Origin of the sequence: Selenomonas sp. FC4001 (genome assembly GCF_000701565.1) — a bacterium.
Classification (GTDB): domain Bacteria; phylum Bacillota; class Negativicutes; order Selenomonadales; family Selenomonadaceae; genus Selenomonas_A; species Selenomonas_A ruminantium_B.
The window spans coordinates 115344-160305 of sequence record NZ_JNJF01000010.1; the positions used below are offsets into that span (position 1 = coordinate 115344).

At 52.1% G+C, this 44962-nt stretch carries 42 protein-coding genes and 1 riboswitch (1 of these 43 running past the window's edge); of the genes, 35 read left to right on the plus strand and 7 right to left on the minus strand.

The window, feature by feature from the left end; genetic code table 11:
* Nucleotides 1-771: the 5' portion of an ammonium transporter gene (locus T320_RS04905; protein WP_037353545.1), read on the minus strand. 540 nt of this gene lie to the left of the window's left edge; the window shows 771 of its 1311 coding nt (coding positions 1-771); its start codon is at nucleotides 769-771; its stop codon lies off the left edge, out of view.
* A gap of 287 nt (nucleotides 772-1058) precedes the next feature.
* A riboswitch (molybdenum cofactor riboswitch) is annotated at nucleotides 1059-1174 on the plus strand.
* 68 nt (nucleotides 1175-1242) lie between these two features.
* On the opposite strand from T320_RS04905, the gene T320_RS04910 reads away from it, so the two are divergent.
* From T320_RS04910 to aroF, 8 genes are all read left to right on the plus strand, one after another.
* A complete protein-coding gene (locus T320_RS04910) occupies nucleotides 1243-2274 on the plus strand; it encodes a molybdopterin-binding protein (RefSeq protein ID WP_037353547.1) in 1032 nt (343 codons plus the stop codon).
* Nucleotides 2275-2286: 12 nt separating this feature from the next.
* On the plus strand, nucleotides 2287-3498 hold the full coding sequence (locus T320_RS04915) for a molybdopterin molybdotransferase MoeA (protein WP_037353548.1): 1212 nt from the start codon (nucleotides 2287-2289) through the stop codon (nucleotides 3496-3498).
* Nucleotides 3499-3511: 13 nt separating this feature from the next.
* On the plus strand, nucleotides 3512-4501 hold the full coding sequence (moaA, locus tag T320_RS04920) for a GTP 3',8-cyclase MoaA (protein ID WP_037353551.1): 990 nt from the start codon (nucleotides 3512-3514) through the stop codon (nucleotides 4499-4501).
* 3 nt (nucleotides 4502-4504) lie between these two features.
* Nucleotides 4505-5452: an MOSC domain-containing protein gene (locus T320_RS04925; RefSeq protein WP_037353553.1), complete on the plus strand. Its 948-nt coding sequence runs from the start codon at nucleotides 4505-4507 to the stop codon at nucleotides 5450-5452.
* Entirely contained in the window at nucleotides 5424-6554 is a 1131-nt protein-coding gene (gene mobB, locus T320_RS04930) for a molybdopterin-guanine dinucleotide biosynthesis protein B (protein WP_231465848.1), read from the plus strand. The genes T320_RS04925 and mobB overlap by 29 nt, the downstream gene beginning before the upstream one ends.
* A gap of 77 nt (nucleotides 6555-6631) precedes the next feature.
* A complete protein-coding gene (locus T320_RS04935) occupies nucleotides 6632-7297 on the plus strand; it encodes a 3'-5' exonuclease (RefSeq protein ID WP_037353560.1) in 666 nt (221 codons plus the stop codon).
* A 268-nt stretch (nucleotides 7298-7565) separates the two neighbouring features.
* The gene (pheA, locus tag T320_RS04940) at nucleotides 7566-8402 is read left to right on the plus strand and encodes a prephenate dehydratase (RefSeq protein WP_037353561.1); all 837 of its coding nucleotides are present in this window, start codon (nucleotides 7566-7568) and stop codon (nucleotides 8400-8402) included.
* A 27-nt stretch (nucleotides 8403-8429) separates the two neighbouring features.
* Entirely contained in the window at nucleotides 8430-9461 is a 1032-nt protein-coding gene (gene aroF, locus T320_RS04945; protein WP_037353563.1) for a 3-deoxy-7-phosphoheptulonate synthase, read from the plus strand.
* Between the two features lie 47 nt (nucleotides 9462-9508).
* Here the strand turns inward: aroF and clpX are convergent, their stop codons facing one another.
* Complete coding sequence (clpX, locus tag T320_RS04950) at nucleotides 9509-10786, minus strand: ATP-dependent Clp protease ATP-binding subunit ClpX (protein WP_026759890.1); 1278 nt, start codon at nucleotides 10784-10786, stop codon at nucleotides 9509-9511.
* A 284-nt stretch (nucleotides 10787-11070) separates the two neighbouring features.
* Between clpX and rpmE the strand changes: the two genes are divergently transcribed.
* The 7 genes from rpmE (at nucleotide 11071) to rbr (ending at nucleotide 18296) form a co-directional block, all read left to right on the plus strand.
* Nucleotides 11071-11271: a 50S ribosomal protein L31 gene (gene rpmE / locus T320_RS04955; protein WP_026759891.1), complete on the plus strand. Its 201-nt coding sequence runs from the start codon at nucleotides 11071-11073 to the stop codon at nucleotides 11269-11271.
* Between the two features lie 119 nt (nucleotides 11272-11390).
* Complete coding sequence (locus tag T320_RS04960) at nucleotides 11391-12329, plus strand: DUF1385 domain-containing protein (protein WP_037353629.1); 939 nt, start codon at nucleotides 11391-11393, stop codon at nucleotides 12327-12329.
* A 16-nt stretch (nucleotides 12330-12345) separates the two neighbouring features.
* On the plus strand, nucleotides 12346-13413 hold the full coding sequence (prfA, locus tag T320_RS04965) for a peptide chain release factor 1 (protein ID WP_037353565.1): 1068 nt from the start codon (nucleotides 12346-12348) through the stop codon (nucleotides 13411-13413).
* Complete coding sequence (gene prmC, locus T320_RS04970; RefSeq protein WP_037353566.1) at nucleotides 13413-14288, plus strand: peptide chain release factor N(5)-glutamine methyltransferase; 876 nt, start codon at nucleotides 13413-13415, stop codon at nucleotides 14286-14288. The genes prfA and prmC overlap by 1 nt, the downstream gene beginning before the upstream one ends.
* Before the next feature lie 11 nt (nucleotides 14289-14299).
* Nucleotides 14300-15361, plus strand: coding sequence for an L-threonylcarbamoyladenylate synthase (locus T320_RS04975; protein ID WP_037353568.1), 1062 nt, complete (start codon nucleotides 14300-14302; stop codon nucleotides 15359-15361).
* Nucleotides 15362-15864: 503 nt separating this feature from the next.
* Complete coding sequence (locus tag T320_RS04980; protein ID WP_051608599.1) at nucleotides 15865-17661, plus strand: methyl-accepting chemotaxis protein; 1797 nt, start codon at nucleotides 15865-15867, stop codon at nucleotides 17659-17661.
* A gap of 95 nt (nucleotides 17662-17756) precedes the next feature.
* Nucleotides 17757-18296: a rubrerythrin gene (rbr, locus tag T320_RS04985; protein WP_026759895.1), complete on the plus strand. Its 540-nt coding sequence runs from the start codon at nucleotides 17757-17759 to the stop codon at nucleotides 18294-18296.
* A 281-nt stretch (nucleotides 18297-18577) separates the two neighbouring features.
* Here rbr and T320_RS04990 read toward each other — a convergent pair whose 3' ends face one another.
* A complete protein-coding gene (locus T320_RS04990) occupies nucleotides 18578-19642 on the minus strand; it encodes a tartrate dehydrogenase (protein ID WP_037353570.1) in 1065 nt (354 codons plus the stop codon).
* Nucleotides 19643-19798: 156 nt separating this feature from the next.
* Here T320_RS04990 and T320_RS04995 point away from each other — a divergent pair, with 156 nt between their 5' ends.
* The 15 genes from T320_RS04995 (at nucleotide 19799) to T320_RS05065 (ending at nucleotide 33781) form a co-directional block, all read left to right on the plus strand.
* Nucleotides 19799-20245 carry a PaaI family thioesterase gene (locus T320_RS04995; protein ID WP_026759897.1) on the plus strand — a complete coding sequence of 149 codons (447 nt, stop codon included), beginning with the start codon at nucleotides 19799-19801 and terminating at the stop codon, nucleotides 20243-20245.
* On the plus strand, nucleotides 20242-21522 hold the full coding sequence (locus tag T320_RS05000) for a M18 family aminopeptidase (RefSeq protein WP_037353571.1): 1281 nt from the start codon (nucleotides 20242-20244) through the stop codon (nucleotides 21520-21522). Before T320_RS04995 ends, T320_RS05000 begins: the two co-directional genes overlap by 4 nt.
* Before the next feature lie 142 nt (nucleotides 21523-21664).
* The gene (locus tag T320_RS05005; RefSeq protein WP_051598486.1) at nucleotides 21665-22324 is read left to right on the plus strand and encodes a hypothetical protein; all 660 of its coding nucleotides are present in this window, start codon (nucleotides 21665-21667) and stop codon (nucleotides 22322-22324) included.
* A 273-nt stretch (nucleotides 22325-22597) separates the two neighbouring features.
* A complete protein-coding gene (locus tag T320_RS05010) occupies nucleotides 22598-23590 on the plus strand; it encodes an asparaginase (protein WP_037353574.1) in 993 nt (330 codons plus the stop codon).
* A gap of 122 nt (nucleotides 23591-23712) precedes the next feature.
* On the plus strand, nucleotides 23713-26016 hold the full coding sequence (locus T320_RS05015) for an ATP-binding protein (RefSeq protein ID WP_037353576.1): 2304 nt from the start codon (nucleotides 23713-23715) through the stop codon (nucleotides 26014-26016).
* 181 nt (nucleotides 26017-26197) lie between these two features.
* Nucleotides 26198-26659, plus strand: a complete 462-nt coding sequence (locus T320_RS05020) for an Hsp20/alpha crystallin family protein (protein WP_026759901.1) — start codon at nucleotides 26198-26200, stop codon at nucleotides 26657-26659.
* Between the two features lie 391 nt (nucleotides 26660-27050).
* The gene (locus T320_RS05025) at nucleotides 27051-27398 is read left to right on the plus strand and encodes a hypothetical protein (protein ID WP_231465849.1); all 348 of its coding nucleotides are present in this window, start codon (nucleotides 27051-27053) and stop codon (nucleotides 27396-27398) included.
* 34 nt (nucleotides 27399-27432) lie between these two features.
* Entirely contained in the window at nucleotides 27433-28107 is a 675-nt protein-coding gene (gene atpB, locus T320_RS05030; protein ID WP_014423512.1) for a F0F1 ATP synthase subunit A, read from the plus strand.
* A 47-nt stretch (nucleotides 28108-28154) separates the two neighbouring features.
* Complete coding sequence (gene atpE / locus T320_RS05035; protein WP_014423513.1) at nucleotides 28155-28406, plus strand: F0F1 ATP synthase subunit C; 252 nt, start codon at nucleotides 28155-28157, stop codon at nucleotides 28404-28406.
* Nucleotides 28407-28445: 39 nt separating this feature from the next.
* Nucleotides 28446-28949, plus strand: coding sequence for a F0F1 ATP synthase subunit B (gene atpF, locus T320_RS05040; RefSeq protein WP_026759903.1), 504 nt, complete (start codon nucleotides 28446-28448; stop codon nucleotides 28947-28949).
* Nucleotides 28943-29485 carry an ATP synthase F1 subunit delta gene (gene atpH, locus T320_RS05045; RefSeq protein ID WP_037353578.1) on the plus strand — a complete coding sequence of 181 codons (543 nt, stop codon included), beginning with the start codon at nucleotides 28943-28945 and terminating at the stop codon, nucleotides 29483-29485. The genes atpF and atpH overlap by 7 nt, the downstream gene beginning before the upstream one ends.
* 23 nt (nucleotides 29486-29508) lie before the next feature.
* Entirely contained in the window at nucleotides 29509-31026 is a 1518-nt protein-coding gene (atpA, locus tag T320_RS05050) for a F0F1 ATP synthase subunit alpha (protein WP_026759905.1), read from the plus strand.
* 20 nt (nucleotides 31027-31046) lie between these two features.
* The gene (atpG, locus tag T320_RS05055; protein WP_026759906.1) at nucleotides 31047-31898 is read left to right on the plus strand and encodes an ATP synthase F1 subunit gamma; all 852 of its coding nucleotides are present in this window, start codon (nucleotides 31047-31049) and stop codon (nucleotides 31896-31898) included.
* A 23-nt stretch (nucleotides 31899-31921) separates the two neighbouring features.
* Nucleotides 31922-33334 (plus strand): F0F1 ATP synthase subunit beta, encoded by a 1413-nt coding sequence (atpD, locus tag T320_RS05060; protein ID WP_037353579.1) that lies wholly within the window; start codon nucleotides 31922-31924, stop codon nucleotides 33332-33334.
* Nucleotides 33335-33337: 3 nt separating this feature from the next.
* The gene (locus tag T320_RS05065; RefSeq protein ID WP_037353580.1) at nucleotides 33338-33781 is read left to right on the plus strand and encodes a F0F1 ATP synthase subunit epsilon; all 444 of its coding nucleotides are present in this window, start codon (nucleotides 33338-33340) and stop codon (nucleotides 33779-33781) included.
* 56 nt (nucleotides 33782-33837) lie between these two features.
* Here T320_RS05065 and T320_RS05070 read toward each other — a convergent pair whose 3' ends face one another.
* Entirely contained in the window at nucleotides 33838-35394 is a 1557-nt protein-coding gene (locus tag T320_RS05070) for an alanine/glycine:cation symporter family protein (RefSeq protein WP_037353581.1), read from the minus strand.
* Between the two features lie 219 nt (nucleotides 35395-35613).
* Here T320_RS05070 and T320_RS05075 point away from each other — a divergent pair, with 219 nt between their 5' ends.
* Nucleotides 35614-37428: a putative bifunctional diguanylate cyclase/phosphodiesterase gene (locus tag T320_RS05075; RefSeq protein WP_051608600.1), complete on the plus strand. Its 1815-nt coding sequence runs from the start codon at nucleotides 35614-35616 to the stop codon at nucleotides 37426-37428.
* Between the two features lie 24 nt (nucleotides 37429-37452).
* On the opposite strand, the gene T320_RS05080 is transcribed toward T320_RS05075, so the two are convergent.
* The 3 genes from T320_RS05080 to T320_RS05090 are packed head-to-tail and all read right to left on the minus strand — an operon-like array spanning nucleotide 37453 to nucleotide 40977.
* The gene (locus tag T320_RS05080; protein ID WP_037353638.1) at nucleotides 37453-39201 is read right to left on the minus strand and encodes an NADH-dependent [FeFe] hydrogenase, group A6; all 1749 of its coding nucleotides are present in this window, start codon (nucleotides 39199-39201) and stop codon (nucleotides 37453-37455) included.
* Nucleotides 39202-39206: 5 nt separating this feature from the next.
* Complete coding sequence (locus T320_RS05085; RefSeq protein ID WP_037353583.1) at nucleotides 39207-40457, minus strand: complex I 51 kDa subunit family protein; 1251 nt, start codon at nucleotides 40455-40457, stop codon at nucleotides 39207-39209.
* Between the two features lie 13 nt (nucleotides 40458-40470).
* Nucleotides 40471-40977: an NADH-quinone oxidoreductase subunit NuoE family protein gene (locus T320_RS05090; protein ID WP_051598488.1), complete on the minus strand. Its 507-nt coding sequence runs from the start codon at nucleotides 40975-40977 to the stop codon at nucleotides 40471-40473.
* A gap of 188 nt (nucleotides 40978-41165) precedes the next feature.
* On the opposite strand from T320_RS05090, the gene T320_RS05095 reads away from it, so the two are divergent.
* The 4 genes from T320_RS05095 to T320_RS05110 all read left to right on the plus strand — a co-directional run bounded on the left by T320_RS05095 (nucleotide 41166) and on the right by T320_RS05110 (nucleotide 44730).
* On the plus strand, nucleotides 41166-41405 hold the full coding sequence (locus T320_RS05095) for a hypothetical protein (protein ID WP_026759913.1): 240 nt from the start codon (nucleotides 41166-41168) through the stop codon (nucleotides 41403-41405).
* Nucleotides 41406-41611: 206 nt separating this feature from the next.
* The gene (locus T320_RS05100) at nucleotides 41612-42451 is read left to right on the plus strand and encodes a metallophosphoesterase (RefSeq protein ID WP_156032746.1); all 840 of its coding nucleotides are present in this window, start codon (nucleotides 41612-41614) and stop codon (nucleotides 42449-42451) included.
* 18 nt (nucleotides 42452-42469) lie between these two features.
* Nucleotides 42470-43918, plus strand: a complete 1449-nt coding sequence (locus T320_RS05105) for an O-linked N-acetylglucosamine transferase, SPINDLY family protein (RefSeq protein WP_051608602.1) — start codon at nucleotides 42470-42472, stop codon at nucleotides 43916-43918.
* Nucleotides 43915-44730 (plus strand): class I SAM-dependent methyltransferase, encoded by an 816-nt coding sequence (locus T320_RS05110; RefSeq protein ID WP_037353585.1) that lies wholly within the window; start codon nucleotides 43915-43917, stop codon nucleotides 44728-44730. The genes T320_RS05105 and T320_RS05110 overlap by 4 nt, the downstream gene beginning before the upstream one ends.
* Nucleotides 44731-44962: the final 232 nt, after the last annotated feature.

Here is a 44962-nt window from a genome sequence, read left to right on the forward strand (position 1 = left end):
CAGAATGGTGGGCTTGCCATTGTGTTTCCATTCAACCAGCACCCAGGAAACAGCGGCAGCAGCTGCTGCTGCCTGGCTGGTGATGAAGGCGTTGGCGGCCAGAGCGTTGGCGCCAAGGGCGCTGCCAGCGTTAAAACCGAACCAGCCGAACCAGAGGAGAGTTGCACCAAGAACCGTCATGGGAAGATTATGAGGGAGCATAGCCGTGTGCTGATAGCCGTGACGTTTGCCCAACAGCAGGCAGATGGTCAGGCCGGACACACCGGAGAGAATATGGATAACGAGGCCGCCGGCAAAGTCCAGGGCACCCAGCTCAGCCAGGAAGCCACCGCCCCATACCCAATGAGCCATGGGGTTATAGATGAAGATAGCCCAGAGGAGGATAAAGACGGTAAAAGCAGCAAATTTCATGCGTTCGGCAAAAGCTCCGGTGATAAGAGCCGGAGTCAGTGCGGCAAACATGCACTGGAAGGCTACGAAGGCCAGTTCTGGGATGGTGCTGCCTTCCAAAACCTGCAGGCCAACACCAGCCAGCCCTAGTTTATCCAGGCTGCCGATAAAGCCGTTGACATCCGGGCCAAAGGCCATGGTGTAACCTACGACGATAAACTCAACGGAAATAAGGGCCAGAACAAAGAAACTCTGCATAATGGTGGTCAAAACGTTTTTGCTCCGCACCATGCCGCCGTAGAAGAAAGCAAGGCCGGGAGTCATTATGAAGACCAGGGCGGCACTGATGAGCACCCAGGCCGTATCGCCAGTATCAATCATCACAATCATCCTTTCCATGGTAATACATCAATAAGTCCCGCAAACAGGAAAAGCGCCCATAGCGCAGAAATCTTGCACTACGGACGCCTTTGTCCCCAAACGCAATGAACGCAAAAATCCCCAAGCGTCCGGTACCTGACACTTGGGGACATCGTTGTCCTGTTTGCTTATGAGGTCATTATAAAATGGAAAATTTGACATGTCAAGGTGTAAAGTTATGTATACAAGAATGTAACAAAAATCACAAGCACAATTTCATAAAATAGTGTATAATATCCAATAAGAGCAAACAAATAAAACTCCGAGCAAAAATATCTAAGGCCTGCGGCTATGATATTGCGCCGGGGCCCTGCGGGAAACGGCAGGACCTTCCATTTTGAAAAGGGGTATCCATTTTAGTATCTGGCATCAGGCGAGGACTATCCTTTTCGTATGGAGAGGATAGTCTTTTTTGATGGGAGAGCGTATACGATGAAGGAAATGCGTACCGAGGATGCGGTGGGGCAGATTCTCTGCCATGATTTGACTCAGATTATCAAGGGCGTAACCAAGGACGCCCGGTTCCGCAAGGGCCATGTGATAAAAGAAGAGGATGTGCCGGTGCTGCTGTCCATGGGCAAGGACCATATCTTTGTCTGGGAAAATGACGAAACCATGCTGCATGAAAATGATGCGGCGGAAATTCTGCGGCAGCTTTGTCAGAACGAATATATGACAGCTTCTGACCCCAAAGAGGGCAAGATTGAACTTACGGCTCTGGTGGATGGCGTCTTTCAGGTGGATGAATCAAGATTTGATGAGGTCAATGAGCTGGATGATGTGACTATCGCCACGCTGCCCCAGAATATGCCGGTGAAAGCTGGGCAGAAGCTGGCGGGCATGCGGGTGATTCCGCTGGTCATCAAGAAGGATAAAATGGAGCAGGTTAAGAAAGTAGCAGGCAGTGAGCCGCTTTTGCGCCTGCGCCCTTACCGGCAAAATCTCAAAGTCGGTGTGGTCACCACCGGCACGGAAGTTTTCTTGGGACGCATTGAAGATACCTTTACGCCGGTGATTGCGAGCAAATTAAAAGCCTTTGGTCTGACCATCAATGAGCATCGTCTGTCAGATGATGTGGCAGAGCACACGCAGAAACATATCGAAGACCTCATTGACTTGGGCATGGACATGGTTATCTGCACCGGCGGCATGAGCGTTGACCCGGACGACCGCACGCCTGCTGCCATTCGGGATGCGGGCGCGGAGATTGTGACCTATGGAGCACCGACTTTGCCCGGCGCCATGTTCCTGTTGGGCTATGTACAAAAGAATGGCCGCGAGATTCCCGTTATGGGATTGCCGGGCTGTGTCATGTACGCAGGCCGCACGATTTTTGATTTGATTCTGCCCCGCGTGATTACCGGGGAAAAAATAACGCGCAGGGAAATCCGCCATTTCGGCATTGGGGGACTTTGCATGAACTGCAAGGTCTGCCATTATCCCGTCTGCGGATTCCAGCATTAAGGGGGAATAAAGATGCAGGATTTATCGTTGGAAAAAGCCGTGGCATTACTGAAAGAGCATTGCCATAGGGTATCGGCGGTGGCAGAAGTGCCTTTGCTGCAGGCGTTGGGACGGATTCTGGCAGAGGATTATGAGGCTGGCTTTGACAATCCGCCGTTTGACCGTTCCCCGTTGGATGGCTATACCTTTGCGGCGGAGAGCACGGCAGGGCATAGCGCGGATAATCCCGAGGTCTTTAAGATTATCGGCGAGGAATGTGCCGGAGATTTCTTTGACAAGGCGGTGCCAGAAGGTTCCGCCCTGCGCATTATGACCGGCGGGGCTATTCCAAAGGGCTGTAACTGCGTGGTGCGGCAGGAGGATGTGACCGCTGCGGGGGATAAACTCACCGTACCGTTCAGCATTGCGCCATATACCAACTACTGCTATGCCGGGGAAGACATCCGCAAGGGCACGAAGCTGGCGAAAAAGGGCACAAAACTGACGGCGGCCCATATTGGCGTATTGGCAAGTATGGGCTTTGCCACGGTGAAGGTGCTGGGGAATGTGCGCATTGCCATTGCCAGTACCGGTGACGAACTCTTGCAGCCCGGTCAGCCCCTCGCACCCGGCAAGATTTATAACAGCAATTTGTATCTATTGGCCAGTCGTCTGCAGGAACTGGGCTTTTCCCCGGAGATTGTGGGTATTCTGCCGGATGATGTGGAGGAGGCGGCCAAGGTTATCGCCGGGTACAAGGACAGAGTGGATGTGTTCCTGACCACTGGCGGCGTTTCCGTGGGCAAAAAGGATATTATGCACGGCGTGGTGGAAAAGGTAGGCCAGCGTTTGTTCTGGCGTGTGTCCATGAAGCCCGGCGGGCCGGCGCTTGCTTATACCATGGGCGATACGTTGGGCATTGCCCTGTCGGGAAATCCCTTTGCGGCTTATGCCACCTTTGAACTCATTGCGGTGCCGGTGCTTTCCAAAATCAGCGGCAATGAAAAGATTTTGCCGGAACGCGCCCAAGCGGTGCTCACGGATGAATTCCCCAAGGCAAGCAAGGGGCGGCGCTTTATCCGTGCTTATTACGAAAACGGCAAGGTGCGTCTGCCGGAACAACACGCGTCTGGGAGCCTCTTTTCCGTGGTGGGTTGCAATGCCTTTGTGGACATTCCCGCCGGTACGGGGAAACTGGCCAAGGAGACGGAAGTGGACATCGTCCGCTTGTATCGCGTGAAATAAAGGATTGGATTTTATGCAAGACCAATACGAGAGAAAAATTGAATACGTGCGCATTTCGCTGACCGACCGCTGCAATCTGCGTTGCCGCTACTGTATGCCGGAAGAGGGCGTGAGCAAGATGCGGCACGAGGATATTCTGACCTTTGCGGAAATCCTGCGCATTGTGCGGGGGCTTTCCGCATTGGGCGTAAAAAAGGTGCGCCTGACCGGCGGGGAGCCTTTGGTGCGGCGCAATATCACGGAGCTGATTCATGATATCCGGCAGGTGCCCGGCATTGAACAGGTGGTGCTGACCACCAACGGCGTGCTGCTGCCGGAACTGGGACAAGACTTGATAAAGGCAGGACTTACCGGGCTGAATATCAGTTTGGATACTTTGAATCCGGACACCTTTGTAGAGATTACCCGCCGTCCCCTTTTTGCGCGGGTGCAGGCTGGCTTGGAAAAGGTAATGTCTTTGGGACTCACGAATATCAAGTTTAACTGCGTGCCCATCTATGAAGTCAATGATGCGGAAATTCCCGCATTGGCGGCACTGGCGCGGGATTATCCTGTGAAGGTGCGCTTTATTGAGCTCATGCCCATTGGCTGTGCTTACGAAGTCGGTTATCGCGGCGTGCCTATGGATGAGGTGCAGGAGCGGCTGGAAAAAGCCTATGGGCCTTTGCACCCTGTGGGGAAGAAGGTTGACCGTCTGCAGGGGCCTGCGGAATACTATAAGGTCGCAGGCTTTGCCGGGCAGGTGGGCTTTATCGATGCCATGGAGCATAAGTTCTGCAGCAGCTGCAATCGGGTGCGGCTCACCGCCGAGGGCTTTTTGAAGCTCTGCCTGAACCAGAAAAATGGGTTGGACTTGCGGCAACTCCTTCGAAGCGGCATCAGTGATGAGAACTTGAAGCTGGCTTTGCGGCAGGCCATCTACCGCAAACCAGCAGAACATTTATTTACGGATCATTTCAATACCGCGCGGGACAGCCGCGCCATGTATCAAGTGGGAGGCTAATTGATGGGTAAGATTCATGCACTGTGTACCAGCGAGAAAAAAGGTACACTTAAGACGCAGGTGGATAAAGTTGTCTTTGAAACGGAATGGGGTATTAAAGGCGATGCCCATGCGGGAAAATGGCACCGTCAGGTCAGCTTCCTCGGTTTGCAGGAGATAGAGGATTTCCGCAAGTTAGGCGTCAAGGTGGAGTTCGGCGCCTTCGGGGAAAATATCGTGGCTGAAGGTTTCCGCTTCAAGGAACTGCCAGTTGGCACCCGCCTCAGAGCCGGGGAAGTCTGGTTTGAAATCACCCAGATTGGCAAGGAATGTCACAAGGGCTGTGCCATTCGCCAGCAGGTAGGAGATTGCATTATGCCCCGGGAGGGAATCTTCGGCCGGGTGCTCCATGGTGGTGAAGTCAAAGTGGGGGATGAGCTGGAATTGGTGCAGTCCGGCGAGAAAATGCCCTTGGAAGCGGCTGTCATCACGGCTAGCGACAAGGGCAGCCGTGGTGAACGTGTGGATGAAAGCGGCGCGAAGGTGGCAGAAATTCTAACGGCTAACGGCTATACGGTGGTCGAAAAAGCAATCCTTCCCGACGAGCAGGCGCAGCTGGAACATAAAATGCGGGAACTGGCGGCCAAAGGTATAGCGCTTATCGCCACCACCGGTGGTACGGGCTTTTCCCTTAGGGATATTACCCCCGAGGCTACGCTCGCTGTGTGCGAGCGTCTGGCTCCCGGTATTCCCGAGGCCATGCGTGCCCTGTCGCTGAAGATAACGGACCGGGCTATGCTGAGCCGTGCGCAGGCCGGCATCTGCCGCCGTAGTTTAATCGTCAACCTCCCCGGCAGCAAAAAAGCCGTGGAAGAATGCCTGGACTTTATCCTGCCCCCGCTTAAACACGGTATCGACATTCTGCGGGGGGAAGATAGCGAGTGTGCAAGACACGAGCATAAACATCAATAAGGCGGCAGGTAACAATATGGATTTTGCAGATATTGGCGTAATGATTATTGCCGGGGGCAAAAGTTCCCGCATGGGGAAGGATAAGCGATTTCTCACGGTGGATAACTGCTCTTTGTTGGAATTGACTTTGCAAAAAACGGCGCAGCTGTCTTTTGCGGAAGCGTATCTGTGCGGAGAATGTCATCAGGCAGAAGGACTATTCGAGCTGGCAAAGTGGTATGGACTTACGCTGGTGGCTGATAAACGGCAGGGGGCAGGGCCGTTGGAAGGCCTGCGTGCGGGGCTGGCGCATTTGCAAGCAGAGTATGCACTGGCTTTGTCCTGCGATATGCCGTTGTTCCGCTATGAGGTTATCAGGCCGCTGCTCGCAGAAGCCCGAGGAGAAATGGCCATTATCCCGGTGGTGAACGGCAGACGGCAGCCTTTGGCGGGACTTTATCATCGGGATTTGCTCCCCACAGTGGAGGCGGCATTGCAGCGTGGCGATTATAAAATCGGTCAGGTGATTGATAGTGTTCCGCATAAGCTGGTGGAATTAGGGGATAATGATGCGTTTTTCAATGTGAACAGGCCGTCAGATTTTCGGCTGGTGCAGGGACGGTTGGTTAATGAAAAAAGACAGGTTCCCTTGGTGACGGTTTCAGCGCCTAAGTCCAATACCGGCAAGACCACTTTTATCGAGCGTCTTATCCCTAAGCTCAAGGAGCGCGGCCTGCGGGTCGGCGTGGTGAAGGGGGACTGCCACGGCTATGATGTGGACGAGGAAGGCAAGGACAGTTACCGTTTCAAGCAGGCAGGTGCTGATGGTGTGGCGGTGGTTTCGCCGGAAGGGTATTTTATCCAGCAAAAAACGGAGCAGCGGGCCAGTCTTATGGAGATTGCTGGGCGGCTGACGGATGTGGATTTGGTCATTATCGAGAGCCGCAGTCATGGAACCATCCCCAAGATTTCCCTGTGGCGAGGGCTTGGCGAGGTCATTGTGGATGAAGATACCGTGGCCATTTTCAGCAGCGGCGAGCATGGGGAGACTTCTCTGCGCCAGTATGATATTGATGATGACGAGGGCGCAGCGCAGTTGGTATGTTTTTTGTGCGGCCTGTAAGCAAAATGTATTGAAGGAAATAGCGCTTTTCGGTAGAATAATATAGTTAACGAAAAAGGAAAGCGCAGGGAGTTTTAATGAAGTACGTTGTCATAGATTTGGAAATGAATCCCGTAGACCGGGAGTTCCGTGAAGTCAAGCGGCAGATGAAAGAGGAGGTTATCGAGTTCGGCGCGGTACGGCTGGATGAGAATTTCCAACAGGAAGCCGAGTTCCAGTGTTATGTGGAGCCGGAGTATGGCAAGATAAAGAAGCATATCACGAATCTCACGGGTATCAAGCAGGAAATGGTGGATGGCAAAGCTCATTATGCCGAGGCGTTTCAGCGGTTTGTGGATTGGATTGGCGAGGAGGAAACGCAGATTTACTCCTGGAGCATGTCCGATATCAAACAGCTCAAAAAGGAATGCCGCTTCAAACTGCCGGATTTTGATGTGAAGTGGCTGGACAGCCGCTGGGTGGACTTGCAGCAGGTATTTGATGACCGGTTGGGGCTTCATAATAATCTGGCGCTGAAACATGCTTTGGGGGCCATGGACCATCAGTTTGAGGGCACTCAACACACGGCGCTCGCAGATGCCATCAATACCAGTGCGATATTGGTGCTTATGCAGGATGATGAAAAATTCCGCAAGACCATGCAGCCGGTGCTCGATATTTTGCAGCCGAAGGATGATTTGGCTAGTTCCATTGGGGATTTGTGTCCGGACTTATTAAAATTGAAACAGGATTTGAGTGATTGATATTCGCGGTACTTGGCGGGGCGGGATAGCTATTGCGCCATTGCTTCGCTCTGCGGCTGAAATCATTTTTTCCTTTTAGGCAGCTAAAAAAAGTCAAAACTCGCTGTGCTCAAACAGTTGACTTTTTTAGCTGCTTTTTTGTATTGTATTATTTTAGTATAAATGTTTATTTACAATATACTGATTGTAACTTTTTATGGAAATGCTTGTTAATTTATTCCTGTTATGCTATGATATTGTCAATTGTTGAGATTCTGGAGGCGTGTTTATGGCGATGAGTTTGGGCGTGCTGGGGCCGGCGGGAACCCATAGTGAGGCGGCGGCGGTGTATTTGAAGCGTCAGACGGGTGAGGATTATAAATTGGTGCTGTTTGCCGATATTTTTGACTGCCTGCAGGCTGTGGAAAATGGCGAGGTGGATTCGGCGCTGGTGCCGGTCGAAAATTCTTTGGAGGGCGCCATCAATATCACGCTGGATACGTTGGCGCGCAGTGAGGGGCTGACGGTTTGGCGGGAACTTATCTGGCCTGTCCATAATCAGTTGTTAGCGCGGCGCCGGGGTGAGATTAAGAGGATTTATTCTCACGCCCAGCCCATTTCTCAGTGCCGGGACTTTTTGCTGCAGCATTACCCGCAGGCCGAGCTTATCAAAGTGGCCAGCACTGCGCGGGCGGCGGAGATTGTGGCCGAAGCTCCCGCCGACTCTGGCAGTGCCGCCATTGCCACGGCCAGAGCCGGAGAACTTTTGGGACTTGTGCCCATTGCCACAGAGATTCAGGATAGTGCCGCCAACTGCACCCGCTTTTTCCAGGTGGGGCGACAGGCTTTGAGCTTTTTGCCCAAGGAAAAAGTATTGGTCATCTGCCAGATTGACGGTCAGAAGGCCGGCGCGCTCTTTGAGGTCTTGAAGGAGTTTGCCCAGCGGGGCATCAATATGACCCGTATCGAGTCGCGCCCTGCCAGAACGGAACTTGGCGCATATATATTCTTTTTCGATTTGGAGTACAGCGATTCTCCGCAGCTTGAAGAGGCGCTCTCTGCGGTGGAGAAGAAAAGTATTTGGCTGCGAAATTTGGGGACTTTCCCTGTGCTTACGGTTAATTAATCACTTATTATAGAAGGGGATGGAATTATGGTTATTATTATGAATGTGGATGCTACGGAGGAAAACATCAAGGAAGTCATTGCAGTTATTGAGGGGGCAGGTCTGCAGGCCAAGGTGATGGAAGGCAGTCAGCAGAAGATTGTCGGCGTTATCGGCGATAAGACGCGGCTGGCTTCGGTGCCCATTGACGCTTTGGACGGTGTAGAAAAGAGCGTGGAGATTTCCAAGAGCTACAAACTGGCCAGCCGTGAATTTCATCCCCAGAACAGTGTCATCGATGTTGCTGGCGTAAAAATCGGTGACGGTACGCCGGTAGTTATGGCAGGACCCTGCGCAGTGGAATCAAAGGAACAGCTCTTTGAAGCAGCAGAAATCGTGAAAAAGGCTGGCGCTCAATTCCTGCGCGGCGGTGCCTATAAGCCGCGTACTTCCCCTTATGCGTTCCAAGGTCTGGAAGTGGAAGGTCTGAAGTATCTGGCCGAAGCTCGCGAGCGTACGGGCCTGCGTGTGGTGACGGAAGTTACCACGGTCGAAGCCATTGAGCGGGTCGTGGAGTATGCGGATATGCTGCAGATTGGCGCGCGCAATATGCAGAACTTTGGCCTGCTCAAGGAAGTGGGCAAGTGCGGCAAGCCGGTACTCTTAAAGCGCGGTCTGGCGGCAACGATTGACGAATGGCTCAATGCTGCCGAATACATTATGAACGCAGGCAACCCCAATGTGGTGCTCTGTGAACGCGGTATCCGCACTTACGAAACCTACACGCGCAATACACTCGATTTGAGTGCGGTGGCGGCGGTGAAGCACCTGTCCCATCTGCCGATTATCGTTGACCCGAGCCATGGCACAGGCAAATGGAGAATGGTGAAGCCCATGGCCTTTGCCGCTATCGCCGCCGGTGCTGACGGCCTGATGATGGAAGTCCACCCGAACCCGGCCAAGGCCCTGTCTGATGGCCCACAATCCTTGACCCCGGAGAACTATAACGAGGTCATGCGCGGCGTACAAAAAATCTCCGCTTTTATGAAAGCGGAGAAGATTACTTCGATGGATATTTAAGCCTATATAAAAAGCCCGTTCGTCAAATGGCGAGCGGGCTTTCCTGTTTATTTCTTCACCACTTCCGGTGCGGCACCTTCTTCGATGCAGGCTTTGGTGATGATGACTTTGCGTGGTTCGTTGGATTTGGGGATATCGAACATGACATCGAGCATGATGTCTTCGATAATTCCCTTGAGCGAACGGGCGCCGGTCTTGCGTTCGATGGCTTTGCGGGCTACGGCACGCAGGGCATCTTCCTGGAATTCCAGGTCCACGTTATCCATGGCCAGGAGTTTTTCGTACTGCTTGACCGGGGCGTTCTTGGGTTCGGTGAGGATGCGCAAGAGGGCATCTTCATCGAGGGTTTCGAGGGTGCAGATTACGGGCAGGCGGCCGATGATTTCGGGGATGATGCCGTACTGCATGAGGTCCTCAGGGCGAACCTTGTGGATGAGCTCATCGAATTTGGGCTTGTCATCCTTGCCCTGAATCTCTGCGCCAAAGCCGATGGAGCTGGTCTTGGAGAGGCGCTTGGCAATCACATCGTCAATGCCGACGAAGGCACCGCCCACGATAAAGAGGATGTTTTTCGTATCCACTTTGATGGTGGGAGCTTCGGGATGCTTGCGCTGGCCGCGGGAGGTGAATTCCACCACGCTGCCTTCGAGCATCTTTAAGAGGGCCTGCTGTACGCCTTCATGGCCCGGGTCGGCGGTGATGGAGTTGTTGGCGCCGGACTTGCGGGCAATTTTATCGAATTCGTCGAGGTAGATGATGCCATGTTCGGCTTTTTCTACGTCTTTGTCGGCGGCGTAGTAGAGATTGCGCACGGCGACTTCTACGTCAGCGCCAACGAAGCCGGCTTCCGTGAGGCTGGAAGCGTCCGTTACGGCAAAGGGAATGTCCAGCAGCTTGGACAGGTGAGAAAGAAGCGCCGTCTTGCCGCAGCCGGAGGGGCCGAGCATGATGACGTTGGATTTTTCGATTTCCGTGCCGTCATCATTTTGATAACCGTACTTCATACGTTTGTAATGGTTGTAAACGGCCACGGAGAGAATCTTCTTGGCGCGGTCCTGATTGATGATGTATTCATCGAGGTACTGTTTGATGATATGGGGCTTGTTCTTATTGAGGATATCGTCCAGTTCGCCGGCGAATACCTGCTTTTCATCCTGTACCTGAGCGGCATCATGTTCTTCCAGAAAATGGTTGACTTCCTTGATGCAGTTGCGGCAGATGGCAAAGCCGGTGTTGGGGTCATAGATCGGCAGATCGTACTGGTCGCGGACGTTGATAATCCGTTTGCAGAAACTGCACTGATGCTGCATAGTTTGATTAGCCATGATAAAATGCTTTCCTTTCTCTATATGAACTCGTAATAAACAAATTGTGTCATTACTTCATTATCTTATAAGAAGGAAATTTTTTCAAGAAAAATATTGCTTCATTCCTTGCATCGTAAGATTTCCTGTGCTATACTGTTTTGGTACTGGACGTACTGACGTCTGGTTCCAAGTCATTTTGACTGGCTTTGCCCCAAAAGGTAAGCTAGGTCTAAACCAAGCTCGCGCATAGCTTGCTTGTATCAATTCCCAGTTTTAGTTGGGGTGAAAGCGAGGTGTAATTTATGAAACAGGGTATTCATCCGGAATACTTCGAAGCAAAGGTAACTTGCGGTTGCGGTAACACGTTCACCACTGGTTCCACGCAGCAGGAACTGCGCGTCGATGTTTGCTCCAAGTGCCATCCGTTCTTCACGGGTCGTCAGCGTGACGTACAGGCAGGCGGTCGTATCGAAAAGTTCAACAAGCGTTACGCCAAGAAGTAAGACACGTTATGGTAAAGCAGAGCATATTGCTCTGCTTTATTTAGTATCAGCACAAATATTGAATATTCGGTGTTTCCAAGTGTACGTTAGGAGGAAAGACCTTGAGTGATAAGAAATTAATGGTAGGCGGTCAGGCTGTTATTGAAGGCGTGATGATGCGGGGACCGAAACTCACGGCAACGGCTGTGCGCGATCCGCAAGGAAAAATCCAGGTCGAGACCAAGCCCGTAAATTCCATTAGCGATAGATTTCCCATTTTGAAAAAGCCCTTTCTGCGGGGCACGGTGTCTTTGATTGAGTCATTGGTCATTGGCATGAAATCCCTGTCCTATTCGGCTAAGATGGCCGGAGAAGAGGACGAGCAGCTTTCCGACAAGGAAATGGCAGGCACCATTGTCTTTGCGTTGGTGCTGGCAAGTGTGCTCTTTATTGCCATCCCCACGGGAGCGGCCAAGCTCATTCATGGTGCCACGGAGGACCCGGTGGTGCTGAACCTGCTGGAAGGTGTCTTGCGGCTAGTGATTTTCCTCATTTATATTTGGGGCATTTCGCGGCTGAAGGATATTCGCCGGGTGTTCCAGTATCATGGGGCGGAGCACAAGACGATTTTTTGTTATGAAGCGGGGCTACCGCTGACGGTGGAAAACGTACAGAAATTCCCCCGACTCCATCCTCGCTGCGGCACCAACTTTTTGCTGATTGTGATGCTGGTGTCCATCTTTGTATTTGCTTTCTTAGGCTGGCCCTCTCTTTGGGAGCGCATTTTAAGCCGCATCCTGCTGCTGCCGGTGGTGGCGGGGATTTCCTATGAGATTATCCGTTTGGCCGGGCGCAGTAAGAACAGCTTCATCCAGACGGCCATCCGTCCGGGGCTTTGGCTTCAGTATCTCACGACCCGTCCCCCTGAGGACGATATGGTGGAAGTGGCCATTGAGTCCTTGAAAGCGGTTTTGCCGGAGGAGGAAATCCTGGAAGGGACGCCGGATTATATTCACAAGGAAAGCAGCGAAGCTGTGGTTGAGGAGAGTGTTCCCACAGCTGCCGCCGTTACAGAATGATTTTGAGGTGAAATAAGTGCTGGAAAAACTCCAAGCCGTTGAAGATAAATTTTTGGAACTGGAATCGCTGATCAGCGACCCGGATGTGATTGCAGATATGAGCCGCTGGCAGAAGTACAGCAAGGAACATGCCAGCCTGACGCCCATCGTGGAAAAATTCCGGGAGTACAAGGATGTGGTCAAGGGCATTGAAGATGCCAAGGCCATGTTCGCTGAATCTCTGGATGATGAGATGCGCAAGTTTGTGGAAGAGGAACTTGCAGAATTGAAGGTGCAGAAGGAAGCGCTCGACGCAGAACTGCCCATCCTGTTGTTGCCCAAAGACCCCAATGACGACAAGAACGTCATCGTGGAAATCCGCGGCGGTGTCGGCGGTGAGGAAGCGGCGCTCTTTGCCGGTGACCTGTTCCGCATGTATGGCCGTTATGTGGAGAAGCAGGGCTGGAAGATGGAAATCATCGATGCCAGCCCCACGGAGCTTGGCGGCTATAAGGAAATTTCCTTCATGGTCACGGGCTTCGGTGCTTATAGCAAGCTCAAATACGAAAGCGGCACCCATCGCGTACAGCGTGTGCCGGCAACCGAATCCGGCGGGCGCATTCATACCTCGGCAGTCACTGTAGCGGTACTGCCGGAAGCAGAAGATGTGGATGTGGCTATCGACCCCAAGGATTTGCATATCGACCTTTACTGCGCGTCTGGTGCGGGCGGTCAGCATGTCAACCGTACGGAAAGTGCCATCCGCATTACCCATATTCCCACGGGGATTGTGGTGCAGTGTCAGGACGAGCGCTCCCAGCTCAAGAACAAGGACAAGGCCATGAAGGTGCTGCGGGCAAGACTCCTCGACAAGGCCCAGCAGGAGCAGATGGATAACATCTCAGCTGACCGCAAGAATCAGGTGGGCAGCGGCGATAGAAGTGAGCGCATCCGCACCTATAACTTCCCGCAGGGGCGGGTGACCGACCATCGCATCGGCCTGACTTTGCACCGTATCGACGCAATTCTCGCCGGTGACCTTGACGAAATCTTAAATGCCCTGATTACCGCTGACCAGGCGGAACGGCTGAAACAGGTGAAGTAATGGCAGGAAATGAAATTTGGACAATCGGCCGCATTCTCAAATGGACGGAAGATTACTTTGCCCAAAAGGGCATTGAAAATCCCCGCTTGGACGCAGAGGTGCTGCTCGGTCATGTGCTTCATAAACAGCGCATTTACCTCTATGTGCACTTTGATGAACCCCTGCAGGCGCACGAACTCACCGCCTTTCGGGAGATGATAAAGCAGCGTGTAAACCATGTGCCTGTGGCCTATATCTTAGGAGAAAAGGAATTCATGGGGCTGACCTTTAAGGTCACCAAGGATACGCTCGTGCCCCGCCCCGATACGGAAATTCTCGTGCAGGGGGCCGTGGAACGCTTGCGTCAGCTGGGCGGCGAAAATCCTCATATTGCCGATATCGGCACCGGTACCGGAGCAGTGGGGCTTAGCGTCCTGCACTTTGTAAAAGATGCGGAACTTGACACGGTGGATATTTCCCCGCAAGCCAGAGCAGTGGCGGAGGAGAATGCGGCCAGCCTCGAGCTTATGGACAGGGCGCATTTCTTCACCGGGGATTTGCTCGCACCGTTGCAGGGAAAAACTTATACGGCAATTCTCTCCAATCCGCCCTATATTCCCAAAGCCGATATTGCCGGCCTGTCGGAGGATGTGCAGCTCAGTGAGCCGCATACGGCCCTGGACGGCGGTGAAGACGGCTTGGATTTTTATCGGCGGCTCTGCAGTGAGGCTCCGGCCATGCTGACGGCTGGCGGTTTTATGGCGTTTGAAGTGGGGATTAATCAGGCGAAGGATGTGGCGGAACTTGCGCAGGCCAATCCCCTGATTACCCGCACGGAGATACTGAAGGACTACGCCGGTATTGAGCGGGTTGTGATAGCTTGGAAAGAGGCGTAAGAAGTAAGAACATGCAGACGAAATGTATTCAGATAGATAATGTCAAAGCCCGGAAGGAAGCTCTCCATGAAGCAGGAGAGCTTATCCGCCGTGGCGAAGTGGTGGCCTTCCCCACGGAAACGGTGTACGGTCTGGGGGCCAATGGCCTTGATGCAGATGCCTGCGCCAAAATTTATCAGGCCAAGGGGCGTCCGTCGGATAATCCGCTGATTCTCCATGTGGCCAATCGCTCCATGATTGACCAGATTGCCGCACGGATTCCCGAAAAGGCGGAAAAACTTATCGCCGCATTCTGTCCCGGCCCCATCACCTTGATTCTGCCCCGCAAGGCCATCGTGCCTGACAGGATTACCGGAGGTTTGGCGACTGTGGGTGTAAGGATGCCGGAACATGATGTGGCAAGAGCGTTGATTGCCGCCGCAGGTGTGCCCATTGCAGCGCCGTCGGCCAATATCTCCGGCCGTCCAAGTCCGACCACAGCGGAGTCGGTATTGGTGGACATGGAGGGAAAGATTCCCATGGTTCTCGATGGCGGTGCCTGTGATTTCGGTGTAGAGTCCACCATTGTAGATGCCACGGGGGACAAGGCCATCATCCTGCGCCCCGGTGCCATTACGAAAGAAATGCTCGAAGAAGTAATGGGCGAGGGCAGTGTCATCATTGACCCGGCACTCGTGGGTGCGGATTCTGTGCCCAAGGCACCGGGGATGAAGTACACCCATTATGCGCCGAAAGCTCCGTTGACGCTGATTGAGGGTATGCCCACCCGTATGGCGCGAGCGTTTCAGCGGGAAGTCAAACACCTGCAGAGTGAAGGTCATATTGTAGGCGTCATGGCCAGCCATGAAGTGCTTAAAGAACTGAAGGAGATTTTGCCCCAGGAGCTGATGGCAGATTACGGCCATCAGGGAAACCTGCCCGCCATCGCGGCCAATATCTATGAGGCTCTGCGCAGTTTTGATGAAAAAGAAGCCGATATTCTGCTGGGGGAGGGGACGACCTCGGAAGGATTGGGGCTGGCGATTATGAACCGGCTGCATAAGGCTAGTGGGTTTCGGACGATAAACGCATAATTGGGGAGGAGTACTGGCGCAGGTGCTTACTTTTTGGCCGGCGCCCTAAATACAGGCAGGCACACGTGCTTACTTTTGGGCTTCCGCGCAAATGGCTCCTTCGGTAATGCCGTTTATTTAGTTACCTGCTCCGGTTACCACGTCGCGGCTTTCAGCGTTGTGTTTAGATTTTTTCTTTTAGGAGCCAGCCTGCGGCAGCGGGCTATGGCCAAAAAGCAAGCACCTGCGCCAAGTTACTTGGCTGCTGCTATTTAGCATTCACAGCTACGATTTAATATGAAATGTGAAGTTCCTTGCAAGAGGGTAATCTCGTGCAGGGAACTTTTTGTATGCTTAAGTAAGTACATCCGAAGAAAAGCAATGCGCCGCGCCTTGCATCTCGAACTAAGAACATTGTATCGCAAAAGAAAACTTTACTTGCAGGCAGGAAACCGCCTTTGCAAGTAGAATTATTCCTATAAAACGCAATATTCGCATAAAAAGATTCTAAGGAGGGAGAACTTATGTTTTTTATGAAGTCAGTAAAAGGCAAACTGACAGCGCTGTTCGTGGCGGTCAGTGTTTTTGCAACGATGGCAGTGGGATGTTATTTTTTATACGTCACCATCACAGACAACGACAAGTTAGTGGCCGAATACCACAAGGAATTGGCTGACCACTACGATAGGGAGTTGCGCTTGCAGACAGAAGGGGTAGTTTCCTCGTTAAACGGCATTTATGCCCGCCAGCAGTCCGGAGAATTCACCGAGGCGCAGGCTAAGGAACTTTGCCTCGATGTTCTGCGCTCCGTGCGCTATGACGAAGGCAAGGGCTATTTCTTTGCCGATGAAAAGACTACCGGTATCTGCGTGGCTCATGCCGGCAACCGCAGTGCTGAAGGCAAAATGCGCCGCGGCGAAAAAGACCCCAACGGCGTGCCCTACATGGAAAACATGCTGAAAGAAGGCCAGAAGGATGGCGGCGGTTTTGTCAACTTCTCTTACCCGAAACCGGGCGAAAGCCAGCCCCTGCCGAAACGTAACTACGTTATGGAATTCAAGCCCTATGGCTGGATTGTTGGTACTGGCTCCTGGATTGACTACATTGACGCAGAATCCGCAAAATACATGAAAGAAAATCAGGAAGCTCTCTATAAGAAAATCGTGATTTCGGCCATTATCATTGTGATAGTGTCGGCAATCATGGCTGCATTGGGCGTAAAGATTGCCCAGAGTTTTGGCGACCCCATCAGCTTCGTGACGGGCAGACTGCAGAAATTTGCCCATGGGGATTACCGGGCAGAACCCGTTAAGCCGGAGTATACGGAACGTGAGGACGAAATCGGTCAGATGGTGGAAATCCTCAAGGTTCTGGGCGGCAATATGCGTCACCTTATGGGCTCCATCAAAGAGTCGGCTGACCAGGTGGCCAGCGATGCAGCGCAGCTCAATGAAATGACCACCCAGTCTGCAGCTGCCAGCCAGCAGGTGGCAGAATCCATCACGGACGTGGCTGGGGCAACCAACAAACAGCTGGCCGCTATCGATGATGCTTCGCAGTCCATGGATACCTTGATGGAACGCATTGGCGGCATGGCCCACAATGCCCGCCGTGCCGCTGTGGAAACCCAGCAGGCCACGGAAAAAGCCCAGAACGGTAATCAAGTGGTTACCCGCACCGTTAAGGATATGGCCCGCCTCTCGGAAGTGGTAGGCGAATCGGCCCGCGTAGTCAACAGTCTGGGTGAGCGTTCCGATACCATCGGACGCATTACCGATACTATTTCCGGCATTGCTGAGCAGACGAATTTGCTAGCCCTCAATGCGGCTATTGAAGCAGCCCGTGCCGGTGATGCAGGCCGTGGCTTTGCTGTAGTCGCTGATGAAATCCGCAAGCTGGCTGCCCAGTCCGAAGAAGCTGCCAGTCAGATTGCCAGCCTCATTGGCCAGATTCAGAATGAAACGCAGCAGGCCGTCAACAGCATGAACGAAGGTACAGAAAATCTGGCCACAGCCAAAGACAGTGTCGAGGAAACCGGCCGGGAATTCTCTGCTATTGTGGAACTGGTGGAAAAAATCGCCAGCCGTTCCCAGCAGATTGCCAGCGCCTCCAAGGAAGCTACGGACAGTGCTGACAGCTGTCAGTCGGCCATCCATGACATTGAGGAAATGAGCCGTAGCGTGGTTTCTAATTCCGAAACTGTATCGGCGGCCACCGAGCAGCAGTCTGCATCCGTTCATGAAATGAATACCAACAGCGAACAGCTGGCGAAGATGGCCAGCATGCTGCAGGATGAAGTGCAGAAATTCAAAGTAGAATGATGATTCCAATTAAAACCAGCCGTCCCATTTACAGGGGCGGCTGGCTTATGGTAAAATATTAGCGTGTAGACAATTATATTTTAGGAGGTAGTAATATGAGTAAATACGCTGGAACCCAAACCGAGAAGAATTTGGAAGCTGCTTTTGCAGGAGAGAGCCAGGCACGTAACAAGTACACTTACTATGCTTCAAAAGCCAAGAAGGAAGGCTTTGAGCAGATTGCTGCCCTATTCTTAAAAACAGCTGACAATGAAAAAGAACATGCCAAGATGTGGTTCAAGGAACTCCATGATGGCATGCCCGATACGACGGTAAACTTAAAAGATGCCGCTGATGGCGAAAACTACGAGTGGACGGATATGTATGCCGGCTTTGCGAAGACCGCCGAGGAAGAAGGCTTCCCGGAACTGGCTGCCAAGTTCCGTCTCGTGGCCGATATTGAAAAGCACCATGAGGAGCGCTATCGTGCGCTGTTGAAGAATGTCGAAGCACAGGAAGTATTCCAAAAGAGCGAAGTAAAAGTTTGGGAATGCCGCAACTGTGGTCATATCGTCGTGGGCACCAAGGCGCCGCAGATTTGCCCAGCCTGCGCTCATCCGCAGAGTTACTTCGAGATTCATGCGGAAAACTATTAATTGGCGGCAGGGAAAGTTGCCCGGCGTGGCCGTGCTGCTTTGCCAGTCTGCGCTTAGACCGTAAGCTAAAACAAATTTTGACCTTTTAATAGAATAGCTCTAAAAGCCATAAACTCGCTTTGCTCAGACAAATGGCTTTTAGAGCTATTTTTTCGTATGGTCAAAACTTGTTTCTTAACGCTTACGGCCTAACGCTTCGCTTTGGCAAAGCATCACGGCCACGACGGGAAGGTTAGGCTGGTGTGTTTTGTTAGTTCGTAACGCGTGTTAGGCTTGCAGGATTAGCGCTGCAGGATTTCCAAGATGGCTTCGCCGATTTCGTCGGTTTTGGCTGTGCCACCCAGGTCGGGCGTGAGAGTCTTTTTCTCCTGCAGCAGGGTTTCGATGGCATCGATGACTTTCTTGCCCCATTCTTCCTGTCCGAAGAAGTCGAGCATCTGACTGACGCTCCAGATGGCGGCGAGGGGATTGGCAAGACCTTTGCCCGCGATATCCGGGGCACTGCCGTGGATGGGTTCAAACATGCTGGGGAATTTGCGTTCCGGGTTGAGGTTGGCACCGGCGGCCAGACCCATGCCACCGGCAATGGCGGCGCCCAAATCCGTCAGGATATCGCCGAAGAGATTGCTGGTTACGACAATCTGGAAGCGGGCAGGATTTTTGACGAAGAACATGCTGGCGGCATCGACCATAAGGCTGGAGGTTTCGACTTCGGGATATTCCTTGCCGATTTCGGCGAAGATTTCATTCCAGAACACCATGGAGTAACCAAGGGCATTGGCCTTGCTGACATTGGTCAGGGTCTTGCCCTCTTTTTTCGCCAGCTCATAGGCATAGCGGATAACACGCTCACAGCCCTTGCGCGAGAAGACGCCGGTCTGCAAAGCGATTTCCTGCTCCGTGCCGGGATAGAGGCGGCTGCCCACATTGGCGTATTCGCCCTCGCTGTTTTCCCGCACGACAATCATGTCGATGTCTTCTTCTTTCACATCTTTGAGGGGGCAGGGAGCACCTTTTAAGAGTTTCACCGGCCGCAGGTTGATGTACTCGTCAAAGCCCTTGCGGATTTTTAAGAGCAGGCCCTGCAGGGAAACATCATCGGGCACGCCGGGATATCCCACGGCGCCAAGGTAAATGGCGTCAAAACCTTTGAGGATGGAGAGTCCGTCCTCGGGCATCATTTTGCCTTCCCGCAGATAATATTCACAGCCCCAGGGAAAATCCGTAAACTCAACCTTGAAGCTGCCGTCCATTTCCGCAATGCCCGCGAGGACTTTTTTACCTTCGTCAATAACGTCCGGGCCAATGCCATCTCCGGCAATTACGGCGATTTTATAAGTTTGCATCGTAAAACCTTCTTTCTGCATAGAACAACACATTTTTATATATTCGTCATAAGGGAGAGAAAAACCTTGTGAGTATTAGTTTTATCATGGGTGATTGGCATTTTCCTAGTGGGAGGAGTATAATTTGAGCAGAAGAAAGAATAGGTGAGGTGCTTTATGAGTCAGGAACTTACGGAATTGCAACAGCAGATTGTGCGCTTTTATCATCATAATCCCTTTGTGGAATATCTTCATATTCAGGTGCAGCCGCTTCCTAGTGGTGAAGTGCGGCTCGAACTGCCCATTGACGAGGTACATACCAACCTATACGGCATTGCCCATGGTGGTGTGCTCATGACGATGGCTGATACAGCTATGGGGGCGGTCTGCCTGGCCTGCAATAAAAAAGTAGTTACCATCAGTCTTACGACGGACTTCCTCCATGCGGTGCCGCTTACGGCTAAAGTGGTCACCACGGCGAAAGTCCTCCATGATGGGCGCCATACGATGACCTGCGAATGCGAGCTCAAAAGCGAAGAGGGCAAGATTTTTGCCAAGGCTCACGGCAATTTCTATGTGTTGGGCAAATTTGTGGAAGCTGAGGAAGGGAGCGAGGAGTCGTGAAGAAGGAAATCAAGGAACTGCTGAACTTTATCAAGGCGGCGCCCACGCCTTATCATACGGTGCTGGCAGCGGCACAGAAATTGCAGAAGGCAGGCTTTACAGAATTGAAGCTCAGCGAAGTCTGGCAGCTGCAGGAAGGCGGGTGCTATTATGTCAAAGCCTTTGATTCCACCTTGCTGGCTTTTGCACTGGGGAAGGAAGCCGGCCCTTTGCGTCTGGCGGCGGCCCATACGGATTTTCCCTGTTTTCGTCTGAAACCGCAGCCGGAAATCACAAAGGAGGGCTACGGCGTCCTCAATGTGGAAAAATATGGCGGCATGATGCTGCGCACCTGGCTGGACAGACCTTTGGCGCTGGCAGGTGAAGTAGCGCTGCGCTCAAAAGACCCCTTTAAGCCGGAGGTACGGCTGGTGAATTTCCCGCGCCCCCTCATGACCATTCCGAGCCTGGCCATCCATATGGACCGGGAGGTAAATGACGAGGGCAAGCTCAACGCGCAGAAAGATATGCTGCCTTTGGCCACGGTGGGCGGCGAGGAACTGACGGCAGAATTCTTCCATGAATGGCTGGCGGCAGAGCTGAAAGTTGACAAGTCAAATATCCTCTCCTATGAGCTGTCGGCTTATCCCTGCGAGGAAGGCACGCTTTGCGGCCTGCAGGAAGAATTCATTTCCTCACCCCGTTTGGACAATCTGACATCAGTTCTAGCCTGTCTGGAAGGGATGACGGGACTGGATACAGATAAACTGGCAGGCCTGCGGCTCATTGCCCTCTTTGACAATGAAGAAGTGGGCAGTCAGACCAAGCAGGGGGCTGGTTCGGCAGTCCTGCTGCAGGTATTGGAACGGATTTATCTGGCGCTGGGCAAGGAGCGGGCAGAAATGCTCGCAGACATTGCCGCAGGCTTTATGCTGTCCGTGGATGTGGCCCATGCCCTGCATCCAAACTACATGGATAAATGCGACCCCAGCCACAAGCCGGTATTAGGTGGCGGTGTGGTGCTGAAACAGGCAGCCAGCCAGTCCTATGCCGGGGATACGGAAGCCGTAGCTGTGGTGCGGGGCCTTTGCGAAGCACATAAGATTTCCTGGCAGCATTTCGTCAATCGCAGCGACAGCCGTGGCGGCTCCACGTTAGGTTCTATTGCATCAGCCCTTGTTCCGCTGCGCACGATGGATATCGGCGTGCCCATGCTGGCCATGCATTCGGCTCGGGAAACGATGCACAGCGCTGACCAGATATCCTTGATGGATTTGCTGAAAAAATTTCTTCGCTGACCATACAATAAATATAATTTGAAAACCATCCAAATCGTCTAAAAATTCCTTGCTTTTTCCTAGATTTTAACCGATAATGTAATTAGGAGAAATCTTTGTTTGAACTGATTTTGGGGTTCAGAGATAAAGGAGGAAGATGAACATGGATGTCAACATGATTTCTTCTTTGTCGCAAACTTCGGCAGCGGTGAAGGCTAGTTATACGAAGAACACCAGCACTACTACCAATGAAGCGACGAAGGAAACTACTACAACCACGAGCGAGGCGTTCTCGGTAGATATTTCTGCCGAAGCCAAGAAGGCCTCTACGGCGCTGGGCAAGCTCACCAGTGAGCAGGTAGATGCACTGCAGGATGGCATCAACAAGAGTTATCAGCTGATGATTAAGACCCTCACCGAGCAGAATGCGAAACTGCAGGGCTATCTCGATGAAGGTATTGGCCAGCTGAACTTTGACGGTATCCTGTTCGGCACGGACAAATTTGCCCTGCCGCCAGTAGGAACCACGCCGGAAGAAGCTGCTGAAGCTGTGGGCGAAGGCGGAGCGTATTCCGTTGACAGCGTAGCTACCCGCATCATGGATATGGCTACGGCGATTGCGGGCGGTGACCCCGAAAAACTCCAGCAGATGCAGGCGGCTGTGGAAGAAGGCTTCAAACAGGCCGGTCTCGTCTGGAAGGATGCTATGGGGCAGGATGAAATGCCTCAGATTACCAAAGACACACAGGCTGAGATTACGAACCGCTTCAACAAGCTCTACGAGCAGATGGGCGTGAATCAGACAGCCAAAATGGAAGAATAAATAATTTACGGCGGCCGCTACGGGGAAATAGCGGCCGCCTTTTTTGGTGTCAAAGTAAAATTATGACTTGACAGGGTTATCCACAGATAGCTTGTGCATAACCCTGTGGATTCTGTGGATAACCTGTGATGAAAAGCTGATGTTATCCACAGGCAGAAGCAGATTTCCACAGAGTTAGTAACATTTGGAAGAAGTCATTCTGCGCTGCTGATTTGCGTGACCTCCTTATTATCCGTATAATGAAGCTATACGAATCATAAGGGGGCTATTTTTATGGGCAAGAGAATACATATACTGGCTATGGGCGGCACCATTGCCGGCAAGGCCGGGGACAGCACGGCAACCACCGGTTATCAGGCTGGCGCAGTAGGCGTGGAAGATTTACTGGCGGCTGTGCCGGGACTGCAGGACGCGGCTCAGGTCACCGGTGAACAGCTGGCAGCCATTGACAGCAAGGACATTACTGCAGAGTGCCAGCTGCGCTTGGTTAAGCGGGTGCGGGAACTGATGCTGAGTGCCGATGTGGACGGCATTGTCATCACCCATGGTACGGACACGCTGGAGGAAAGTGCCTATCTTTTGGACTTGGTGCATTTTGCTGATAAGCCCGTGGTAATCACAGGCGCTATGCGCCCGGCCACAGCGCTGAGTGCTGACGGCCCCTTGAATATTTTGGATGCCGTGCGGGTGGCATCTGCGGATAGTGCCCGGGATAGAGGCGTGCTTGTGGTGCTCAACAATGAAATTCATAGCGCTCGTTTGGTGACGAAAATGTCCACGACTGCCGTGGAAACGTTTCAGTCGCCTGTGGGAGGAGCCATAGGTGCGATAAATGATGGTGTGGTGGTGTTCTATCATGGTGCGGAACTTCATCATCTGCCGAACGCTTTAAGTGTCAGCGAAAAATTGACAAGTCAAAAGGAACTGCCGTATGTGCCTGTGCTCTACGGTCATAGTGATGATGATGGCCGCCTGGTGAAGCTGGTAGCTGATGAGGGAGCAAAAGGCATTGTCTATGCCGGTATGGGCAATGGCAGCATTCCTGCGCGGGTGGAAGCGGAACTTGCCGCCGCCGTGGAGCAGGGGATTGTTGTCATCCGTGCCAGCAGCAGTATCTCTGGCATGGTGACGAAGGCCGAAGCGTCTTATGAGGAAGCGGGCTTTATTGCCAGCGGTTTGCTGAATCCCCGCAAGGCACGACTGCTTTTGCAGGTCGCATTGGTCTGCGGTAAATCTGCGGCGGATTTACGGAAATTTCTTGCCTGATATAAAGGAAAAAATTTTCTCCATGGCGAATAGTACAAGCAAATAATGTTCGTAACTCAGCGAAGTATTAAAATCCCTTGCGTTTCTCCGTAAGGGATTTTTCGCCATAAGGAGGATGTGCGATGATACAGTACAATTACATGCTGAATTGGAGCGAGGGAGACCAGGGATTTTGGGATAAGCTGGAAAAGGTCATGCAGACACTCGTCATGCGTCCTGCCAGCAAACAGGCCAATGCGATTTTTATTCAGTTGTCCTTCAGCCAGATGCCCAAGGATGAGGCGGTGAAGGTGCGGGAGAAAATTCGCAGCTTCCTGCCCCGAGCTGTGGTGGCTGGTATTACGGAGACGTTGTTCTCGCCGCAGTTGGGAAGCTATGTGCAGCTCAACTGTACCTTCTTCCAGAATTCTAAGCTGCGGCTGATGGAATATGCGGGGATTCCCGATGATTTTGCCCGTCTGGGGGTGGAGTTCGGTCAGAAGGTGGCCGCCATGCCAGATGCGCGGGCGGCAATGGTGCTCGGAACAACGGATGGCAATTTTGACAAGTTTCTGGACGGCTTTGTCTGCGGCAATGAGAATGTCGTGGTTTTTGGTGCCATGACTGGCACAGTGAAGGATATTGGCACAGGCAGTTCCATTATCACTGGTGCCTTGCTGGGGGAGAGCAATGACAAATATTATCTCATGGGCAGCGAACTGATGCCTCGGGGTATTGTGGTGGTAGTGTTCTGTGGTGAAAGTCTCGGGGTTCGGGCGGATTATGTGCTGGGGTGGAAGCCTATCGGCAAGGAAATGGTCATCACGGAAACCATGGGGCCCAATGTCATCAGCACGTTGGATGACATGCCGGCGGTGGATATTTACCGCCATTATCTGAAGGTGAAACCGGATGAGAATTTCGTTTATAATATCGCAGAATTTCCCTTGACCATTGAGCGTGAGGGCTGTCTTATCGCTCGTGTGCCGCCGGGATTTGACGAGGAAGGCCGCATCTTCTTCAACGGGAATGTGAATGTGGGGGAAAGAGTGCGCCTGACCTATGCGGTGCGGGAGGATTTTCTCCACGAGACGGAGCTGGCCAGCGAGAAGATGAGCCAGTTTGCTCCGGACGGCCTGTTTATTGTGGCCTGTGGTACTCGTTCCCTGTTCCTGCAGGGCGAGGAACATTGGGAGACGCGCTATTATCAGCGTTTTGCCAATCAGTTGAGCAGCTGCAGCGGCACAGGGGAGATTTATTGCTATCAGGGGCAGGGCGGACTGCTTAACTGTGCGCTGATTGCCGTGGGTTTCCGCGAGGGCGGCAATAAGTCTGCGCTGAGCTTCTACGACGAGCCGGAGTCCGAGCCGGAAAATACCCGCATGCTTTTGTCCACTCGTATGGCGGCTTTCCTGGATGTCATTACCCAGGAGCTGGAGCAGAGCAATCGCGAATTGCGGGAACTGGCCGTGAAAAATGAGGAAGCCAGCATTGCCAAGTATAAATTCCTAGCCAATGTGCGCCGGGAAATTGCCGCGCCGTTGAAGACGGTAATTCGTCTGGAACGAAAAATCCGTAAGGAAAGCACGGAGGATAAAATCAAGGAATATTCCCGTGAGTGTTATTTGGCCGGAGAAAAGGTCTATGGCATTTTGGGACGTATTTTTGACTTCCTGGAGATGGAGGCAGGAGACGTAGGCGCTAATGAGGCGGAGTATCGGGTCAGCACACTCTTGCAGGATCTGCATAACGAAATCATGGACGAAGTGATAGAAAAAGGTTTGGAGATGGTGACGGAACTGCCGCCGGACATCCCCAGCGTCCTCTATGGTGATGAACTGCGCATCCGCCAGATACTCGTCAATATCCTGAACAATGCGGTTCGCTTTACGGAAAAGGGCAGCATCCATCTTAAGGTTACGATGGAAAAGATTGGTCCTGCCGATGTACTGCTTCATTTCTCGGTGAAAGATACCGGTGTGGGTATTACACCGGAAAACTTCGCAGAGGTGCAGAGGGCTTTGTCGCTTAGTGACGACCGTCCGCAAAATATGCTCAACGAAATGGGACTCGGGCTCAATGTCACCCAACGGCTCTTAAAACTCTTTGGCAGTGAGCTGCATATGGAGACGGAGCTGGGGAAGGGTACTACCTGTTCCTTTGACCTGCGGCAGCGTGTGCTGAACTGGTTCCCCATGAAGCAGAAAAATGCACCTGCCCTGCGGGATGATGCGGACAGAAAGCCGCCTATCACGGAAGAAGAATTGGCTGAAACCTGGGAAGCTCTGCGTGAAATTGCTGCAGGCCGGGATATGGACAGCCTGGATTATATGCTGGAAACCCTCGATGATTACAGACTGCCTGAACGGGAAGCGGCGCTGCTATTGGAACTGCAGACGGCTGCCAAGGAAAATAATTGGGAGCTGATTGCAAAACTCGTACAGTGACAGCCGAAAAAAAGATAAATTTTATCTTTTTGACCTATTGACTTTTTGACTATTTGGGCTATAATAAAATTGTAATCAGGAAGAAGGAAAGCAAAGAACCTGGTTACAGAAATGTTAACAGATAGTCAGGAGCGCACAGCAAACTCTTGACCGGTATAAATTTAGAAAGGGGTTGCTGATTATGTTTGGTTTGGTTCCGTTTGGCAGTCGTAAAGATTTGGCAGCAGGCGATGCTCCGCGCAGCATCTGGGATGTGTTCAATGAACCATTTTTCCATGATGATTTCTTCCCCACCATGTCGGGCTTCAATGCCAATGGCGGTATGCGGGTCGATGTGAAGGATAACGGTGACAGCTATGAGCTGACAGCAGATTTGCCGGGCATGAAGAAAGAGGATGTAAAGCTCAGCTATCAGAACGGTTATCTCACCATAGCTGCTCAGCAGCAGAGTGAATCCGGTGATAAGGACGACAAGGGCAATTATATCCGCAGGGAGCGCCGTATGGGCTCCGTAAGCCGTTCCTTCTACATCGACAATATCGATGAGTCCCGCATTGATGCGGAGTTCAAAGATGGCGTCCTGCATGTGAATATGCCGAAAGCGGCAGAAGTGCAGCACAGTACGACCATTAACATCCGGTAAAAACGAAAGGTCTTCCTCATCCAGAGGGAGGCCTTTTTTGTGGTTTTTTATGCAATAATAAATATAAATTATTAAAATAAATAAATCTAATCGCATTTTTAATTATTTCTTGCCTTTTAACAATAATTTGCCTATAATAGTCATTGCGACCAAATGGGATAAAGTTGGAATATTGATTTATCGTAGTATAAATACCAATAATTCAATCGTAAAATCCCATAAATGTTCCTTGGAAAATAAGCAAAAAAAGCCAAAAAAACTCATAAATATTCATTTAAAAAAAGGATATTTTATGTTTATGTTGAATTGTATAAGATGGGCAATAGCCTAATATTCAACTTACAGGCTTTTTTGCCGGAGGAGGAATATGAAAGAAGTTTTGCCGATATTCATGAAAAGGCTTATAATGGGACTGGGGGTTATCACCTTGGCGGTAGGCAGTATGCTCGTGGCAAACGGGCAGACTGAGCTTATCGGGGCGTTAATCATTGGTTTTATGACGGGCCTGGTATTTTTGGGAAACATGTCCCTGCGGCTGTGGAAAGCTGCGTCACTACCTGTTGGCGGTGCAAAAAGACAAATGTTATGGGGACTGGTTTTGCGCTTGATGGTATTATTTATTGTCTTGTTGGCGGCCGTCCGGATTTCCACGCAGGTGTTCAGCATAGTGGCGTTGGGATTTCTTCTCTGTTATGCCTGGGCTATGGTTCTCATGATCCGCATGAATAGCGCGAAATAGTAACTCAGGAATTCCTGGGAGGAGGTTGAGGTATATGCATGAAATCGGTGTTCGCGAAGTAGTGCAGTTTGCCGGCTTTACCTTCAATTGGGAGACTCTGGTTATGACCTGGATTACGATGGCCATTGTACTGCTCATTGCAGTGCTGGCAACCCGCAATCTGCAGATGGTGCCGCAAGGCTGGCAGAATGTGGTGGAGGCAATCGTGGTCTGGCTTCATGAACAGATTGATGCGACCATGGGCAAGAATGGACGCTTTTTGGCGCCCTTTGTCGTGTCGCTCTTTATGTTCCTGCTGGTTTCTAACTGGCTGGGGCTTATCCCAAAGATGGCATCGCCGACAAATGACTTGAACACCACTTTAGGCCTTGCACTCTTGGTCATTGTGATGGTGCACGGACTGGGGCTTTATATGAAAGGCGGTCATTACATCGCGCATTTCTTCCAGCCCACGCCGGTCTTTGTCATCATCAACGCCATAGAGGAAGTCGCTAAGCCAATTACGCTGGCCTTCCGTCTATTCGGCAACATTCTGGCAGGTGAAATTCTTATCATCATCCTGCTGCAGCTCATGCCAATCTGGATGCCGATACCGTCAGTTATCTGGCTGGCTTTCAGTATCTTTATCGGCGGGGTACAGGCGTTCATCTTCACCATGCTGTCCATGGCATATCTTGCCAATGCAGTAAAGAGTGAGGAAGAAGGCTAAGACGAACTGGGAATTTTTTAGTTAAAGGTTTTAAGGAGGATTTTTTCATGGAAAACGCAATTATGGTAGCCGCTGCTCTCGTTGGCGCAGGTATTACGATGGGTCTGGCCGCAATCGGCGCTGGTATCGGTGATGGTCTTGTAACGAGCCGTTTCATCGAAGGTATCACCCGTCAGCCGGAAGCAAAGAGCACGCTCTTCACCAACACCCTTATTTCTGTTGGTCTGATCGAGTCCATGGCTATCATCGCAACCGTTGTTGCCCTCATCATGCTCTATGCAAACCCGCTCATCAAATAATTTTCTTTGATGAATTGCTTAATAAAGGGGGCATAGGAATTGATCGAGTTAAATGGGACGTTTATTGCGCAGATTATTAACTTCCTGATTCTGGTTGTATTACTCCGCGCATTTGCGTATAAACCCGTAGTCAACATGCTCAAAGCCCGTCAGGATAAGATTCAGGAAAGCCTTGACAAAGCCGATGCCGATGCGGCAGAAGCAGACAAGCTGCTGGCGCAGTACAAGGCGAAACTGGCTGCCGCTACCGCAAAAGCTGAAGAAATTCAGAAGAATGCCGAAAAGCGTGCCGCTGAGTTCCGCGAGGCAGAGGAGCAGAAGGTTAAAGCCGATATTGAGCAGATGAAGAAATCCGCTCAGGCCGATATTGAGCGTGACCGTGCAAAAGCCGTTGAAAAACTGCGCACCGAAATGGTGGCACTTTCCATGGCTGCTGCCGGCAAAATCATCGCCAAGAATATGGATTCGGCTGAAAATGAAGCGCTTATCGCGGAATTTGTGGATAAGCTGGACAAAGATAAGATTGGTGATTTGCCATGCTAAACTTACAGCTTGCACATAAATATTCCCGGGCGATTTTTGAACTGGCGCAGGAAGAAGGTAAATTAGCCCAGTACGGCAAGGAGCTTCTGCAGGTCAAAAAAGACCTCGAAGCAGTACCGGCTGCGGTATCCTTCTTTGCCAACCCGCAGGTGGAGCGAAAAGCCAAAAAGGAACTGGTCAAGAAGATGTATGAAGGGGAACTTTCCCAGAGCATTTACCACTTCCTGCTCCTTCTGGTGGACAAGCGCCGTTTTGCCCTGCTTTCCGTTATTGCGGAACAGTTCAGGGAAATGGCTAATGCCGCCCAAGGCATTGTCATTGCTGATGTGACCACGGCTCAGCCGGCAACGGAAGCACAGCAGAAAAAAATCGCCGCTAAACTTGAAGCAGTTACGGGGAAAAAGGTGGAACTCCGCCTCCACGAAAACAAGGCCCTTTTGGGCGGTGTCGTGGTCAAAATCGGCGACCGCCGTATCGACGGCAGTGTGGCCGGACGCCTCCAGGCGCTGCAAAAAGAATTACTGACGAGCAAGTGAGAAACTGGGGTGACAGCTAAGTTATGAAAATGAATCCGGAAGAAATAACGGCCATCATCAAAGACCAAATCAAGAACTACGAAGTAGACTTGAACGTCGATGAGGTTGGCACGGTTATCGAAATCGGTGACGGTATCGCCCATATTCATGGCCTCGAAAAAGCCATGGCCGGTGAGCTGTTGGATTTTGGTAATGATATATTTGGTTTGGTCCTGAACCTTGAACAGGACAACGTAGGTGCCGTTATCCTGGGCGGTGAAACCCAGATTAAGGAAGGCGCACAGGTAAAGCGTACGGGCAAAATCATGCAGGTTCCCGTAGGCGAAGCGATGATTGGCCGCGTTGTTGACGCTATCGGCCGTCCTATCGATGGCAAGGGCGACATCAAAGCCGACACGTTCCGTCCGGTTGAGTACCGCGCACCGGGTATTGCTGACCGCAAACCGGTTAAAGAACCGCTGCAGACTGGTCTGAAGGCAATCGATGCCCTCGTACCTATCGGCCGTGGCCAGCGCGAACTCATCATCGGTGACCGTGGTATCGGTAAAACGGCTATCGCGGTTGACACCATCCTCAACCAGCATGACCAGAATTGTATCTGCGTCTACGTAGCTATCGGTCAGAAGGCTTCCACCGTTGCCCGCGTGGTTAAGACCCTCGAAGAAGCCGGCGCTATGAAATACACTATTGTCGTAGCTGCTACGGCTGCTGACAGCGCTCCGCTGCAGTACCTGGCTCCGTATGCCGGTGTTGCCATGGCAGAACACTTCATGTATCAGGGCAAGGCCTGCCTCTGCGTATACGACGATTTGACGAAGCATGCAGCTGCATACCGTGCAATGTCCCTGCTGCTCAGAAGACCGCCCGGACGTGAAGCATATCCTGGTGATGTATTCTACTTACATTCCCGTCTGCTCGAACGTGCTGCAAAACTCAGTGACGAACTGGGCGGCGGTTCCATCACGGCTCTGCCGATTATCGAAACGCAGGCTGGTGACGTTTCCGCGTACATTCCGACCAACGTTATTTCCATCACCGATGGTCAGATCATGCTGGAATCCGATGCTTTCTACTCTGGTATCCGTCCGGCTATCAACGTCGGTCTGTCCGTATCCCGTGTAGGCGGCTCGGCACAGATTAAAGCCATGAAGCAGGTTGCTGGTACCATGCGTCTTGACCTTGCACAGTACCGCGAACTGGCCGCATTTGCCCAGTTTGCATCCGACCTCGATAAAGCCACCAAGGCACAGCTCGACCGCGGTGCCCGCATGGTTGAAACGCTGAAACAGGCACAGTACAGCCCGCTCCTCGTACAGGAACAGGTTATGGTGATATTCACCGCTGTCCGCGGTTTCCTGGCCGATATTCCGGTAGAGCGTGTGGTTGAATTCCACAATGACTTCCTGAAGTTCATGCGTGCGCAGCATCCGGATATCGGGGCTAAGATTGCCGAACAGAAGAAACTTGATGATGCCATTGAGGCAGATCTTTCGAAAGCTATCGAAGAATTCAAGGAAACTGTAACATACAAAATGGCATAAGGTTAGCGAGGTGATTCTTTTTGGCTAGTTTACAGGACATCCGCCATCGCATTAAGAGCGTAAAGAGTACCAAGCAGATAACCAGTGCCATGAACATGGTGGCGACCTCGCGTCTCCGTCATGCCAAAGAGGCAGCACTTGCCAATAAGCCTTATGCAGAAAAGGTCGTGCAGGTGGTACAGCAGATTGCTGCTACCGCGGGAAATGATTTTTCTCATCCCCTGCTCGAAAAGCATGAGGACGGCAAAAAGCTCATTTTGCTTGTCACCAGTGACAAGGGCCTGGCCGGTGCTTATTCCGCCAATGCCTGCAAGGCAGCGGAAGCATTGGTCGAGGACAAGAAAAATACCCCGCTGGTCATTGTCGGCCGCAAGGGGACCAGCCACTTCAAGAATCGTGGTTATGATGTGGTAAAGAGCGTTATCGGCGTCAGCGAACGCCCCAGCTTTGACCTGGCTAAGAAACTGGCCGACGATTTGGTGGAACGCTTCAAGACCGGAGAAATCCGGGAAGTGCAGATGGTTTATACGAAGTTTATTTCGGCGATTAACTGTGAGCCGCAGGTGCTCAAGCTCCTGCCTTTTGAGGCAGAAGAAGGCACGGAAGGCCCGGTTACCGAATACATCTATGAACCGGATGCTGCCACGGTACTCGGAAGTCTGCTTCCGCAGTATCTCTACACCACCATCTATGCAGCGCTCCTGCAGTCTGCGGCAAGCGAACTTAGCTCCCGCATGAACGCCATGAGCAATGCAACGGACAACGCAGAAGAGCTTATCAGCAAACTGGACCTCTACTACAACAAGGTACGTCAGGCAGGTATCACCAACGAAATCACCGAGATTGTTGGCGGTGCCGAAGCTCTGAAATAAGGGCATCGTAAGGAGGTTTACCATTGGCAAAAGGTAAAGTCGTACAGGTTATTGGACCTGTCGTAGATATTGAATTCCCGGCTGGCGAACTGCCGGAAATACTGAATGCAATCACCATCAAGGGCAAAGCCGGTGAAGTGGACATCGACCTCGTGGTTGAAGTTATGCAGCACCTCGGCGACAGCGTAACCCGCTGCATCGCCATGAGCTCTACCGATGGTCTCACCCGCGGGATGGAAGCCGAAGATACCGGCGCTCCGATCAGTGTTCCCGTTGGTGAAGGCACTCTGGGCCGTATCTTCAACGTACTGGGCCAGACCGTGGATAAGGACCCTGCTCCGGTTAACGCCGCTGAGTATTGGCCGATTCATCGTCCTGCTCCGGAATTTGAAGATCAGGAAACCAGTGCACAGGTACTCGAAACGGGCATCAAGGTCGTTGACCTTATCGCACCGTACGCCCGCGGCGGTAAAATCGGCCTCTTCGGCGGTGCCGGCGTAGGTAAGACAGTGCTTATCATGGAGCTTATCCATAACATCGCTACCGAGCACGGCGGCTACTCCGTATTCGCCGGCGTAGGTGAACGTACCCGTGAAGGTAATGACCTTTGGGGTGAAATGAAGGAATCCGGGGTTATCGGCAAGACCGCACTCGTTTACGGTCAGATGAACGAACCTCCCGGAGCTCGTATGCGTGTAGGTCTGACGGGCCTCACCATGGCAGAATACTTCCGTGATGTTCAGCATCAGGACGTGCTGCTCTTCATTGATAACATCTTCCGTTTCATTCAGGCAGGCTCTGAGGTATCCGCACTGCTCGGCCGTATGCCGTCGGCAGTAGGTTATCAGCCGACCCTGACCACCGATATCGGTGCGCTGCAGGAACGTATTACGTCCACTAAGGAAGGTTCCATCACCTCCGTACAGGCCGTATACGTGCCCGCCGATGACTTGACTGACCCGGCACCGGCTGGTACATTTACCCACCTCGATGCAACGACGGTACTTTCCCGTCAGATTGCAGAATTGGGTATTTACCCCGCCGTTGACCCGCTCGATTCCACCAGCCGTATCCTCAATGCTGAAGTTCTCGGCGAGGAACACTATCAGGTGGCCCGCGGTGTGCAGGCAGTGCTCCAGAAGTACAAGGAACTGCAGGATATCATCGCCATCCTGGGTATGGAAGAACTGTCCGACGAGGATAAGCTCACCGTATCCCGTGCGCGTAAGATTCAGCGTTTCCTGTCCCAGCCGTTCTTCGTAGCAGAAGTATTCACCGGTTCTCCGGGTAAATACGTACCGCTCAAGGAAACGGTTCGCGGCTTCAAGGAAATCCTTGAAGGTAAATACGATGACCTGCCGGAAGCTGCCTTCTATATGGTCGGCAACATTGACGAAGCTGTGGAGAAAGCAAAGACCTTGGAAAAGGAGGGATAATCTATGGCTACGATCCAGCTAGAGATTGTCTCCCCGGATAAAGTGGTTTATGCCGAGGACATCAGCATGCTTATCGTCCGTTCCACGGGCGGCGAGCTGGGTATCCTCCCCAAACACGCTCCTCTGGTAACGGGGCTTTTGCCTCATGCCATGCGCGTGCGTCTCAATGGTTCCGACAGGGACGAACAGCTTATTGCTGTGTCCGGCGGCTTTATGGAAGTCACCCCGGAAAAAATCACGGTGCTGGCTACGGCGGCTGAACAGCCGATTGACATCGACATCAATCGTGCCCAGCGTGCCATGGACCGCGCCAAAGAGCGTATCGCTGCTTTCCATCAGGGAGGCGACGAGGCCAGAAATATCGATATCGAACGTGCCCAGCTGGCCCTGCGGCGTGCAATCGCCCGCCTGCGTGCTACGGGAGCGGAAATCGAGAATCTGAAATAAGAAGTGAAAACGGCTTGCAGAGAAATCTGCAAGCCGTTTTCAGGTATATAGGAAAGTTAACTTTGGGCATCCTTTATTACGTGGAAAGCTGATGAAGCGGTACATTCATCCCAAACCGGTACAGGCGTACCAAATGTTTCGGAATTGAATTCTTCATTTTGGTCTTCGAAATTCGCGAAGGCCTTTTTCACTTGGCCAAAGCCCAGATAGAGCAGCGGCAGGTTGCAGCAGACCATGACAATGTTGGCAAAGTCGCTGAGGTTCCAGAGGGCGCTGAGGTCAAAGCCGGCAATGTTGGTGACCATGCCGAAAGCCAGTACCGTCAAATTCACCAGACGGACGGAGGCAATGAACATCTTGTTATGGGAAATCTGCCGGGCGCAGATTTCAGAGAAGGACAGGAAGCCTAGCAGGCAGGTGAAGGCGAAAATGCCAAAGCAAATGCTGATGACAAGCGTAGCCAGGCCATAACCGGTACCGCTGCCGAGCAGCTGCGCGCAGGAGGCAAGGAATTTTTCCAGACGACCCAGTTCCATCCAGGCTGCAGAGCCATTGCCCATCCAGGCCTGTCCCATGATGAGGACGAAACCCGTCAGCGTGCAGATGACCATGGTATCGAGGAAAACGCCGATAGCCTGAATGATGCCCTGGTCGCAGGGATGTTTGGCATGGGAGACTGCTGCGGGCATGGACAGCGTGCCCTGTCCGGCCTCGTTGCTCATGAGGCCGCGTTTGATACCCTGTGAGAGGGCAATACCCAAAGCACCGCCGAAAATTGGCTCGGGATGGAAGGCTTCGGTTACAACCACATAGAAGAACCAGGGCAGGCGGTCAAGATTCAGGGCAACCATCATGACAACAGCGGCCACATAGATAACGGCCATGATGGGCACAAGTACATCGGTGATTTTGGTAATGCGGCGCAGTCCGCCGAAGATGGAGAATGTGGTCACACTCATCAGCAGCAGGAAGAAAATCCAGACAAGCGTGCTGTCAGCGGCCAGTTCTACGCCTGTTATGTTTTGCGTGATGGTCGTCATGGCCGATATGGTATTAAAGCCCTGAGCCGGAATGCAGAGCAGGGCATAGACGATATACAGCAGACTCAAAGTCCCGCCGATGATGGCTGCACCACCCAAAAGTTTCCGTCCATAGCAGGGCAGTCCACCGACGTATTCATCCCCCTGCTTGTCCTTGTAAATCTGCGAGAGTGTGGATTCGACAAAGGCCGTGGCCATGCCGAAGAAGGCGGAGAACCACATCCAGAACAGGGCACCCGGGCCGCCAGTGGAAACGGCGCCCGTAACGCCCAAAATATTTCCGGGACCCACGCGCATCGCTGTAGAGAGAAGGAACGAGGCCAGAGGGCTGATGCCCTGCTCCGTCTTTTGGCTATGTATCAGGGTGTTCAGACCATAACGGAAATATTTGACCTGCACAAAGCCCAGCTGCAAGGTGAAATAAATGCCAGTTCCCACCAAGAGAATGATGACCAATGGCAGCTCGCCGATAATGGGGAGTTGGGCGTACCAATCCAAATTGGTCGGGAATCCCCAGACCAAATCGGCAAGATTTTGGAAGACAGCACATATACTGCTGATTAGTTCATACATGAATTAATACCTCCTGTGACACGTTTAGATAAGCAACCGGATGACTGCCGGAACTGCTATCTAAATTGTAGCATACCCAATATAATATGGATATTGGTGTTCGTGCTAGGTATTTTGTAGTCTGTGCGCATAGTATGCAAGTTTACGCACATTTTCTTCGCGGATATGATATAATTATATTCAGTAAATGCTAAATTATCCTGAAAGGGACGATAGCGAATGGAGCGTAGCGGAATTACAGCCTTGGTAAATCGGATAATCCGAGAATATTATGAATTTGGCAATACGACAGACACGCGTGACTTGCTGACGGATGATGTAATCGCCTTTGGCGTGATTTCTCAATACTATGTTCAGGGACGGGAGCCGGTGCTGAACTTTTTGGCGGACAGCTACAGGAAAGTGGAAGGCGTCCATGTAAAAAAGATGACCTGCAACGAGATTGAAACCGACCAGGGAATCACGGTACGGGCGGCCGTGGAACTTACGTCCCGCAATCGCAGGCACAGTACCCATCGTCTTATGATTATGTTCCGCAAGGATGCGGACACTTACCGGATTTGCGGTATCAATGTGCAACGGGGCTTTGCCAGCTTTCTCTACAATCTGAATTATGACAGGCTGACCAATTTGTACAATAAAAAGGCTTTTTGCCGGCGGGTAAATGAAGTGTTGGCGCAGTATCCCGACACGGAATTTGAAATCATGCGCTTTAACATTGCCCGTTTCAAAGTGATAAATGACCTGTTTGGTGAGGAAACAGGGGACAAGCTGCTGCGGTATGTTTCCCAGTTCCTGACCAGCATTCAGCTGGAGCCCTGCGTCTATGGCAGGCTTTATGCGGACAATTTCCTGCTGTGCTATCCGACGGCGGGAAATCTGCGAGAGCATCTCATTCATTCCCTGCAGATGCTGGCCGTGTCCTTTGCCCTTGATTACCGTATCGATTTCTATTTTGGGGTTTATACGGTGAAGGAACGGGATTTGTCTGTTACCACCATGTTGGACCGGGCGGCCATGGGGCTGTTCAAGGCCTCGCGCAATGGCATTATTGTCTGCGGTGAGTATGATGATGACATGCGGGAAAACATGGTCAGTGAGCAGGTCATTGTGAATAATATGAACGGCAGCTTGGAGCGGGACGAATTTATCGTCTACCTGCAGCCAAAGTACAATTTGAACACGGAGAAAGTGGTGGGGGCAGAGGCCCTGGTGCGTTGGATTCATCCCCAGCTCGGTTTCGTTTCTCCGGCCAAGTTTGTGCCTATCTTTGAACAGAATGGTTTTATCTATCAGCTGGATAAATATGTCTGGGAGAAAACCTGTCAGATGCTGCGGGAGGATATTGATGCGGGGCGGCCGGTTATGCCGGTGTCCATCAATGTGTCCCGGGTGGATTTTTACAGTCCGAATCTCGTGCAGGTCTTTGAGGATTTGACGGCAAAGTACAATCTTGACCCGCGGCTGTTGGAACTGGAATTGACCGAGAGCGCCTATGTGGAAAATCCCCAGCAGATTATTGAGATAACGAGCCAGCTGCAGGCCAAAGGTTTTGTCATTCTAATGGATGATTTTGGCAGCGGTTATTCCTCGCTCAATATGCTGAAGGATTTGCCCGTGGATATTCTGAAAATCGACCTGCGATTCCTGTCGGATTCTCAGGGCGTGGAAAATGGCCGGGCTGACAATATCCTCAATTCGGTGGTGCGCATGGCCAAGCGGCTGGATGTACCGGTCATTGCCGAAGGGGTGGAAACCCAGAAGCAGGTGGATTTCCTGCGAACCATCGGTTGCGAGTATGCCCAGGGGTATTTCTTCGCAGAGCCGGTGCCGCTCGATGAATACCGGAATCTTATTCAGGGCGATTTGGTGGTGGAACAGAAGGTACCCAGGTACGCGGAGAAAAATACCGAGGCGGTGCTGACCCTGTCCAGCCAGTTGCATAAGCTGATGGAAGAATTGCGTCAGGTAGCGCCGGATAAAATAGCTGCCATTGAAAAAAAGATGAAAGAAGAAGCCGCTGCTCTTTGGTGAGCAGCGGCTTTTTGTGTTGGGAATTTAGTTGAAGGTATACGGCTTATCCACCTGATGATAGTGGGTATGCAGCAGTTCATGGGCTTTTTCACCCAAGGGCTCGCCCAGGAAATCCTGATAAAGGGTTTGGATATCCGGATTTTCGTGGGATTTGCGGATGGGCAGGGCCTTGTCGATTTCGTAAAGGGCGGCCATGCGCTTCTTGCGAATGGCGTTGGTGGTACCGATGGGCTGCCCGCCACCGCCGATGCAGCCGCCAGGGCAGGCCATGATTTCGATGAAATCGTAAGGGCTGGTGCCTTTTTTGACCTGTTCCATGATGAGACGGGCATTTTTGAGCGTATGAGCAACGGCAATGTGCACATCCCGGCCGGGGAGGTGTACCGTGGCTTCTTTGATGCCTTCAAAGCCGCGCACATCCATGAATTCGAGTTTTTCGAGGGTCTTGCCCGTGACTTTTTCGTAGACGGTTCTAAGGGCTGCCTCCATTACGCCGCCAGTGGCGCCGAAGATGGCCCCTGCACCGGTAGACAGGCCTAAGGGGCTGTCGAAGTCATTTTCCGGCAGCTGGCCGATGGACAGGCCCACGTATTTGATGAGTTTGATAAGCTCGCGGGTGGTAAGCACCACATCCACATCGCGATAGCCGTCGCGGCCCATTTCCGGGCGGGCGGCTTCAAATTTTTTCGCCGTGCACGGCATGATGGATACGGTGACGATTTCCTGCGGCTTGAGTCCGGCCTGCTTGGCGTAATAGGTTTTGGCAATGGCGCCGAACATGCTCATGGGGGACTTGGCCGAGGACAGATGGTTGATGCAGGTGGGGAAGTGTTTTTCCATGTAGTTGACCCAGCCCGGGCTGCAGGAGGTCATCATGGGCAGAACGCCGCCGTGTTCCAAACGGTGCAGGAATTCATGACCTTCTTCCATAATGGTGAGGTCGGCGCCGAAGTTGGTATCGAATACTTTATCGAAGCCCAAAAGCTTCAGAGCCGTAACCATCTGCCCCGTGACGATGGCACCCGGTTCCAGACCGAAGGCATCGCCCAAGGCCACTCGCACAGAGGGGGCAACCTGTACGATAACGTGTTTGCTGTCATCCTGCAGGGCATCCAGAACTTTTTGGGTATCGTCCTTTTCCACAATGGCACCGGTGGGGCATACGAGACTGCACTGGCCGCAGAGGAGGCAGTCGGTTTCCTCCATGGGCTTGTTGAAGGCCGTGGTCACCACGATATCGCTGCTGCGTCCGGCGTAGGTGAGTGCGGCAATCCCCTGCACATCCTTGCAGGCCCGGATGCAGCGGCCGCAGCGGATGCATTTGGACGGGTCACGGACGATGGACGGATTGGTTTCAATGCGGGGCACTTCCTTTACCACGCTGGGCAGATTGGATTTCAGAATGTTGAAGCGGCTGCAAAGGCGCTGCAAATCGCAGTTCTGATTGCGGGGACAGCTCAGGCAGTCTTTGTGGTGGTTAGCCAGCATGAGCTGGAGGATGGACACCTGCGTGTCACGGACAATCTGCGTGTCCGTATGGACATCCATACCCTCCCAGACTTCGGTGGAGCAGGCGGCCAGCAGGCGCTTTTTGCCGGTGACTTCCACGGAGCACAGGCGGCAGTGCGCCTTGATGCGCTGGTCCTCATGGTAGCAGAGGTGTGGAATGTCAATGCCGAGAACTTTCGCGGCCTGCATGATTTTGGTGCCCTTGGGCACTTCGATGGGAATATTGTTAATGGTGAGTTTTACCATTTCCTGGCTTTCGTTCATATTGCTCATGCGCGGGCACCTCCAAGGTCAAAAACTTGCGGGAATTTCTTCATGGCGGACAACAGGCTGTTCTGGGCGGTTTCCCCAAGCCCGCAAAGGGAAGACATGCTCATGACCTTGGCAATGGTGGTCATGGTCTTGATATCCTGTTCGTTGGCTTCGCCTTTGGCCAGCTTGTCGAGAATAATCTTGATATGGAGATTACCCTCCCGGCAGGGCGTACACTGTCCGCAGCTCTCCTCGGAGAAGAATTCCTGATTCATGCGTAAAAAGTCAATGACACTGGTGCGCTCGTCGATGACCAGAATGCCGCCGGAACCGACCATGACGCCAGCGGCCCGCAAATCGTCATAGGTATAGGGCGTGTCCAGAATCGAAGCATCCGTGACTTTGCCGGATGCGCCGCCGAACTGAATGAGCTGGATGTTCCGGTCGTGCTGAATGCCGCCGGCCAGATTGTAGATGATTTCCCGCACCGTGGTGCCGAAGGGAATCTCAAAGACGCCCGGCTTGTTGACATTTCCTGCCACGCTGATGAGCTTGGTGCCGATGGATTCTCCTGTGCCGCAGTTCATATAGGTGGTCTTATCCTGAAGCAGATGAGGAACAAGGGAGAGGCTCTCGACATTGTTCAAGCAGGTAGGACGGGCAAACAAACCGCTGACCTTGATAAAGGGCGGTTTCATGCGGGGACGGCCCGCCTTGCCCTCGATGGAGCGGATGAGCGCCGTGCCTTCGCCGCAGACATAGGCACCGCCGCCGGAATAGAGATGAATATTGAAATCAAAGCCTTTGCCTAAGATATTTTCGCCCAGGAAACCGTAGTTTCTGGCCTGGCGGATGGCATTGAGAAGCAGGGGACGGTGGCAAGCATATTCGCCCCGCATATAGATGAAGCCGTCGGTTGCACCGCAGACGAAGCCGGCGATAATCATGGCTTCAATGAGATTGAAAGGGTCGTTCTTGATGAGTTCCCGGTCTTTGAACGTGGTAGTCTCTCCTTCGTCCGCGTTGCAGATGACTACCTTGTTCTCACCACGTACAGCCCGAGCCTGGCTCCACTTGCGGCCCAGCGGATATTCTGCGCCGCCACGGCCACGGATTTTTGCCTCTGTGAGCATGGTACAGATATCTTCCGGGTCCATATTCACGGCTTTGCGCAGAGCTTCAAAACCGCCGATGTTCATATAGGAACCGATGGAGGAGGTGTCGTATTGGCCAAAATTTTTGGTCAGGAATTTAACTTGTGTGCTCATACATTTCCCCTCCTTATTTCAGCGAACGGAGCAGCGCTTCGATTTTTTCGATGCTGTCCAGATGGTCGTAGACATGGCCGTTGATGCGCACAGCGGGTGCCCGGTCGCAGGCACCGTAGCAGGTGGTGCGCTCCAAGGTGAAGCGGCCGTCATAGGTGATTTCCCCAATTTTGATATCGAGCAAATCCTGCAGCGTGGATAAGAGGCGCTCCGTATCGATACGGTTTACCCGGCAGGCCGGCGAGGAGCAGACCTGTATGGGATATTTTGCTCGGGGCTTTGCGGAAAGTTCGCTGTAAAAATTCAGGCAGTCGAACACGTTGGTGACAGGAATGGCGAGCCGGTCTGCCAGATAGTAGGCTGTGGCTTCCGGCACATAATGACGTTCGTTTAAGTCCTGCACTTCCAGCAGAATCCCCACAATCTGAGTCGGGTCGTTGTCGTGGGATTCCAGAACCAAATCAATTTTAGCCTGTAAATCTGCTGGCAGCGGATACTCTTTAATTTGAGTAGTAAGCATCGCAAAACCTCCTAAACAAATAGATATACACACGATACTTACATTATAAGAAAAAATTTATCCATTTACAAGAATTGTAAAAAAATTTACAAAAGATGTGTACAACTTTACAAAAATATGCTACAATATAGGTGCAACGCAGAGAGCATGTAAATATACTTCATAGGGGATTATGGGGGGTTGTTTATATGGCTATCAAGAACATAGAGATGGACCGTCGTGACAGCGCGATTTTTCGCAAACAATTAAAACGAGGAGGTTTCCTTTCTGCGAGTTACTTGTCTGTTAATGGTTTCGATGTAACGAAGTTGCGCAAACTGGCACTGGCTGGGGAGCTGGATGCTATTCGTTGCGCCATTGGCAAATCCATCCGCTGGTATTACAGGGAAAGACAAGCGGAGAACGCTCACCTGCGAGGCTTGGCATAATACATTTGATGTAAGTTTTTTTACGAAGTTTAACGAAAATTTTATTATGCTCTTATAAGATTGCACATTTGGAATCGGCGTGGCCGGTTCTCTTTTTTTTCGCTGGAGGTATTTTTGTGTTCTGGGCGATATTTTTTTTAGTTGCGGCTATTGTATTTATTTTCATCCCGGCTCTGCTGACTTGGTTTATTTACCGGAAAATTCCTGTGGATAAGAACAAACGCAGGTTTTTGAAGGGCGCGGCTCTTTATCCGGCAGCCATGCTGGGGGGCGGTTCCTATGGCTATTATTATGAGCGGAAGCAGCAGGTGAAGCGCCATTATGATGTAAAATATCCGGCTGGCCTCGGACTGGCTGGCTTGACTGTAGCGCAAATCAGCGATGTGCATTTGGGCAGATTTTTCTCGCTGGAGGATTTGCGGCAGCTTTTGCAGCTGGCGGCTGCGGATTCGCCGGATATTCTGGTGGTTACCGGTGATTTATTCGATGACTTGCAAAAGAATCCTGCCGCAGTGCATATATTGGATGAAGCGGTGGATTTATTCCCGAAGGGGATTTACTTCTGTCTGGGCAATCATGAAGTTTACCGGGACTGGGGACGCACGAAGAAGCTCTTGGAAAAGACCCGGGTACACATGCTCATTGGCCGGGCAGAAAAGGTGCCGGGGACAGAACTTTGGCTGGCTGGTGCCGAATATTCGTTTGCCCGGGATGAGGAAAGTTTTCGCACCGAGAAGGCGGAGATGGTGCAAAGGGCCTTGCAGGACATTCCCAAGGAGAAATGGGGGCAGACCATTTTGTTGGCCCACCATCCGGAATTTATTGATGACGGAGCGGAGATGGGCGTGCCTCTGATACTGACCGGCCATACGCATGGCGGTCAGTTCGGAGTCTTTGGGATTCCCCTGATGGCGGCCTTTAAGTACAACCGAGGACTGGTAAAGGTGAAGGACAGTCTGGGGTATGTTCACTGCGGCAATGGCAGCTGGCTGCCGATACGCATTGGCTGTCCGCCAGAGATTGCCTATTTCAGATTGACTGAGTAATGGGGACGAGGTGAGCGCATGGAGAGCTGGTGGCAGGAGATTGTGAACCTGTTGCAGCGGGGCAGAACCCAGCTGGCCCGGGAAAAACTGGATGATTTGCGGGGAAGCGTGCCCCCGGATGAGGAATGGCGCTTCCATGAACTATATGGCGCCGTGTTCCATGATTTGGCGGATGGAGAAGGTGCGGCCGCCGCTTACAGCAACGCAGCCCAATGCGACAAGTATCTGCGCAGCCAGCGGGAGCATTTCTCCAGCTATCTTTTTGCCCTGCATTATCTGCCGGGATTAAGTGCCGCTGATTTATGGCAGCAGCATAACTACTATCAGGAATTGTACCGCGAGGAGGAATTGCTACCTCCGCGCCAGATTGTGCCCCATAGCCGTCTGCGTGTAGGCTTTATCGCCCATGATTTCTGTGACAGTGCCGCGGCAAGATTTTATGAGGCACTGGTGACCGGATTGGATGTGCGTTATGCCAGCACGTATCTCTACGCTCTGCAGGATGAGGAGGATGCCTTTACCCATTCTCTACAGGGCTGTGGCCTTATCTATCGCTGTCTGGCCGGGAAAAATCTCGTGGAGATGGCTGAGGCCATCCGCTGGGATGAAATCGATATATTGGTGGATTTGTCGGGCCATACGGAAGGCGGCCTGACCTTGATGGTGCTGGCGAAAAAGCCTGCGCCGGTACAGCTCAGCGCCATTGGCTACTTCGATACGACGGGACTGGGGGCTGTGGACGGTCTGCTGACGGATAAAATTCTTGACCCGTCAGAAATTGACAAGTCATTTTTTCGGGAAGAACTGGTACCCCTTCCCCATGCGTTCTGCTTCACGCCGACGGAAGCCATGCAAAAATGCCGGCGTCAGCCACGAAATGAAAGCATGCCCCTGACCTTTGGCTGCTTCCAGAACGGCATGAAACTAAATCGGGAGGTGCTGGCGCTTTGGCGGGAGATTCTGGAACTTTGTCCGAAGGCACGCCTTATTGTGCAGGACACCACGCGCCTGCCGGAACGGCGTCAGGCTTTGGAAAAGCGCTTGGAAAAAGCGGGCCTGCCAATGGAACGGACGGAAGTGCGGCTGGGCACCGATAATTACCTGCAGGATTATCAGGAAATTGACATCATGCTTGACACCTTTCCCTATAACGGCGGTGCTATGACGGCTACGGCGCTCTATATGGGGGTGCCGGTGGTGACCCTGCGGGGAAATCATCATAGTGCCCGCTTTGGGGCAAGCCTTTTGACAGCGGCAGGTTATGAGGAATGGATAGCAGACAGCAGAGAAGACTATTTGAAATGTGCCTTGCAGCTTGCTTCTGACTTGTCATTTTTAGCGGCTGTGCAGGAAAATCTGCGGGCGGAGGTGGAAAATTCGCCCCTCTGCGACAAGGCAAGGTATGCAGGAGCGTTTTGGCAGATATGTATCGACCTGTGGGCCAGAAAGGGGGACTTTGCCTTATGAAGCAGGACTTAACCGCGTTTCTGCCCGGTGGGCCGGCGCCTTTACGCTGGCTGATTCTGGAAAGCCTGACTTATGTAGAAAAGATTGCGGCACTCTATCCCCATTCTCAGTTGACGGTGGTAACGGAAATTGAGGAGGCCGCCAGTCTGCGTGAGTTTGCCGGGCTGAATATCCAATGGGTATTTCAAGACATCCGTCAGGAAAAACTGCCCTTCCCCAATGGCAGCTTCGATGCGGTATTAGCGGAAAATCTGCTGGCCCGGGCTTATGAGCCTTATGAACTGCTACTGGATATCAGCCGAAAACTTACGGATGTGGGCGTATTCTATGGCGATTTTTTGAATATACGTTACACCGGAGTATTGGAAGCTTTGAAGCAGGGGCAGTTTCCTGTAAGGGAAAAACATCTTTATGCCAAAAGCGAAATGGTTCGCCTGCTGGACGATACACTCTTCAAGGAAATTGACTTTGTGCCCGGGGATAGAGATGAGGACAATAGCGCCGAAGAAGAGTGGGAGGCGGCAGGCTACGCTAATATCAATCACGAGCTTTCCATCAGACGGTATCTCTTCCGAGCTGCTGTCAGCACCGCCAAAGTGGCCAACCTCAAAGGATTATACAGCCCAGAGGTGCGCAAGGAGTTATCCCGCATCCTGCATCGTATTGAGTATGACGTTGCGCGGACGGAAAATCTGGAACGACTGCAGCAGCTTTGTCAGCGGGAGGGAATCTTCCCGGAATATCTGCACGATTTTGTTGAAGAAACCTGCTATCATCGGGACAAAGTTTTAGCTTTGCTGGGGCAGAAATGATTAGAAGTGGCAGCATCTAGCAGTTTTTCATGTTTTTTTCAAAAAAGGTGTTGACAGGAGCCTCTGACTCGTGTAATATAATACAAGTCGCTGACAGACACGGCAACGAAACAGTTCAGCAAGCCTTGATTGGCAGGCCACTGTGAGGAACCGAAAAGCTTCGAAAAACTTCAAAAAAGTTCTTGACAAGCTAAGCTGAATGCGATAAGATAAATGAGTCGCTTGAAGCGAG

What these genes read in the sequence shown, in the direction of transcription:
- T320_RS04910 (WP_037353547.1), top strand. Translation starts at nt 1,243, where the DNA reads ATGAAGGAAATGCGTACCGAGGATGCGGTGGGGCAGATTCTCTGCCAT.
- T320_RS04915 (WP_037353548.1), top strand. Translation starts at nt 2,287, where the DNA reads ATGCAGGATTTATCGTTGGAAAAAGCCGTGGCATTACTGAAAGAGCAT.
- moaA (WP_037353551.1), top strand. Translation starts at nt 3,512, where the DNA reads ATGCAAGACCAATACGAGAGAAAAATTGAATACGTGCGCATTTCGCTG.
- T320_RS04925 (WP_037353553.1), top strand. Translation starts at nt 4,505, where the DNA reads ATGGGTAAGATTCATGCACTGTGTACCAGCGAGAAAAAAGGTACACTT.
- T320_RS04935 (WP_037353560.1), top strand. Translation starts at nt 6,632, where the DNA reads ATGAAGTACGTTGTCATAGATTTGGAAATGAATCCCGTAGACCGGGAG.
- pheA (WP_037353561.1), top strand. Translation starts at nt 7,566, where the DNA reads ATGGCGATGAGTTTGGGCGTGCTGGGGCCGGCGGGAACCCATAGTGAG.
- aroF (WP_037353563.1), top strand. Translation starts at nt 8,430, where the DNA reads ATGGTTATTATTATGAATGTGGATGCTACGGAGGAAAACATCAAGGAA.
- clpX (WP_026759890.1), bottom strand. Translation starts at nt 10,786, where the DNA reads ATGGCTAATCAAACTATGCAGCATCAGTGCAGTTTCTGCAAACGGATT.
- rpmE (WP_026759891.1), top strand. Translation starts at nt 11,071, where the DNA reads ATGAAACAGGGTATTCATCCGGAATACTTCGAAGCAAAGGTAACTTGC.
- T320_RS04960 (WP_037353629.1), top strand. Translation starts at nt 11,391, where the DNA reads ATGGTAGGCGGTCAGGCTGTTATTGAAGGCGTGATGATGCGGGGACCG.
- prmC (WP_037353566.1), top strand. Translation starts at nt 13,413, where the DNA reads ATGGCAGGAAATGAAATTTGGACAATCGGCCGCATTCTCAAATGGACG.
- T320_RS04975 (WP_037353568.1), top strand. Translation starts at nt 14,300, where the DNA reads ATGCAGACGAAATGTATTCAGATAGATAATGTCAAAGCCCGGAAGGAA.
- T320_RS04980 (WP_051608599.1), top strand. Translation starts at nt 15,865, where the DNA reads ATGTTTTTTATGAAGTCAGTAAAAGGCAAACTGACAGCGCTGTTCGTG.
- rbr (WP_026759895.1), top strand. Translation starts at nt 17,757, where the DNA reads ATGAGTAAATACGCTGGAACCCAAACCGAGAAGAATTTGGAAGCTGCT.
- T320_RS04990 (WP_037353570.1), bottom strand. Translation starts at nt 19,642, where the DNA reads ATGCAAACTTATAAAATCGCCGTAATTGCCGGAGATGGCATTGGCCCG.
- T320_RS04995 (WP_026759897.1), top strand. Translation starts at nt 19,799, where the DNA reads ATGAGTCAGGAACTTACGGAATTGCAACAGCAGATTGTGCGCTTTTAT.
- T320_RS05005 (WP_051598486.1), top strand. Translation starts at nt 21,665, where the DNA reads ATGGATGTCAACATGATTTCTTCTTTGTCGCAAACTTCGGCAGCGGTG.
- T320_RS05010 (WP_037353574.1), top strand. Translation starts at nt 22,598, where the DNA reads ATGGGCAAGAGAATACATATACTGGCTATGGGCGGCACCATTGCCGGC.
- T320_RS05015 (WP_037353576.1), top strand. Translation starts at nt 23,713, where the DNA reads ATGATACAGTACAATTACATGCTGAATTGGAGCGAGGGAGACCAGGGA.
- T320_RS05020 (WP_026759901.1), top strand. Translation starts at nt 26,198, where the DNA reads ATGTTTGGTTTGGTTCCGTTTGGCAGTCGTAAAGATTTGGCAGCAGGC.
- T320_RS05025 (WP_231465849.1), top strand. Translation starts at nt 27,051, where the DNA reads ATGAAAAGGCTTATAATGGGACTGGGGGTTATCACCTTGGCGGTAGGC.
- atpB (WP_014423512.1), top strand. Translation starts at nt 27,433, where the DNA reads ATGCATGAAATCGGTGTTCGCGAAGTAGTGCAGTTTGCCGGCTTTACC.
- atpE (WP_014423513.1), top strand. Translation starts at nt 28,155, where the DNA reads ATGGAAAACGCAATTATGGTAGCCGCTGCTCTCGTTGGCGCAGGTATT.
- atpH (WP_037353578.1), top strand. Translation starts at nt 28,943, where the DNA reads ATGCTAAACTTACAGCTTGCACATAAATATTCCCGGGCGATTTTTGAA.
- atpA (WP_026759905.1), top strand. Translation starts at nt 29,509, where the DNA reads ATGAAAATGAATCCGGAAGAAATAACGGCCATCATCAAAGACCAAATC.
- T320_RS05065 (WP_037353580.1), top strand. Translation starts at nt 33,338, where the DNA reads ATGGCTACGATCCAGCTAGAGATTGTCTCCCCGGATAAAGTGGTTTAT.
- T320_RS05070 (WP_037353581.1), bottom strand. Translation starts at nt 35,394, where the DNA reads ATGTATGAACTAATCAGCAGTATATGTGCTGTCTTCCAAAATCTTGCC.
- T320_RS05075 (WP_051608600.1), top strand. Translation starts at nt 35,614, where the DNA reads ATGGAGCGTAGCGGAATTACAGCCTTGGTAAATCGGATAATCCGAGAA.
- T320_RS05080 (WP_037353638.1), bottom strand. Translation starts at nt 39,201, where the DNA reads ATGAACGAAAGCCAGGAAATGGTAAAACTCACCATTAACAATATTCCC.
- T320_RS05085 (WP_037353583.1), bottom strand. Translation starts at nt 40,457, where the DNA reads ATGAGCACACAAGTTAAATTCCTGACCAAAAATTTTGGCCAATACGAC.
- T320_RS05090 (WP_051598488.1), bottom strand. Translation starts at nt 40,977, where the DNA reads ATGCTTACTACTCAAATTAAAGAGTATCCGCTGCCAGCAGATTTACAG.
- T320_RS05095 (WP_026759913.1), top strand. Translation starts at nt 41,166, where the DNA reads ATGGCTATCAAGAACATAGAGATGGACCGTCGTGACAGCGCGATTTTT.
- T320_RS05105 (WP_051608602.1), top strand. Translation starts at nt 42,470, where the DNA reads ATGGAGAGCTGGTGGCAGGAGATTGTGAACCTGTTGCAGCGGGGCAGA.
- T320_RS05110 (WP_037353585.1), top strand. Translation starts at nt 43,915, where the DNA reads ATGAAGCAGGACTTAACCGCGTTTCTGCCCGGTGGGCCGGCGCCTTTA.